This window comes from [Lactobacillus] rogosae (genome assembly GCA_900112995.1).
Taxonomy (GTDB): Bacteria; Bacillota; Clostridia; order Lachnospirales; family Lachnospiraceae; genus Lachnospira; species Lachnospira rogosae.
Genome location: FONU01000020.1, coordinates 1 through 57671 on the forward strand (window position 1 = coordinate 1; position 57671 = coordinate 57671).

Here is a 57671-nt window from a genome sequence, read left to right on the forward strand (position 1 = left end):
TAATTATGAGATATCAAAAACAAGGAAATACAAGAATGATATTGGAAAGATAGAAAACATGGAATACGATAAAATATCCGATTTTTATACATGTAAGAATAACAGGAAACTTACAGTATCACATATAAGACACAATAAAACTAAAACAGGATATGTGAGTGAAAAAACTATCTACACATGTGAGAATTGCAGCGACTGCCCTTACAAGAGTGACTGCATAAAAGATAATAACTGCAAAACGCCATTAGGAGAAAGAACCAAGGTATTACAAGTTGCAAAAACATTTATAAAACACAGAAAAGAGGATTTGGAACGAATCATATCTGATGAAGGGGTATTGTATCGGATGAACCGGAGCATTCAGGCTGAAGACTCATTTGGAGACATAAAACAGGACATTCAGTTCAGAAGATACCTAAGCAAAGGGACTGCGAATGTACTCGCTGAAAGTACTCTTTTAGCAATTGCAAGAAACATAAATAAACTTCATAATAAGATTCAGAACGGGAAGACAGGAACATATTTATTTCCTTTAAAAAGTGCCTGAATTTAGAAATATCAAAATAAAAATTTTTAAAACCTGTATAGGTTTATTAAAGTACGCCAATTTGGGGCACATCCCATTCATTTTAATAAATAGTAACTTAAAAATCGTATTTTTATAGGAAAAAGAGGCTGGTACTTTAACGATTTTCAATCGTTAAAGCGACAGCCCCTTTTTGTTATCCGAGAAGTGCGAGGCACTTCTCGAAACCCAACTGCTTCGAAGTTTGGGTTCGATTTCTCAGAGTGCTAAAGCACTCTTCGGTCGTGTCAGAGCAGAGGTCCACCGGACCTCTTAACACCCGTCTCACGTGACGTACGGGAGGGATTATCAATAAGTCCTAAAACAAAAGTTAGTTCACTACCTCTAATATTCCTTGTGCATCGGCACGGGCCAGGGCATCTAGCTGGGAGTCGGTGCTGAAATGAGTTCTGTAGTCGTTCTCGTTGCTTAGGAATGAGTGTTCTATTATAATTGTTGGTATTCCGGCATATGTGCCGTTGTATATAAGTCCATAATAATCTGCTGGTGAACCGTCTGGGTAGAGTTCATTTACTGTGTTGGTACGCTGTAATATGCCATTAGTGTATTCTGTGTTCCAGTCATCTGCTATTGGAATTCCTATATTGTTAAGATTGCGGATAATTGCATTGGCAAGCATATTTTCTTTATCATATATGCTTGCAAATCTTGAATCAGATGGCTGATATCGGCTACAGCTCATTAATACCATACAGCCTCTTGGATTAGTATTATCCTGGCTTTTGCTGTTAATATGAACCGATATAACATAATCGGCGTTATTGCCTTTAGCATAGTCTATTCTTCCCCCTATGCTCACATCTGTATCAGAAGTACGTGTCATAATGACATTAAGATTATCATTCTGTTCAAGATACCACTGAAGCTTTTTTGCTATTACAAGATTAATATCTTTCTCTTTAATGAGTACACCATCATATGTTTCTTTCGTTCCCTCATTACTTCCACCGTGTCCTGCATCTATACATATAGTTGTCTTGTGCTGTGCTTCCTGAATATTTTCCTGTGTATCATCATCTTCTGCTCCACCTGATACATAAGAAAATGTGTCATTATATACAGGCTGCTGGCTGTTATCATCTACATTGTTACCATTTTCTGTATAATTATCCGTATCATAATCCGAATTATCATTACTTATACTTTCATCACCGCTGTTATTTTCATCTTCAATATCTGCATTATTTTCGTTATCCGTTACAGCAGATGTGTTATCGGCTTCGCTGGTGTTCTGGTTCTCATCTGAATTAACAGACAGATCATCTGCATTTACATTCTGCATACTATCTGTATCACTATTATTTACCGCAACAACTGCCGTATCTGCTTCATTATTAGAATTATCAGACTTACCGTCTGTCCTTCCGCACGCTGTCAGGCTCAATGTCAATGTACTTACTAATAACGCTGTATTTATCACTTTTATTATATTCTTTAAATTATTGTTTCTCATTTTACTCCATTCCTATGTATTTAATGTGTATATGATATACCTTTCATTTAATAATATCTATACCTCAATTTTATTTTTAAATTTACTTTTCAATTTTGTTTCAAATTTCATTTCTATATTTTATAGTGTTCTGATAATGTATTTTCAATAATATAATTTCAATAATATAATTTCAATAATAAAATATACCATTTTACATATCTTTTCACACACATATTATTAATATATCCCCTGTTTATGTGCCCTCATTTGTATACATATTCACACATTTGTTGCGTCATTTTGCATTAATTTTAATATTTTTTAGTTTTTTACTTGTATATTATTCACAAAGTGTTAAAATATAAACATAAATTCAACGTGAATGGAGGTAAATATTATTATGGCACAGAGATTTATTCTTAACGGTACATCTTACCACGGAAAGGGAGCTATCAAGGAGATAGCTACAGAGGCTATTTCAAGGGGATTTAAGAAAGCATTTGTATGCTCTGACCCTGACCTTATCAAATTTGGTGTAACTAAGAAAGTTCTTGATGTATTAGACGAGAACGGACTGGCTTATGAGGTTTATTCAGACATCAAGCCTAATCCAACAGTAGAGAATGTTAAGACAGGTGTACAGGCATTTAAAGATGCTGGTACAGATTATCTTATCGCAATCGGCGGTGGTTCTTCAATGGATACAGCCAAGGCTATTGGTATTATTATTAACAACCCTGAATTCAGTGATGTTATAAGCCTTGAAGGTGTTGCTCCTACTAAGAAACCTGCCGTTCCTATTATTGCAGTTCCAACTACTGCTGGTACAGCCGCAGAAGTTACTATCAACTACGTTATCACAGATACAAGCAAGAACCGTAAAATGGTATGCGTTGACCCACACGATATCCCTGTCGTAGCTGTTGTTGACCCTGATATGATGTCTAGTATGCCTAAGGGGCTTACAGCCGCAACTGGTATGGATGCTTTAACACACGCTATTGAAGGTTACATAACTGCTGGTGCCTGGGAATTATCTGATATGTTCCATCTTAAAGCTATTGAAATCATTTCTAAGAGCCTTAGAGGTGCTGTTGAGAACACACCTGAGGGACGTGAAGGTATGGCACTTGGACAGTATATAGCAGGTATGGGCTTCTCTAATGTAGGTCTTGGTATTGTCCATTCCATGGCTCACCCACTTGGTGCCCTCTATGATACACCACACGGTGTTGCTAACGCTATTATCCTTCCAACAGTTATGGAATACAATGCTCCAGCAACCGGTGAGAAATATCGTGACATTGCCAAAGCTATGGGTGTCAAAGGCACAGATGATATGACACAGGAAGAATACAGAAAAGCTGCTGTAGATGCTGTAAGAAAGTTATCACAGGACGTAGGTATCCCAGCTAACTTAAAGGATATTGTCAAGGAAGAAGATATTCCATTCCTTGCACAGTCAGCTTATGATGATGCATGCAGACCTGGTAATCCAAGAGAAACAAGTGTTGAAGAGATAACAGAGCTTTACAAGAGCCTTATTTAACAGACAACTACTTAAATTATTGTTTATCATATTTTACACCTCTAAAAAAGAACCCCGCTATACCGGCAGGGTTCTTTTACTATTTACTATTTTAGTGTTATATAACAAAACATAGGTTATATGACAAAACGCATTAACAGCTTAATCCCACTCATCAAGCAGTCCATTAAATACATTTAATGCAGACTGTACAACTTCACGTTTTTCCATATCTATTCGGCATAGCTTAAGCAGGTCAATAGGGTGAAGACTGCTGCCGCCTGAAAGGAACTTTTTATAGCCCTCTTTAACAGCTTTATCTCCCTTTAATATTCCAGCCGCTATCGCAATAGCAGCAGAATATCCTGTTGCATACTGGTATACATAAAATGGAGTATAAAAATGTGGTATTCTCGCCCACTCGTATGCTATCTCATCATCAATAACACACTCACTTCCAAAATACTTTTCATTAAGCTTTCTGTATACATCACACAGGTTATCAGCAGTAAGGACATTGCCTTCTTCGACCATTTTATGGGCTGTCATCTCGAATTCAGCAAACATCGTCTGTCTGAACAATGTACCCTTAAACTGCTCAAAATAATGGTTAAGAAGATACTTTCTTCTCTTATTATCTTTATCATTCTTACAGCTTTCCAACAGATAATTCATAAGAAGTGCTTCGTTACAGGTTGAGGCAACTTCTGCAACGAATATCTTGTAACCGGCATATATATATGGCTGGTTGGAATTAGAATAATATGTGTGCATTGCGTGACCCATCTCGTGAATAATTGTAAACACATCATCTAATGTTCCTGAGAAATTAAGGAATACATAAGGGTGAGTTCCATATGCTCCCCATGAGAATGCTCCCGTTCTCTTTCCTTTATTCTCATATACATCAACCCAGCCTGTTTCAAAGCCTTCTTTAACCTTAGCAACATACTCTTCGCCCATAGGTGCTAAAGCTTCAAGAACCATCTGTCTGGCTTCATCATAGGTAACCTTCCACTCATAGTCCGCTACCATCGGAGCATATATATCATAAAAATGAAGCTCATCAACCCCTAAAGCTTTCTTTCTTATATCAACATACCTGTGCATAAGATTAAGATTGTCATCTACAGTATTAATGAGATTCTTGTATACATCTACAGGAATAAATGAATCAGACAGATACATATGTAATGTTGATTCATATTTTCTTGCTTCAGCCTTAAATACTGCCTGTTTTACGTTGCCATAAAAGCAGGCTGCAAGCGTATTGATGTACTGCTTATATTCCTTATAAAGACACTCAAAGGCTTCTTTTCTTACACTTCTTTGCTGGCTCTGCATATATTTTACATATGTTCCATTAGTCAGCTCAACCTTATTCCCAGATTCATCAATTATACTGCCAAAATGGACATCTGCATTGTTAAACTTAGAAAATATCTCATTAGGAACAGACATTACCTGCGATGCTTTTGCAAGAAGAACTTCTTCCTTCTCAGACAGCGAATGTTCTTTCTGGCTTAACATATCGTCAATCATATGCTTATACAACTTAAGCCTGTCATCTTTTAAATATTCATAGAGAACATTTTCATCCATACTTAATATTGCAGGCTCAACAAATGCGTACTTCTCAGCACATTTAGCTGCTGCCGTCTGTGCCCTGCCTGACATATCCTGATACACCGAATTAGCTGTATCCTCATAATATCTCATATATGCGTATACATATAATCTCTCAACAAGATAATCAGTATCATTCAATTCCTTTAATACATTATAAAGATTATCAGCCGACTCAGTTAAAACAAACTGATATTCACAAGGCTCGCCTGCCTGTTTAATAAGCTTCTGGTAATCTTCTTCCCACGCATTATCTGATGAGTAGATGTCATTAACTGCCCATTTGAACTCATTATCAATCTCACTTCTTAAAGGTGCTGCCATTATTCTGCCTCCGGTACATAAGCTGACACTGCTATTGCCAATGAACCATATCCTATATGGCACGCAACACTGAGTGACAATGGATCCATATGGAAATCATACTGAGGAAATGCTTCTTTTACAGCCTCAGCCCATTCCCTGGCTTCTTCTTCATTACCAGTATATGCAACTTCCATATGAAGCTTTCCTTGTTGTGCATAATCTTTAAATCTGTTATCACAGTCATCCTTCATAGCCTTAAGCATAATCTTCTTGGCTGATGACTTTCCTCTTGCCTTGGCAAATGCATCAAGCTTCTCACCCTGTATCTGTAATACAGGATTGAGCTTTAACATAGTTCCAATAGCTGCCGCCGCAGGTGTTATTCTTCCACCCTTCTTAAGATACTTAAGTGTTTCAAGAGTTATATATATGCTTGAGTCCATTTTGTGAGCTTCAAGTATATCCTTAATCTCCTCGGCATTCTTACCCTTATCTGCCAGAGCCTTTGCATCCATAACTGACTGGCGCATAGTAACTGATATACGCTGGTTATTAACAACCTGCACCTTTCCATCATAATCACCTGCAACCATAGTTGCTGTCTGGCAGGTACCACTAAGACCGCTTGACATAGGTATAAATACAACCTCATCATTGTCCTTTAACAATTCATCAAAATAGTCCTGTAATGTTCCTATTGATGGCTGTGATGTAGATATATCTGCATCATTTTTAAGCTTTTCATAGAATTCTTCCTGTGTAAGATTAATATCTTCAAGGTATTCCACTCCATCAATAAAAAAAGGCATAGGTATAACTGTAACACCCATATCCTTAGACTGTGCCTGTGTAATACCGCTATTGCTGTCTGTTAATATTGCTACTTTACTCATAATATGACCTTCCTATTATTTACTGTAATTGCTACCAATCATCACTAATATATATAGCAATTACTCTCTATCTACCCGTAGTATAAAAATGATTATCAACTCTTATTGTACATTATCTTTTAGTTTGCTACAATGATTTTTACATAAAATTTGCAACAGATTACCAATTTTACTTAAATCAGGGGGATTTAATATATGAACGCACACGCCAATACTACTTCATTCGCCAATACTACTTCATTCGCCAATACAGATATTATTATAGAAAATGTCTTCTCTTATGATGATGTTTTAAAGCTTTCCGAATTATGCAATTATGAACCATTCTGTGATGAACCTGAGGCTGAAGACTTAATACAACTTGCGGCTTTTACAAAGGATACCCACTGCCTTGTCGGGTTTATTTCGTGTTTAAACCCTATTATTAACTGCAACACTGATGACTCCGATGACATAGACACTCACAATAATTCAGATACTATTAAACCGAGTATATATGATGATATGGTAATTGAATTTACCGCTATGACTGCCCCTGACTACAGGCAGCAGCACATTTTCACAGCAATGTTTTATGCACTTATGTGCACCGTTAATGCTTTAATATCAGACAGCAACATAAAATACATCACCGCCATTGACGATAAAACCGCGAACAGCATTATCAGCCACAAGCATAATCCTGCTTGTAATATTTCCGGCAATATCAATATAGCATATGCCTGCAGCGAATATCTTATGGAACTTTCAATTAAACATATAACTAATAACTTTTCCACTGTCCTTCCGGACACTATTGAGTTATTAAAATATGATGATGAATATCAGCTTTTATCAAGTGCCTCTGATGAGCTTATATCATCAATATCATTTGAACATTTTAACACACATATATGTATACACGATGTATGGACTGACCCTGATATGCGCAGATGTGGCTATGCCAGATTATTATTAACAGAGCTTATTCAGGATTGGAAAAATGACAGCTTAAACAACAGCCACGATAATACTATAATTCCTCTTATACTTCACGTTTCAGGCAGTAATATGCCCGCTGTCAGGCTTTATAAGTCAAGCGGATTTGTTGTAAGGGAAGAACTAAAGTATTATAACGTAAAATAAGTCCTACAAGCAAAAGGTGTGGATAATGTAACTAACAATTCAGGCTTTAACCCTGAATACTGCGGTTGTTACATTATCCACACCTTTAATAATTTAATCTGTTCTCTTCGTGCTATCCCATTTATTATCTTGCTGCTATAACATCAGACATATCATACATTCCTGCACTCTTACCTGCAAGGAACTTAGCTGCTTCTATAGCACCCTTTGCAAATACTGACTTAGAATATGCTGTGTGTGTGAATTCAATAACTTCATCTTCACCAGCGAATATTACATCATGTACTCCTACTATTGTTCCACCACGCACTGCGCTGATACCGATTTCTTTAGGATCTCTCTTTACTCTTTCCTGACTTCTGTCATATTTATAGTAATAATCATCACCAAGAACTTCCTTGATTGAATCTGCTAATGCAAGTGCTGTTCCACTTGGAGCATCTACCTTCTTGTTATGATGTCTTTCTACTATCTCAACATCGAAGCCTGCTGGTGCAAGAATCTTAGTTGCATCCTGTAAAAGCTTCATAAGCATATTAATGCCAAGTGACATATTAGCAGACTTAAGCACTGCAACTTTGCAGGCTGTCTTTCTTACGTGTTCAATCTGCTCATCTGTAAGTCCTGTTGTACATACTACAACCGGAATCTGCTTCTTTTCACAATAATCAAGAAGTGCATCCTCTGCCTTTGCTGCTGCAAAGTCTATTATAACATCTGCTTCTACATCACAGTCATTAACTGATGCAAATACAGGATAATCATTATGTCCATCGTCAAATGGATCAATTCCTGCTACTATCTTACATTCATCATCTTTGCTTACAAGGTCTGTAATAACTCTTCCCATATGTCCATTACAGCCATGCATAATAATTCTTGTCATTATCATAGCCTCCATACATTATTTTCTTTATTATTTCAATGTTTATGTTCGCACACTTCTTTTATCTGTCAAATTATAGATTCTTACACTACTTTATAAGTCCGTAATTCTTAAGTGCTGTCTTTAACTTATTAAGGTTAGCTTCTTCCATTTCGCAAAGAGGCATTCTGAGTGGTCCTACTTCCATACCCATAAGATTAAGAGCTGTCTTAACTGGAATAGGATTAACCTCACTGAATAAAGCATCTACAAGCTCAAGTGCCTCAAACTGTAACTGACGGCTCTTTTCAATATTACCGGCAAAGAACTCAGCACATATGTCGTGTGTCTGCTTTGGTGCAACATTTGATAATACAGATATAACACCCTTAGCACCAATAGACATAAGCGGTACGATAAGTCCGTCTTCACCTGAATACATATCAAGACAGCCTTCTGCTAACATCATTGTCTTAGATTCCTGTGAAAGATTGCCTGTTGCAGCCTTAATGGCTACGATATTATCTACTTCCCTGGCAAGCTTTACTGCTGTCTCTGGCTGAATGTTGCAGCCTGTTCTGCTTGGTACATTATACATAATAATTGGAAGGTCAATTGATCTGGCAACTGCTGTGTAATGCTCTATAAGTCCCTTCTGTGTAGCCTTATTATAGTAAGGTGTTACAACAAGACATCCGTCAACGCCTGCCGCCTGTGCTTCCTTTGAAAGTTCAACAGCTGTCTTAGTACAGTTAGAACCTGTTCCTGCAACAACAGGAACTCTCTTTTTAACATAATCAGCAGTAAATCTTATAGCTTCAATATGCTCTTTTTCTGTCATAGTTGCAGACTCACCAGTTGTTCCACAGATAACAATCGCATCTGTTGAATTATTAATCTGATAATCAAGAAGCTCTGCAAGCTTATCATAGTTGATTTCTCCATTGGCTTTCATTGGTGTGACAATAGCGACACCTGCACCTGTAAATATTGACATAACTCCTCCATTCCAACGCTTATCCGTTGTATTAATATTAATTATTTCAATTCTATTCCTGTATTGTCTAATAGAGTACAACGTTTAAATAACTCTTTTACAATAAAACAGACCGATCTAATGACAGACCGGCCTAAGTAAGAATTCATTATACAAATATCATTATATAAATCTTCGCGTAGCCCTCCATCATAAGGCATCAATGCCCATAATGACAGTCATAAGATTATTAACCTTATGCCCAGCATATAACTTCCCTGAATTATATGCTTCGGCACTTTCCCCTTTCGCTGCACATCATATGCTTGGGGACATCCGTACAGTTACTCTTGAATCGTGCGACCTCTACTTTGTAGAATTAAAAGTTAATTTGACTATATCACTTGCGTAGTTCATTGTCAATATCAACACATTCTTATTTATATGATGTCAGGTGTAAATAGCCATAAACTATTCGTGACTACGCAATATTTTATTCTTCTTCAACTAAATCAATCTTGCTGACAGAAACCTCATAGGCTACTCTCTTCTCAACTGACTCCTCATCAACCTTTTTGGTGTATTCTCTTGACTGTACTCTTCCACATATCTGAAGGTGGCTTCCTACTTCAAGTCCGCCTGCAAATCTTGCATTTCTTCCCCACGCAATACATGGTATGTAATCAGACTTGCCATATGGTCTGTTGACAGCTACAAGAATATCAGCTATCTCTCTTCCTAATGGAGTCTTTCTATATATAGGTGGCTTACATACATAGCCATCAAGGAATATCTGATTAGACTTTGACTGCTCCTCTGGAATATCTTCATCTTCTATAAAGCGTAATTCTCTTACAAATATTGAAAGAACGAGCTTATTCTTAACACCTTCGTGTCTGTTATAAGAACGGAACTGTCCAGATACCTCTATCTTCATTCCCCTGTAGTCTTTAGTTACATCAATAAGTCTTTCACTTATCATAAGTGGAATTATATCCACCATATCACTGAGACGGTTGACAGATACATTTGCAATATAAAAGCCCTCTCCAAATACCTCGTGGCTAAATGTAAATTCTGATACCACTTCTCCGATGATACACACCCTGTTGTTTTCAATTACCTTATCAAGCATAAGTATTTCTCCCTTCTTTGACCGATATTATTATGCCTCGGTCCTGTGCTTTATTTATTGTTCTCAATATGTATATGTTCTAACTTGCTGTAATATTACAAAAATATTTTGAAAAAGTTGTGTACAAATTATAATATTTTTGAAAACATTATAAAAATACTCTGTTTTACTGTATTTACACAAATTGTATTTTTTTACGAACATAGTGGTATACCGGTATACTTCTATTAAAATATATGTTATAGTCTTACTAGCATAATCGCAATTATTAAATATTAATATGTATATATATGTGCAATCTGCTATAAAATATATTTGATATTTTTTAATATTTTTACCATATATACTATTGTATTTTGATAGCTTTGTGATAGAATATAAAAGTTGCTAACCATAACCATTCAATGTATAATATATATTGCTGGTAAATATGTAACAGTGATTGAACATTTTGACTTATATATGAAAGGAAAACATAATGAAAACTAAACGCGAAGATATTCGTAATATCGCTATTATCGCCCACGTTGACCATGGTAAGACAACTCTTGTAGATGAACTTTTGAAACAGAGTGGTACTTTCCGTGCTAATCAGGAAGTTGCTGAACGTGTAATGGATTCTAACGATATAGAACGTGAAAGAGGTATTACTATACTTTCAAAGAATACTGCCATTCACTATAAAGATACTAAGATTAATATTATTGATACTCCAGGACATGCTGATTTCGGTGGAGAAGTTGAGCGAGTTTTAAAGATGGTTAATGGTGTTGTTCTTGTCGTTGATGCTTTTGAAGGCGTTATGCCTCAGACTAAGTTCGTTCTTCAGAAGGCACTTGATCTTAATCTTGCAGTTATCGTATGTATTAATAAGATTGATCGTCCAGAAGCCAGACCTAATGAAGTTATCGATGAAATTCTTGAATTATTCATCGACCTTGATGCAAGCGATGAACAGCTTGATTGTCCATTCATATTCGCATCAGCTAAGTCTGGTTATGCTATGGCTGACCTTGATGACGAAAGAAAGGATATGCAGCCTTTATTTGACTGCATAGTTAATAATATACCAGCACCAGAGGGTGATCCTGATGCTGATACACAGATGCTTATATCTACTATTGATTATAATGAATTCGTTGGACGTATCGGTGTAGGTAAGATCGAGAATGGTAAGATTAAGGTTAATCAGGAAGTAGCTATTGTTAACCACCACGACCCATCTTTAAGAAAGAGAGTACGTGTAACTAAGCTTTACACATTCAACGGACTTAATAAGGTAGAAGTTAATGAGGCAGGCTTCGGTGATATCGTTGCCGTATCTGGTATTGCCGACCTTAAGATTGGTGATACACTCTGTTCTGTAGAGAACCCTGTTGCTATCCCATTCCAGAAGATTTCAGAGCCTACTCTTTCTATGGACTTTATGGTTAATGACAGCCCACTCGCTGGTAAAGAGGGTAAGTTCGTAACTTCAAGACATATCCGCGACAGACTTTTCAAGGAACTTAATACTGATGTAAGTTTAAGAGTAGAAGAAAATCCTGGTTCTGAGAACTCATTTAAGGTATCAGGACGTGGTGAACTTCATTTATCTGTTCTTATTGAGAATATGAGACGTGAAGGCTATGAATTTGCTGTAAGTAAGGCTGAAGTTCTCTACCACACTGATGAACGTGGCAAGAAGCTTGAACCTATGGAGCTTGCATATATTGATGTTCCAGAAGAATTCTCTGGTTCTGTAATCCAGAAGCTCAGCCAGAGAAAGGGAGAACTCCTTGGAATGACACCTATTAATGGTGGTTACACAAGATTACAGTTCTCTATTCCATCCCGTGGTCTTATCGGCTACAGAGGTGAATTCCTTACTGACACTAAGGGTAATGGTATTATTAACACTTCATTTGAAGGTTATGAAGAATACAAGGGTGATATATCTTACAGAAAGACTGGCTCACTTATAGCTTACGAAGATGGTGAAGCTGTTACTTATGGTCTTTTCAATGCACAGGACAGAGGTACTCTTTTCATCGGACCTGGCGAAAAGGTATATGCTGGTATGATTATCGGTGAGAACCCAAGAACTGAGGATATTGAAGTTAATGTCTGCAAGACAAAGCACCTTACTAACACTCGTTCTTCAAGTGCTGATGAAGCTTTAAGACTTGTACCACCTAAGATATTAAGTCTTGAACAGGCTCTTGATTATATTGACACAGATGAGCTTCTTGAAGTAACACCAACTCATCTTAGAATCCGTAAAAAGATTCTTGATTCTACAGCAAGATACAGAGCTAATAAGAAGTAATTACATTTAATCATAATTCTTCTTATTAATATATAACAACCAATTAACAATTTATAATTATCAATGGAGGTCTACTATGGATAGCGATTTAGGAGCAAAAGTTAAAAAATTAAGAATTTCACAGGGTTTAACACAGGAAGACGTTGCTAAGGCACTTGATGTAACTCCAGGTTATATCAGTAATGTAGAAAATGGACGTAATCTTATGACATTAAGAATGCTTTCATACTATGCAGAGCTTACAGGCGTTTCTCTTGACTACCTTGCAGGAAGTGTTGATAAGAACTACCAGAGCACAGCTCTTGATAATGAAATTATGCAGTTAGTATCTAAATTAGATTCTGAGACTAAGGAAAAGTTAATCTCAACATTAAGAATCTGGATTAATAACTAATAAGATAAGTTGATATAATATATGTTCTTCGTCAAGTTAAGGACTTTGAATATCACATATAAAAGAAACCTGGTGCTAATAAATGGCATCAGGTTTCTTTTTACATATTGGCTGATAATTTATGCTGTGACTTCGTTAAAAATGCAGGCAGACCCCCTCTGTGCTTTCGGGTTGGACAGACATTATGACTGTATCTTCTTCATCTGATAGAACTCACCCTTGAGGTTCATTAATTCATCGTATGTTCCATATTCTACACAGTGGCCATCAGCTATTACGGCTATTTTGTCAGCGTCTTTTATTGTTGAAAGACGGTGGGCTACTATAAAGGTTGTTCTATCTTTGGTAAGGTTATTGAGAGCCTCCTGTATAAGTTTTTCTGATATACTGTCTAAGGCTGATGTGGCCTCATCTAACACTATAACCTTAGGATTTCGTATAAGTGCTCTTGCTATTGATATACGCTGCCGCTGACCTCCTGAAAGCTTTCCACCGTGCTCTCCTACCATCGTATCAAGTCCGTCTGGAAGTGAATTGATTAAATCTGTAAGATTAGCGGCTTTAACTATTTCATCAAGCGTTGCCTCATCAACGTTATCAACACCATATGTAATATTATCCCTTATTGTCCCTGAAAATAATATTGATGTCTGTGGAACAACCGCAAGATGCTTTCTATATGAGCGAAGGTCAATATCCTTCATATTGTGTCCGTCTATAAGCACTTCTCCTCTGTTAACCTGATTAAAACCTATTACTAGGTTAAGAATTGTCGATTTACCAGCTCCGGATTCACCAACCAGTGCAATTGTTTCGCCTTTATCCACATGAAGATTAAGGTTATGCAGAACTGGCCTGTCGATATTATTATATCTGAATGTTACATCTTTAAAATCGAACTCACCATATATGTCCTTAATTATTTCCTTACCTTCATTCTGTTCTATGTCATCTTCTAATAATACTTCACCTATTGAATTAACCGATTCAATACCTTTGGCTATTGTAGGAATAAGAGACATAAGTGATGATACCTGACTTACGATTGTAGCAAAATAGCTCTGGTAAAGTGTTATATCTCCCGGCATTACAGTTCCTTTAATTGCAAGAAAGCCTGTGAATCCAAGACATACTACCTGAAATATCTGGAATATCGCCCAGCCTACTGAACCAAATAATGATTGTATTACATCAAGTCTGTAGCCTTTTTCTGCAACAGCAAATAATTGTCCACTCATTTTCTGAACTTCTTCCTCCTCAAGTGCATGTGCCCTCGTGACAGGAATAAGCTCAACCATCTCCATTACCCTTGCAGAAGTTTCTTCCATCTCTTTTCTGAATTCATTATTACGCTTCTTCATTACATTCCTGAAAAATACCATTGTCGCAGCGGCAATTGGTGTTGTGAGCAGAAAGAATATGAATACTACAAGGCTCTTATTAATGGTTACTATAAGTGCTATAGCTATATTAAGTGCTATATTAAGTATGCTAAGAAACATCTGCGTTGACAGTGTTTCCACCGCTTCGACATCTCGCATAATCTTGGATTGCAGACGTCCTGACTGCGTTTCCTTATGATAAGATATAGATAACTGCTGCAGCTTTCTTACAAGTGCCCTTCTTAAGCCTGTCTCTGCATATCTTGTTGCTAATGATTTGTATCTTGTATACATATAATTCATAGGAATATTAAGTGCTACAAGAACAATCATAATCATCGCCTGTATAATTATGTTCTGATAAGTTTCTGGCGAACCACTCGTTATATCATTAATAATATTCGCTGTGACAATAGGCAGTACCCATACAGGTGCATGCTTTATAAAGAAGAATATAACAGCAAGAAAGAACTTATGATAGTTGCCTTTATAAAGACCTAACAATATCTGCATAGGGTGACCTTTATGCTTTTTATAACATTCTATAAACCAGCTCTCGACATCTATTCCCTTTGGTGCTCTTAAATTCAATATACTCACCCCGCTTTCATCGTTATAAAAAGGAATGTGCCGCGGCACATTCCCCTATTTATAGTTGTAATCATATGATGATAAAGTCATAAGTTCCAAATCCTATTACGCAGGTATTAACGACTTTCTGAACTTTTGACTCTGACATCTTATTATTTCTTAATTATATTATCTACATTTTCTGCGACAATTTCTTCACCGTCACAGCCTGTAACCTTAACATTATCAAGAATAAGTGTGTTGATATTACTTACAATCATACCTTGTCTGCTTGCTTCATCACAGCCTAACATCATAGCTGCAACACCTGACTTGGCATTATCTGCGTATGTAATATTAATATTCTCAAATGTAAGTTCTTCTATTTTGCTTTCTGGAAGTCCGCATATATAAGTACCTGCAACGTGGCAGTTCTTAGCATTGATATTCTTAAATGTGAACTTCTTAATTGAAGGTGTTCTATCATCTACAGGAAGCGGCTTCTTAGAACCAACATACTCTGTCTTACCATCCGGGTCACAGAAATAGAAGCTGTTGACTACAAATGGTGTCATAACATTATCCATATCTATATTCTCGAAAGAAATGTCATCAAGAACTGAAAGCTTTCCTCTTCCTCGTCTTGTCTTAACTCTTAAGCCTCTGTCTGTGTTCATAAACAGGCAGTCTTTGATATGCACGTCCATAACACCTGCGGCAATCTCGCTTCCTACTGTTACAGCTCCGTGTCCATCTCTCATACAGCACTGTCTTACTATCATATTGGTTGTTGGAACATTGTATTTCTGTGCCATATAGATTTTGCCTGATTTAATAGCAATACAATCATCTCCAACTGAAATATATGTACCAAGTACGAGTACGTCCTCACAGCTTTCTGGATCAAGACCATCTGTGTTGTGTGAGTCTGCTGGTGCTTTAATCTTTACATCTATAAATTTAAGGTGGTTACTAAAATATGGGTGAATAGTCCAGCAAGGTGAATTCTGTACTGTTATGCCCTGCATAGTAACATTTTCACAATGATTTATAAAGAAAAGGTTAGGTCTCCACGCTATATTACGCACTTTGCAGTTCTTCCACCAGTTATCGTGTGTTGTACCACCATCAATAGTACCCTCACCTGTTATAACAATATTTTTAACATTAAGACCACATATTATTGCCGAGAAAGAGTCTACCGGATTACCTTCCCATGAAGCCAGATTGTATTCTGACTTCTCATCATATGACTCAATAAGACCTGGTAATATAGGGAACTTATCTCTGTCTGTGAATGCAAGTAATGTAGCACCCTTGGCAAGCTCAAGTGTAAGGTCATCTTTTAAGAAAATGCTTGATATTCTGTAAGTTCCTTCTGGAACATATACTCTGCAATTCTTCTTAGAAGCCATAATTGCACACTGGATTGCATTGGTATCATCGTGCACACCATCACCATATGCACCGAAATCCCTTACATTAAGTGTTACAAATTCATAATCTGTATGAAGCTCGACAGGACCATATTCTTTACCGTCATATACCGCTGTTATCTCATAATCTGTATCTGGCTTGAAGCCATATAAAGATGTAACCTGCTTGTCTGTATGTGTGAACAATTCTCCATTAACATATATGTCATATTCTTTCTTGGAATAATACTTTCCTGCTTCTGTTAATTCTACAACTGCATTTCTGCTTGTATTAGTTACTAATACTAACTCCATAATGCTCCTCCCTTGCCACGGCCATAATCCTGATATTCTCTGTTGCGTACTGTCTCGCTGTATACTAATGCCGCCTTGCTTACTACATTCTTATCGGTATCGTCATCAGTGAATATCTCACCTGACATTACCTTATCACACACGCCTAACACAATGCCTTCGTATTTCTCTGTGTGAAGTGCCTTCATTCTACATCCCTTTAATACAGCGTAGGCAAACATAAGCTCTGACTCTTCATCAAAATCATCAAAGTCATCATAATCTCTCCCTGTTTCAAGAACAGCCTTAACTGATGCCTTGAAATAGTCCTGCATCTTTCTGTAGATTTCATATATCATCTGGTCCATAACTTCCATTGTATCAACAAGTGAAGCTGCATATACAGATAATACCTTAACCTTGGCTGTTGTATCTGATGAATACTTAGTGTCTGCAAAAAGCTCATCATTCATAGCGTTATACTGTCCGATAACGTCATTATACTGCTCTTTTCCACCGTCCTTAGTTTCATATGCCATATAAAATGGTTCATATGAATATGCCTTACATAAGCATTTCTTATCATCTGCATCTTTAAAATAACCTGCTTCATTTCTTGCAAAATTCTTAAAACCAGCCGCAAGCTTTACAGCTTCATTCTTATATTTATCATCACCTGTAAAATCTGATGCTGTATAGAACGCATTACCAATCATAAAATGCTTAAGGCTATTCTTATCGATGCTGTCTATAATACCACTCTCTATAACCTTATCAAGTGCTTCTGTTAATGCTTTAACTGCACTATCTTCTCTTAATGCCTTACATAATGAAGAAAGTGCGTTAAGTCTTAATCCAAGAGCGTACACATCGTTACTGCTGATTAATTCATCAACCTGTGATAACTTTGCATACATATTCTTTTCCAATTCTGAATTTCTGTTAATTATCATTGCAATCTCCTTACTATATATTAAGATGAGCACCTTGGTGCTCATTATTTCGTAATTCACGATGTCTTTCAACGCTTACAAAGTTTCGCAAGAAACTTTTAAGATGAGCACCTTGGTGCTCATTATTTCGTAATTCACGATACTTTTCAACACTTATAAAGTTTCGCAAGAAACTTTTAAGATGAGCACCTTGGTGCTCATTATTTTATGCTTTATATCTGAAATAATCAAATGCCGCATAATAATCATCTGTTCCGTGTCTTCCCTCGCTATCAGTATACTGGCTTCCATAATCTCCAGCGTAAGCATACATTCCAATCATTGCACCTGTAAAACGCTTACCCTTATGAATTCCTTCATCACACAGATAATAGACATTATCCAGAGTAACAACTTTATTATAGTCTTTATCATTATAACTATATGAAAATGTCCTTCTTAGATTATTCGTATCTATCTTAAGGTATATGTCTTTATTACTGTTATCAACGCATACACCCTCGTGTGTAATGACCTCATCACCAATCTTCTCCACTACATTAAGCATAAGTCTTGGTGTTTCCTCTAACGTAGCAAATACACCGAATTTTATATAGGTGTTCTCATCATAATAGCAAGTCATGCCGCAGTTCTGACCCGGATATAATTCTGGCATACAAAGCTTGCATACAGCACTAAATCTGAAATGTTTCTGTCTTCTTAAAAGTATATTCTTAGCTTTCATAGTATCAAGGTTATATCTGCTTCCCTTGATATGAATATGAGAGTCTTTTAACTTAATGCCGTCCATCTCCGGCACTCTTGGGAACCACCATTCATTACTCAGATATGAATTATTAAAATCATCATCTGACTCATCTTCCCATATCATCTCTGGCAGATCAGGCTTTACCTGTAATGCACTAGGACCTTTAAGGTTATTGACTATCGGCCAGCCGTCCATAGTCCAGCTTATAGGGTCAAGAGCAGTTTCTCTTCCTAAAATGCTGTATCCATCGCCAATCTTTCTTCCACACAGATACACCATATACCAGTCACCATTCTGTGTCTGTACCGGCTTTCCGTGACCACACCTCTGTATTATCTCATCAGGGTTGTTCTGTCTCATAATAGGATTGTATGGGCAGGGTTCATATATTCCTTTAAGCTCCCTGCTTCTGGATACCGTTATTCTGTGTCCCGGTCCTGTTCCACCCTCTGCTTCAAACAGATAATAATATCCATCCTTCTTTAAAAGATGAGGTCCTTCCGGTGCTCTCTTATTATCTCCATAGAACAAAAGCTCTGCTTTGGATATCTGTTTAGTAGCATCCTCATTAAGCTCAAATATTCTTGCTCCCCTGTTAAGGAGCATATATCTTCTTCCATCATCATCATTAAATATAGATGGGTCAATACCATCTTCATCTATAATGGCAGGCTTGCTGTATGGTCCTTCCGGCTTATCTGAACTTACAACTATCTGCTTTCTGTATACATTACCTGTATCATTAAGTCTGTATGTAGCTGTTATATAAAATCTTCCCTTATAATAAGATATATCGGGAGCCCAGTAACCTCGTCCTCCTTCAAGGTCATCAAGAGCCGCCCACTCTGGTTCTGTAATAGCATAACCTATTATCTTCCAGTGAATAAGGTCTTTAGAATGCGATACTGGTATACAAGGATAGAATATAAATGAAGAATTAACCATATAATAATCATCTTCAACCCTGACAATTGATGGGTCAGGATACATACCTGTCCTTATTGGATTGTGATACATCTCACTTAACTTATGACCAACAACACTCTCAAAATATTCTTCTAACTCTATAAAATGATTCTGATGAGCAACCTCAAAAGGTGTCTGTAAATTAATATCTCCAGACAAAGGTGACATTCCAACTCTCTCAACCAGATACCTGCAAGTAGGTACGCTTCCTGACATAGCCGCATAATGAAGCATATTCTTATTATTATCATCGTGAATATTCATACTTGCCCTTGAATATTCAACTATATACTTCACAAGCTCAAGGTTACCCGTCTTAGCGGCAAGTAATGCCATAAGTACTCCATGTTCATCCTTCTCATCTATAAGATTAGGCTCATTCTCAAGTATAGTCTTAACTTCTGCAATATTTTCAAGATATATCGAATCTGCTAACTTTCTCAATTCTCCACCACCTTAACGTGTTTTATATAGACAATTCCTAAGTATGTCCTAATTTTAACATATAGATATATGTATTTCTACATAAAAAATGCCAATACAACAAAAAAAGACGGAAATGATATTAGCATTTCCGTCTTTTTTAATAATTATAATAATTAATCTCAACAATCAGATAATAGTTGATTAATAACTATTCTTATATTCCTGATATTACTCCTTAACGGCACCTACATTAACACCCTGTACAAAGTACTGCTGGCAGAATGGGTAGATAATCATGAAAGGTAATATAGCAACGATTGTAGCCGCATTAGAGATTGTGTTAGGGTCTACTGAATCGTCGTTAGGAATATTACTATCCATAACCATGTTACGAAGTTTAATCTGGAAGTTGTATAACTTATCTGTTCTGATATAAATCTTGAAGTTAGTATAATCATTCCAGAATGTTACGGCAAACATAAGACCGATTGAAGCAAGGGCAGCCTTAGAAAGTGGTAACACAATCTTAAAGAATATACCCATTGGTGAACAACCATCAATCTGAGCAGCCTCAAACAATGATTCTGGAATACCTTCAAAGAAGTTTCTCATAAGTACAAGGTTATATACGTTGATAGACATTGGTAAAATTACTGCCCACAATGTATCAAGTAAGTGTAAGTTCTGCATAACTAAGTACTTAGGAACCATACCACCATCGAAAATCATTGTGAATAATAACATATATGCGAAGAAGTTTCTTCCTGGCATTTCCCACTGAATGAGTACATAACCACCGAGTGTAGCAAGTAATAATCCCATAAATGTACCAGCTAATGTTGTGATAACTGATACAAGGAATGGACGATAAAGAGAAGCTCTTGAAATAATCGCACCATATCCACCTAATGAGAATGTACTTGGCCACCATCTAAAACTTGTTGCTGAATGAGCATCAAATGAATCTACAATAACCTTCCACATAGGGAAAAGAATTAACAATGAAACCAATATAAAGAAGATTACATTGACTATTGGGAAGATCTTAAATTTTTTCTTTTTCTTTTTATAAACTAACTGTTCTTCACTCATCGTCTAACCTCCTATACAATTCCACGTCCACGGACTTTTTTACTTGCGTAGTTACAACCAAGTACGAGGATCATACCTACAAATGACTTGAATAAACCTACGGCTGTTGTATAACCATAATCAGAGAATGAAGCCGAGAATGTCTTATTGTAAATGTATGTCTGTAATACCTGAGAAACATCATATGTACCAGCACTCTGTGTAACGAATACTGATTCAAAAAGGTTCATAACCTTAGCAAGGTTAAGAATAAATACTGTGATGATTGTGTTAGCTAAAGCAGGAAGAGTTATATATATAAGTCTCTTAAATCTGTTAGCACCATCAATCTGAGCAGCCTCATAAAGATCTGGGCTGATACCTGATAATGTAGCAAGGAAAAGAATAGTTCCCCATCCTGTATCCTTCCAGATATTCATTACGAAGAATGTACCTGTCCAATACTTAGAGCTACCAAGGAAATCAATTGGAGAATTGATAAGTCCCATATTAATTAAAGCACCATTAACAACACCTGTGCTGTTAACAGAAAGAATTACTTTGAATACAGCAGCAACAACTACCCATGACATAAAGTGAGGTAAGTATACAATTGTCTGTACTGTCTTCTTAAATGCCATATTAGTAATCTCGTTAAGAAGAAGTGAGATAATAACTGCGGCACCTGTATTAAGTATTAACTTAACAATTGATAATACAAGTGTATTTCTGAATGCTGCCCAGAAGAATGTATCAAATTTTAACATTGTCTGGAAGTGGAATACACCAATATAATAAGGGTTAGCTAATACATATGAAGTAAAGGCGTAACGACATCCTAACATTGGCCAGTAGAAGAATAATAATACCATTACTAATACTGGCAGGAACATAAGATAAAATCCTCTGTAGTAGAACATCTTCTGCCCAATATTCTGATTTAATGTGTTAGATAAATACTTTGTATCAACACCGAGGTCTTTCTTGAATATCTTAACGACATCCCAGAACACACCAACAATAGCAACTATAAGGCCGATGATTATAACATATACACCTGAACCTACTGAATAAGAATTACCATTATAACCATTAGATAATAAATCTGAAATGTTATGGTATACATACTTTAACGCACCAGTCTTAGTCTTTCCATCAGCACTAGTAAACTGGAATGCAAACATTGAAATAAATGCAACAGCTGTAGCTGCCACAGATGTAATAATAGATAACTTTTCTTTCTTAGCAACAACTAATAAAATACCAGCAACAAGTATTAACATAAATATGTACCACATTGCAATGACGCTGATATTCATAAAGCCGAATGAATATGCCTTAGGTGTATAACCATCCATAAGAGTTTCGTTAGACTTTGCAAATGGAAGTAATCCGCCTATTAACATAATAACCATACCGATAATAGCTAAATATCTAGTATTACCAGCTGGCTTACCATTAAGTGCTCCACACTTAGGGCAAATCTTTGCCTTCTTAGGAAGCTCTGTTCCACAAGACTTACACTGCATCTTTATACCCTTCTTTCCTAATATTATAGTAACAATTGCTTATATCAAGCAAAATTCGTGCCAGAAGACCAGGTCTACTGGCACGAAATATAAAGTGATGTTTAAAACATCTTTTAACACATATTAAGTAGCATTAATTCTTTCCAGCGAACTGTGTATTTAATGACTTAAGAGCCGCATCTACCTTAGAACCAACAGTCTTTGTGTATTCCTGCATACCCTGATCAACTGTCCATTCACCTCTTGCAACGTTATCAATTACTGTGTATCTTTCTGTATTGATATCACCAACAAGCTTACCAACTTCTTCTGTCATAGCAGGTGAATCTACAAGTGTAGAATGTTCAAAGAACATATCTGAGCAAGATGTAACATTTTCTGGCTGTTCAGCCTTTCCTGGATCCTTACCGTTTGTGAAGTTAGCAAGAACTAAGTTGCAGTCAAGATGAGCCTTAGCATAAAGTGTCTTAGGGTTAGTCTTCTTACCAAGGAACTTGAATGAACCATCAGCCTGCTCTTCATAGTAGTAACCCTTAGGACCATATTCCCAAAGTGTCTGGATATCTCCACCATCTAACATTGTATCGATGAAGTACTTGAAGATTCCTTCAGCCTTACCTGTCTCAGCAGCGTGAGATGTAATACACCATGATGGTGCAAGTCTTTCTGCGTATGAACCAAGTTCCTTAATTGGAAGTATTGGAATAATTGAATCATCAAGACCAGCTGTCTTTAAGTATCCTCTTAATGTATCAGCCCACTGTCCAGCCCAGTATGTAAATACACCTGATTCTGTCTTAGGATCTGATGACTTAAAGTCGTTACGTGCTGTCTGAGTTGTCTTTGTGCTTGTTTCCTTATTGATAAGACCATCGTTAACAGCGTTCTGAATTCTCTGAAGAGCATCCTTCATCTCCTTCTGAGAGAAACCATCTACATATTCACCCTTTGCCTGGTCATAGTAGAAAGTAAACTGAGCATTCTGATAGAATTCTGGAAGGTAGTTAGTATAAGGTGCTTCCTTTGAATAGAAACCTGGAGCAGAAATTACATAATCAACTCCTCTAGCTTCCTTCATCTTCTTAAGCATTGTGTAGAACTCATCATATGAAAGCTGCTTGCTTGTTAAATCTGCCTTAGAATAACCAGCCTGAGTAGCCCAAGCTTCCTTTACATATGTAACACATCCGTTACCACGAGCAGGTACGAATCCGTAGAGAGCCTTCTCACCATCAACGCCTCTTACATAGTTAGCCTGCATAATCTTCTCTGCATCTGAGATAAGTCTTCCAGAAGACTTTGTTGCTGAATTATTCCAAGCATCTGTCATATCCCAAAGAAGACCCTGGCTTGCATAAAGTGCTAAATAATCAGATGAAAGAATGATAACATCTGGCATTGCACTTGCATCAAGCATTGAGTTAGCAACTGCATCATAGTATGAGTTGTGGTCAGGACGTGTGATTTCAAAATCAAGGCCTGTTAATGACATAAGCTGTTCATCAAACTTCTCGCCCCATTCTTCTAATGTAGGAACTGTACCATCAACCATAATTGTGAAATGTCCTGGCTTTTCTACGCTTGCCCAATCTACAGTTTCTTTTGTGTTGTTTGAAGCATTGTTATTGCCACATGCTACAAGACCCATTACTGATGTAAGAGTTAAACCTACAGCAGTAAGCTTTTTAATTGTCTTTCTCATAAACTTGTAAACCTCCCTTAATTGGTTCTTGTGGGGCAACCCCACTTAATATGTTTTTTGACATTGATATATTACCATTTTTGTACTATTTTAACAAGACTATTTTTAACAATTCTTGTATTTTTTTTAATTTTTTTATGAACCCCAGTATTTATGCGGCTTCCCAGCACTATATTTTTGAACAATTTATTAACAAAGCGCCCTTTATGTATTCATTCTGTATAATTTTACATCTATTAAAAATAGATGTTTTATGTAAATTTTGCACTATTATTAAGATAATTTTAGCATTTTTTTACATCACTTTAACAATCAAATGTAATTTTTATCTAAAAACCATACTTAAATTGTGCTTATTTACCAGTGTTAATTATTTGTTCACAATTCGTCCATTTGTTACAATCATATAATTGTACGATATGTTATAAAAATATTATATTTCCAGCCATATTTCTGCAAAATTTAACATTTTCTTTATCATTAAGAACTACATTACCCGCAAACGTGTCCATCAGCTTCTTTTCAAATGTGTCACAAACTGACATTTCTGCCGCAAGTTTAATTGTGACATTTGCACCAAAGTCAGTATCAATGATATCCACATTATTATCATTACATATATACTGCAATTTGCCATATGCGTTATAATCAGTCGTTATGACAGCAGTTATTCCGTCACACACCTGTGCTATGTCCGAATTCTTAATCCCTTCTTTAGCAGCAGCCTGATATGCTCTTATAAGTCCACCTGTTCCAAGAAGCACGCCGCCAAAATATCTTGTTACAACTAAGAGGCAGTCTGTAAGCCCATATGAATTAAGTATATCAAGCATCGGCTTTCCTGCTGTCCCCTGCGGTTCTCCATCATCACTAAATCTCTGTATCTGCCCCTTATCGCCTGTTACATAAGCATAGCAGTTATGTCTTGCATCCCAGTATTTCTTCTTTACTGCAGTGATATACTCCTCTGCTTCTTCTTCGCTTTTTATTTTAAAAATGTGGCAGATGAAACGCGACTTCTTCTCCTCTATTTCTCCACTGCCGTTCTTTAAAATTATATTCATAACTCCTCCGATTGCCTGTCATTCATTTCTATGGTACAATAAGGTATCCGTGTTACGGATTATCACTTTAAATCCTTATTGGATTTTGTACCTTGCATTTGGTAAATAATATCATAGTTTTACCATTTATAACAATATGGAGGATTTACAATTATGAATTATGGTGGAAACGGCATAAGACGAAAGAAAAAGCTCCTTAATTCATCAGCAACGAAGTTTAGGACTAAGTTTAACATTTTCTTTATCAAACTACTTCTTGTTGGTGCAATTGCAGTTGTAATAAGCGGCTCATGCCTTATATTCGGTGCTGCACAGGGCATAATTGAGAGTGCACCTGATATATCGTCAATCAATGTTTCACCCGAAGGTTACGCAACTAAGATATACGATAACAATGGTGAAGAAATACAGACGCTTGCAACAACCGGAGCTAACAGAATATACGCTTCCCTTGACCAGATTCCAGTATATCTTCAGCACGCATTTGTTGCTATTGAAGATGAAAGATTCTACAAGCATAACGGAATTGACCTTCAGGGTATTATGAGAGCTGCCATGATTACTGTATCCGATGGCGAGATGTCACAGGGTGCCAGTACAATCACACAGCAGTTACTTAAGAATAATGTATTTAATGCTTACAATGAATCTACTATGGAGAAGATTAAAAGAAAGGTTCAGGAACAATATCTTGCTATCAAGCTAGAAACTGTTATGGACAAAGACAGCATTTTAGAGAACTATCTTAATACAATTAACCTAGGCAATGGTTATTATGGTGTACAGGCGGCTGCTAACGGATACTTTAATAAAGATGTATCCGAGCTTACTTTAAGCGAATGTGCCGTACTTGCTTCTATTACCAAGAACCCTTCAAGACTTAACCCTTTGAAGAATCCTGATGATAATAAGGAAAGACAGCTTGCCGTGCTTAATAATATGTTAAAGCAGGAATACATCTCTACTAATGAATACAGCGAGGCTGTTGCAGATGATGTATATGCAAGACTTGAAGGTATTGATGTATCAGCTGCTGCTTCTTCATCTAATTATTCTTATTTTGTAGATGAAGTTATCAACCAGCTTATAGATGACCTTATGCAGCAGAAGGGTTATTCTAAACAGCAGGCTACAAGTATGATATATTCTGGCGGTTTATCTGTATACACTACTCAGGATATGTCTATGCAGAACATTGCAGATTCAATACTTAATGACCCAGACTACTATCCATCCAATACAGATTTTACTATTAATTATAATCTCACAGTAAAAGAGACAGATGGAACATTTTCATATTATTCACAGAATAATATGGAGAAATGGTTTAAAGAAAATGTTGATTCTTCTTTCAGCCTTACATTAAGAAATGAAACTACTGCTCAGGGCTATATTGACCAGTACAGGGAAGCTATGACAGCTAATGGCGGAACTGTTACTTATGAGAAGTCCTATTTTGTTATACAGCCTCAGATTTCTTTCTCTATAATAGAACAGTCAACAGGCTATGTTAAAGTTCTTGTCGGCGGACGTGGAGATAAGGCTACTGACAGAGGCTTAAACAGAGCTACTGATGATGTAACAAGACAGCCGGGTTCTTCTATCAAGCCGCTTGTTGCTTATGGACCAGGACTTGATACTGGTGCTATCACTCTTGCTTCTGCTATCGATGATGCACCTTACTATTATTCAGGAACAGATGCACGACTTGTAAAGAACTACACAGAAGGACAGTATCTTGGATATATGACAGTGCGTGAAGCACTCACACGTTCACAGAACGTACCTGCTGTAAAGGTTCTTACACAGATAACACCAAGCGTTGGTTTCAGCTACCTTGAAAAGTTCGGACTTTCAACTTTGGTATCTACCAAGAATGCAATTAACGGAAACCACGATGTTGTGCAGTCACTTGCACTTGGTGGTATGACAAAGGGTGTATGTAATATAGATATGACAGCCGCCTATGCGGCAATCGCCAACAAAGGAACATATACTAAGCCAATATATTACACTAAGGTATTAGACAGAGAAGGTAATGTAATTATTGACAACTCAATACCAGAAACACACAGAGTCTTAAAAGAGTCATCTGCATGGCTTCTTACAAGCGGTATGGAATCTGTTGTTAATTCAGGTACCGCTACAAGAGCCAAGTTATCTAACCAGCCGGTTGCTGGTAAGACTGGTACTACACAGTTTGATACTGATATATGGTTCTGTGGATTTACACCTTACTACACTGCTTCTATATGGGTAGGTTATGATGATAACTCTAAGCGTGTTGACTCAGTCAACCATACCGGTATATGGAAAGCTATTATGCAGGAAATCCACGAAAATCTTCCTACTGGAAGCTTCACACAGCCAGATGATATTGTACAGGTTGCTGTATGCTCTAAGTCAGGCAAGCTCCCTGTTGAAGGTTTATGTGATGCTGACCCTAGAGGAAGCTGTATAATCACTGAATATTTTGCGGCTGACAACCAGCCTACAGAAACCTGTGATACTCACGTTAAGGTTAATATATGTAATGACTCAGGTCTTGTTGCTAACGCAGGCTGTACTAATGTTTCAACTAACATTTATGTTAAGAAGTCATCAACTAACACTTTAGGTGGTGAGGATACTTCTGGTTATACAACTGCTGATGCACAATATGCGATAACTGATGAGAAGCTAAGCAGGCTTTGTACGCTTCACTCAACAGCCGCACCTGTAACACCATCAACAACTACTAACAATAACAGTAACAATAACAGTAACAACAGCCAGTCAACAACTACAAAGCAGAACACGACCCCGCAGAACACAACAGCTACAACCACCACACAGAACGCTTCTAATTCGCAGTCAACAACTGCAAAGCAGAACACAACCGCTTCTACTACAGGAAGCAGTAATTAATCTGTCGGTAACAATAGCTTGTAACTGTCAGCCAGCTGATTATTTAGTTATTTAATTAGTTATTGCGTTAATTAGTTCGTTAATATTCATAACGATATGCAATATAAAAAAGCCCCTGCTTACTATATTTATAAGGTCCTTCCTAAATGCCCTATAGCTTTTATGCAAGTGCTATAAGCAAACCCTATAAATTAATAAGCAGGGGCTTTTTATATATCGCTGTAAATTTTATTTCTTTTTCATCTTAGGCTCGAATATCCACGAGGCAATATAGCCGAATACAAGTGCCGCTGACACTCCCACCGCACAGGCTGTAAAGCCACCTTTGAACAATCCCAAGAAGCCCGAGTTATCAACAGCCATTTTCATTCCCTTCCATAGCACATTTCCAAAGCCTGTCAATGGAACGCTCGCTCCCGCTCCTGCGAACTGCACAAGTGGTTCATATAATCCTACCGCACCAAGAACCGCACCTGTGGTTACAAGTATAACCATTATTCTTCCTGGCATAAGCCTGGTCTTTTCCATTAAAATCTGTGTCAGGACGCATATAATTCCGCCTACAACAAATGCTTTCAAATAATCCATTTTAACGCCCAGCTCCTTTCTTTTACTGACATATAACAATCCTGTTATGAACTTTCAACTTATATCTGCCGCAATGCTGTGTTATGCACCTTATACAGCCTCAAGCACAACGCCGTGTGCTATTCCGGGTATTGACTTACCTTCATTAAAGCTTACCTGCGATAACAATGCCCCTGTTGGAACAAATAATACCCTTTTTAATTCACGTTTTCTTAACTTGTCCAATACAAGAGTATCAAGAACTATCGCACTGCACCCACAACCACTTCCACCTGACTGGGTATCCTGCTCATTTTTATCAAATACTTCTATTCCGCAGTCCGTGTATATATCACTTATGTCTATTCCTTTCTCTTTAAGAAGTGTAAGAAGTATCTCTTTACCTGTATACCCCAAGTCACCGGTTATAATCATATCGTAATACCCTTTAGTCACTTCAAAATCCTTATAGTTGGCTTCTATTAGGTCTGCCGCCGCAGGTGCCATACAGGCTCCCATATTCATAGAGTCCTTAACGCCGTAATCTACTATCTTTCCTGTAGTTATGCCCGATATAATTACATTTGCATATCCATTATCCACAATCTGGCACACATCTCCATCACATTTTGTTATCACTGGGGAATTAGATACAAGATACGCTCCTGCACCTGTAACCGTCCACGTTGAACTCATTGGCCTCTGGTTACCATATAATAATGGAAATCTGAACTGCTTCTCAGCACTTGCAAAATGGCTTGAAGCTATCGCCGCCACATTATCCGCGAAACCAGCATTAACACACATAGCCGCAAGCGATAATGACTCGCCCATAGTTGAACACGCACCATAAAGTCCAAAAAGCGGCACATCATACGTCTTTAAGCCAAAAGATGTCGCTATAAGCTGACCTAATAAGTCACCTGCATATATATATCTTATGTCCTCTGGCATCATTCCTGTCTTTTCTAACAGCTTCTCAAATGCAAGGCTCTGTATCCTGCTCTCTGCCTCCTCCCAGCTTTCACCACCGAATAAATCATCTTGCGAAACGACATCAAAGCAGCAGCCCAGCGGTCCTTTCTTTTCCTTAGTTCCCGCCACTGTAGCTCCTGCTTTGATGTATACATTATTATCAAATTTAATACTCTGTTTACCTGCAATCATACGCTACCTCTTAATATTTATTCATAATCAATCATCAATAGGTAGTATCTGCTTTATCAGGTAATTTATTCATTACTGTATTATTTCCCCAGCATTATCCGTTAATTATTCTATATTAATATTATCATATGAGTGTCAAAAGTAAATTCTGCCACTCACTGATGTATCCAGTTAAAATTACTTAACTCTTAATATATCAAGTGTATGCGCTGCCGCTCCGATTAAATCCTGTCTTTCGCATGTTGCAAGATGATACTTCACGAATTCTGCGAATTCTTCTTCTGTAAGCTTATTAAGATATGGTCTTATATAGTTAGCCGGTCCATCTGGTGATAATATTTTAATTCTCTCAAGCCCTGCCGCCTCATTAAGACTGTTAATATCTTCTATTCTCATATAATCATAGAGGTTCTCCTCACTTGATACAGTGTGATAATCCCCTGTCAGTCTGTTCCCATTAAGACATTCCTTAATATGTCCTTCCTTAAACGCATATGTAATAACACTATATTCATTCATAAGATATGCCACAAGTATAATTCCACCCGGCTTGACAACTCTCTTTGCTTCATTAAGTGCCTTAAGCTTATCCTCAAATGTAAACAAATGGTACATAGGTCCAAAAAGCAGTGCCATATCAAATGTATTATCTTCAAAACGCTTAAGCTTAAGTGCATTGCCCTGATATGCCTTGACATTTGAATTCTTAGCCTTTAGAAGTCCAAGATTATGTTTTACTAGTTCCACCGCAGTGACATCGTACCCTTCCTCAGATAATGGAACGCTGTATCTTCCTGTTCCTGCACCTATATCAAGTATCTTTATATCACTGGCAATATCCATAGCCGCCTTAATATCATCAAGGCAGTTATGGATATATTTCATAGATGTTATAAATTCAACCCTTCCGTGACGTGAATCCAGACGTTTCTCCTCATTGAATTTATTATAATGCTGTTCTAATTCGGTCATTGCCATTTCCTTAGTACCTCCAAATAGTTAATCACATAAGACTTATTATCCAGTATATCAGACCTATAATCCAGCTGAAAAATATTCCATACAATATAACCGGTCCTGCTATCGTAAATATTTTACAGCCAATACCAAATACCTGTCCCTCTTTCTTATATTCAATCGCAGGAGAAGCTATACTATTCGCAAATCCTGTAATCGGAACAAGTGCACCAGCTCCTCCAAAAGACGTGATAAGCGGATATATTCCAAAGCCTGTAAATATAACACTTAAAGCAACAAGTATAAGCGTTGTATAACTTGCTGCATCATCTGCTGTCATTCCTGTCATCTTCATAAAATTCATAATAAGCTGGCCTATTGTACATATAATTCCACCTGTTATAAATGCCTTAAAGCAGTTGTATACACACCCCGCCTTTTTCGTGACATTTTCAACATACTGGTTATAGCTTTTATTTCTTTTTTCAACATCCTGAACCATAATAATCCTCATTCCTACATATGCTTTATTAGTGACATATGTTGATATTAATAATCATATATTCCGCCTGTCTTATTGCATTATATTACTATTAACATATGTTTCTATTAGCATTACCATAAACTTAAGAATTATTCATAAATAATAATACATATCATATATGTTAAGGCATGTTATTCCCTCGCCCACATTAGGGTGCTTCTTTGTGTACAACTGGTCTGCAACAAATATCATCATAAGTGCCACACATAATGGTATAATAATCTGAAGCTTTATCTTTCTGAAATAATTATCAAGCAATGGTGCTACAAAATACACTATAGCCATTCCACCAATACCAAAGGCTAACAGGCCTTCCGCACATATACGCCCGTGAATATTAAGGAAAAATCCTGTGTAATCCCACCACTTCTGTCCGTTATGTGTAAGTTCCAGCACAAGTCCTGTAAAATACTCAACAACTCCACACAGAATAATCGCCAGCACGAACTCAAGAGCCGGCTTTTCCCTGAACTTTTTAAGAAGCAGAAGTATCAAAAGACCGCCAACTCCGTATATTGGAAGCCAGGGACCGTGGAGCACGCCTCTGTTAGCAAATGAATGATACAGCATTAAGTGTGATGAAACTTCCCAGAACCACCCTATAAATGACATTACAAAGAATATAAGTATAAGCGATGGAATTGAGTAATTACGCATATATACCGTACTTTCAAAATTAGCTCTATGCTCCTTTAATGTAAACAGCCTTGAAGGATACATATTACCAAGTATCTCCTGTTTACATCTGTCAGCTTTTATCTGTTCCGCCTTGGCATCCTCGAACTTCTTTTCCTCACTCGTATTAAAAAGAATTACGCCGAACCAGTCAGCAAGAAACTTTCTTAATCTCCTGAAATACCTGATGTCAGATTTCATAATATCATCATCAAATCTTTCCTCTGGAGAGTCCTCATTCATATATGGATATATGTCTGCGTAAGCTGCCTGCAATTCTTCTTTTCCTGCCCGCTCATACAGATATACATCGCTTAGCATTTCCATGCCTTCTATATTATTCTTAATAGCATTTTCTCTTATAAGAACATACAATTCTGTAAAAAATGCTGTCTTATATGGATTGGAATATAATACCCCCACAAGACCCATAGATATAAAGCTTAATATATTCCAGCCAATAAATGATAACTGGTAGCAGAAACATTTCCACTTATAGCCGTTCATCATTCTTCTTGATAAGGTTATTGCATCATTAGCCTTTATGTCTGGATTTTCGGCTATTATATATGGCACAAGCATATATGACAGCGGCTTAATAAAAGCCCCTGCTATTGTAAGCGACCATAATATGGTATACAAGTCTTTAACTAACATTGTAAAGGCTACACGCATCCACCTTTTTACTCTCATAAGAAACATAAATTTGCCGACCCCTACACTTTTATATGTCCGGCTTTCAAGAAATATTCTTCTTGATATAACAACATAAGACATTTTCACGACATATCTTATTCCAAAATAAAATATAAGTGCCAGACATAAAAGCAGGATAACAACAAGATGTCTTGAACCCGTAATTCCGTATACAACATCAACTATAGTAAATACAACCGCACCTGATGATACGTTATTAACAACTGATGATAATATTCCCGAAGTTCTCCCCAGTATGTCCCCTGCATTATCCTTTGCTTTGTCGATAAGTGTCTGCGACTGCTCTTTGCCCTGTTCCTCATTGTTCATAATAACTGATACAATTGCATCAAGCATTGCACTTTTCGTCCTGTTATCAATATCTGATGTAACAAGCGTAACGCCCTGTGATTCGTTCGTATCTGTATTATTAATGTCTGTCATCTGCATTTTAAAGAAACTGAAAGTTTCCGTAAATTCACTTCCAACAAACGCTGCTATAAGACACACAACAACCAATATCCAGAAATGCTTTTTTAATGTTCTCTTAGCTGCTTTTGCAAGCTCTTTTCTCGTAATCATATTTTTTCTTCCTGTCTGTTTAGTATTTAAGGTACTAAATAGTATACCAAATGTCCCACCATCTTTCCAATAGCAATAAACAAAACTACAAAGCCAAGACATTTTTTAAGCTTTACCCTGTGTGCTAATATAGGAAGTGCTTTGACTGTTTCTGCAAGGCATATTAAAAATGTACCTATAAATATTCCAGATACCGCACCATACAATATAACACCTGCCACGCCAAGCTTAATCGGCAGTTCAAATATATACCATATATTCCCAATACCTGCACCAAATATAATCATTTCCTCATAAAGCATTATTGATTCTGTTGTGTTGGTCACATCTGCGTATCTGTTAATAAGACCTATGCTTGATATTAGGGCGAACAGTCCTGTAGCCGTAACACCTCCGGCACTTAACCCGATAAGTATGATAAATAATATTTTAATCAGCATTTTGTTGCCCCCGGATAATTGTTTCTTACGCATCTTGGCATACACTCTACAGAGTCAATCATAGCCTGATTTTCATCTTTGACATACTGGTTCATAGACACCTCTATAGGGGTTGGTGCTTTACTCATCTTCTTTCCAGCAAAATGGTCATAAAATACTGCTATCCCGGCAAACAACCCTATTGCATAAGCTATCTCACACACATTGTATTCCATAAGCCAGTCCACACCTGACATCCGGTATACTTTTTCAAATATCTCTATTGTGCTGACATCATTATTATACGCCATTATCGCATAAGCACTTCCTATAAATATTATTATGCACACGATAATCTTAAGAATAACAGATAACCACACCGGCTGCTGGTTCTTTCTGTAATCGATTATAAAATCACTCTCGCCTATATTATTAACGTCAAGTGTATCATCAAGCTGCTGTATCGCTGATATAACCTGCATTGAGCTTATACATATCCTGTCCTTTTTAGTCCTGTAAAATGTTGCCAGCTTTATGCTTTTTATCTTAGGAAGCAGCTTTTTTTCAGCATACACTTCTGCCACATCAGACAGATACACATCCTGCTTGTCTGTTTTAGTAAGCTGTCTTATCTTTAAATATACTGTTTTTGACATAGTAACCTCCATTTCACAGCATTTTATGCTGATTAAATAATGCTGTTAGAAGTATTGCCAATATTGCCCATATTATTCTATATCTATCTGGCTTCGCATACGGTTTAATATTTTCTTTTCGAGACGTGATACCTGAACCTGTGATATTCCTAATACCCTGGCGGCCTGTGTCTGTGTCATATCCTCATAATATCTCATTCTTATAAGCTTCCTGTCCCTCTCGCACAGGCTGTCCACAAGCTCATTAATCATTATATTATCAATAATGCTGTCGCTTCCGCCATCCTTGCCCTCTAACTTATCTATAAGACATACCTCATTGCCATCCTTCTGGTATATTGTCTTATAGATTGACTCCACGCAGTCGCCAGCCTCCATTGTAACGATTATATCCTCTGTCGCTATTCCTGTTTCCCTGGACAGCTCCTCAATAGTCGGCTCGCGGTTAAGAATACCCTTTAACTTCTGGGAAGCCGTAAAACATTTGTATCCATTTTCCTTAATACTACGGCTTATCTTTATTATGCCATCATCTCTAAGAAATCTTTTAATCTCACCCGTAATCATCGGAACTGCATAAGTTGAGAACTTCACATCATAGTCCATATTAAAATTGTCTATTGCCTTTATAAGCCCAATACAGCCTATCTGGTACAAATCCTCCATCTCTGCACCCCGCCCTGTAAATCTTTTAACTATGCTCCACACAAGTCCGCTGTTATCAATAACAAGCTTCTCCCTTGCTGATTTATCATTGTTGTGTGCTTTAATGATCAATTCTTTAGTATGATCGCAAGCATACACATCCATTCTACCTGTTACTTTCTCCTATTCTTTTCTTCATAATTACAGTTGTACCCACATTTTTTCTTGAATACACATTAAGCTCGTCCATAAATGCTTCCATAAATGAAAAGCCCATTCCTGACCTTTCAAGCTCTGGCTTTGTTGTATACAAAGGCTCCATTGCTTTATGGACATTTTCTATTCCTACGCCCTCATCTTTTATCTTTATAATAATCTCCCTATCCTCTAAAGAAAGTGTCATATATACCTTGCCGCCTTTTCCCTCATAGCCGTGCACAATACTGTTGGTAACTGCCTCTGATACTGCTGTTTTTATATCTGATATTTCCTCTAAGGTCGGGTCTAATCTTGTCACAAAAGCTGCAGCAACCACTCTTGCAAAACTCTCATTCTCTGATATTGCATCAAATATTACATCCACATTATTCTCCTGCATTTTACATCCCCCTCTTATTCTGCTTTCTGACGGCATCGCACAGATTATCATATATATCTACTATTTTATGAAGTCCTGATATAAGCAGTATTCTTTTAATGCTCTCATTAATTCCGACAACACATATATCACCTATATCGCGTATCTTCTTATATCTTCCCATTATAAGCCCTATTCCAGCACTATCCATAAAATCAACCTTGGAAAAGTCTATAATAACCCTGTCCACTCCCCTTTTATCGATTATATCGTCTATTACCTCTCTCATCTCATCTGCCAGATGATGGTCAAGTTCTGCATTAAGGCTTATAACAAGATTATTCCCGCTGACCATATATATGTAATCGGTTCTTTTAATATCCTCTGCTGTATCATAGCTGTCTAATTCACTGTCTAATCCATTATTAAGAAGCTGTGTATCATCTCTCATAACTATCCTCCTATCCTCTATTCAGGGTATCGGCACCCTTGTGCTAAGCGTAACATATAATTATATCAGAATTTCCTGTTACACAAAAATATCCCTGACGGACTAATTTCCGTCAGGGATTTATCGTGTGGTAATTAATGTGATGTCACATAATCATTAGCTTCTTTATAATATCCACTTGTCTTAAAGTCATTTACAATGTACTGATAGTACTTCTTGGCATTGTCTGTCTGTGAAAGTGCGACATAACATTTAGCCGCATAATAAGCTGCATCTACCTTAGTGGCGTCGCACTTAAATGCCTTAACATAATCATCAACTGCTGTAGCATAATCTGACTTATAGTATGAAGTCTGAGCCTTGCTGTAGAACTCATTAGCTGCCTGTGCCATAACAGCAGTCGAAATTGTATTATATAAAGTCTTGGCTGAGTCTGATGGAAGTGCACTTACATCAACGTCAATAAGCTTCTCAGCAGCTTCTGTCCTTTTATTGGCTATATAAGCATTAGCAGACTCAATAACTGATATTAAAAGCTTATTGCCACCGCCAGTTCCATTAAGTTCACTTAACTGCTGTTCAAGTGATTCTTTCTCTGCCTTTACAGTCTTTAATTCACTTTCCATACTGTTAAGCTCTACATTGCCTGATGAAAGCTGTTCACTGTATTCTGCCAGACTTCTGTTATAATCTTCTGTTATACCCTTGTATCTTGATGGCATTACTAAGAACCATATAAGTGCCGCACCAATCACAACACCTACAAGAACATTGACTATTGTAATAGCACCATTGCTTGGTTCTTTGTATGATGACCTTGGAAGTATTACATCATTACCATTAAGAGGCTTGCTTTCTTCTTCCTTTACCTTCTTCTTAGGTAAGAAGCTTCCAGATATATCATTATCTTTAATATTCTGGCTCTGGTTTATCTGTTCAAGGTACTTACTTGCAAGAGTATTATTCCTGTCTATCTTAAGCACTGAATTCAGGAGCTTTCTTGCTCTTTGATATTCATTATCTTTAATATATATAAGCGCAAGCAACAGATGTGCCTTTATAAAATGCGGATTAGATATAACAATCTTCTTTAACTGTATTACTGCCATATCTGTATTCTTATCCTTGGCATACTGAAGCGATACGTTATATTTCTTAATATCATTAGTAACTGATTCAAACTTATTCTGATTAGACTGGATTTTCTTTATATAACTCTCTGCAACATTATCGTCCGGGGCAAGGTTCTTGCTCATTACCCACTGTGATAATGCCTCAACCACTTCTCCCATCTCACAATATATAAGTCCGAGAAGATTTCTTGCATTAATATTATATTTGTTAATCATAAGACTTACTTTTAAAGTTTCTATTGCTCCTGATAAATCCCTCACACGGGCTTTCTCAAGACCTTTGTTGTAATATATATCTGAAACCCTGGCAGTCTTTTTGTATATAGAGACATCTGTACCACACTTGGCACATGTGTCATTTGCTGAAAGGACACAGCCACATTTGTAACATCTCATAATTACTTCTCACTCTTTCCTTCGATAATCTTGTTAATTAAATCTGTTATATCTGGTACATCATTCTTGTATATTGCATCTTCTGCATCCTCAACTTCCAGACTTGGCTGGAACTTCTGGATTTCCTCATCAAAATCTAACATATCTATTCTCCAATCTTTATATTATTCCAAAACTTTCCTTATATCTGCTACAAGATAAAGTGAACCTGTACCAAACACCATCGGCTCATTCTTTAATGCAAGAACCGCCTCTTTCGCACTATCATACACTTCCACTTCAATATCTGTATGTCTTTTAAATGCCGCACTTATGTATTCCTTATCCAAGTGCCTTATGCCGCCTGTCACAGTAATCGCTATTCGTGCAAATACCTTACAGCCGCACAGTATGCTTATCATCTGTTCAAAATTCTTATCACTTACAACTGAGAATAATAATGCCGCTTTATCAGTGCTGTCAGCATACATTCCGTTAACCGAATTAACAAAACTCTGTATTCCCTGAGGATTATGTGCACCGTCAACATATATGTTATCCGTAAGCTTCTCCATTCTGCCCTGCCATATGTGGCTCCCTGCCGAATCTACTATGGCACTGTCTTTAATATCAATATGATACAAATGCTTTAAAAGCCTGCATACTGTAATTGCTATTGACACATTTTCCACCTGATATATTGCAGGAGTAGCCAATCTTAAGCAATTATTAATATAATACTCATTATGCAGTGAAAAATCAATACAGCCATTAAAGTTTTTAATTATTTGATATTGCTGTGGTGATACTCCGTAACAATAGCTGTTCTTGCTGTGTGCAATATCCTCTATCACACCAGAAGCCTCATTGTCATCTGCATATACAACAGGCACGCCCTGCTTTATTATTCCTGCTTTCTGCTCTGCTATTTTCTTAATCGTATCTCCCAGTATTGCTGTATGTTCAAGGCTTATTGTCGTAATTACACAGCACAGTGGATTATGTACTGCATTAGTCGCATCAAGGCTTCCGCCAAGCCCTGTTTCTAACACTACATAATCGACCTTGCATTTATCAAAATATAACATAGCCGCACCGAAAAAAAAGTCAAAATATGCAAGCTTAAGATTATTCGCCCTGGCTGTTTCATACACCTTATTAAAGTACTGTGTAAAATCTTCTCTTGATATAAGTTCACCGTCAACCTGTATGCGTTCCCTTATTGTCACAAGATGGGGTGATGTAAACAGACCTGTCTTATATCCTGACTTTTTTAAAATATCATCTATATAAGAACACACTGAACCCTTGCCGTTAGTTCCTGATATATGTATTATCTTTAAATTCTTATCAGGATTTCCAAGAAGCTCTAAAAGCTTCCCAGCCCTTTCTACTCCTGTAGTTTCACCATACTGCGGCGTATCATTAAGAAACACTTTTATCTCTGAATATTCCATTAAACACTCCATTCTCATATATGAACACTATCGGTTTCCTGCCGCCTGTATACACATTAAGCTTATCACCATCAAGATATATGCTGTAATCACTGCTGTCGTGCATTTCCTTAAGCATTTCCTCGATAACTACGATATGCTTTCTGTCGTAGTTCTTTACAAGCTCTGTAAATATATCATCACTAAATCTGAACTTATAATAATAAGCACTCCAGAGACGCTGTAAATTCTGCTTTCTTTCATTCGTCTGCTCATCAAGCTTATTATGATAAGTCTCGGTCTGGCTCTTTGTCATCTCAATTTTCTCTTTAGTAAGATATATCTGGTTAAGAAGTTCCTGATTTTTTCTCTCCCTTACACCAGCTTCTTCTGATGCCCTGTCTAACTGTCTTTTAACCTCATTAACCCTTGCATAGTAGCTTTTAGTTTCCTGCTCGGTATGCGAGCCACTCATATATTCATTCTTCTTAGCTTCAAGCTCTGAGAATTCTTTGTCCACCTCATCTAAATGTTCTTTGGCTTTTTCAAGTTTTTCCTCTGCATCTGTCTGCCTTTTTTCTATTCCTTCAAGTTCTTTTATAAGCTTGTCTGTTTCACCATCTATCTCTTTTACCTGATTGATAAGTGCTGCATATTCCATATCCTGCTCAAGCTTTGCCTTATCATCTTCTGCCACATAGGAAGGCATAAGTTCATCTTTAGCATATAACGGCTTATTGTACCTTCTTACAGCTATATTAATCATTCTTGCAAGCTGTAGCGAAGATACCTTATTGAAGGTTCTAATTGCCTGATACATAGTCTTTATCTCTACTGTCTTATAATCAAATGCTTCAACTCCAAAACACTCTATAACAAGTCTTAGCTTCTCCTGTGTCTTCTGCTTTCTTAAGCTCTTTAACACACCCATTCCATTAAATGCGTCCGGCATAAGTTCTTTATGTACTACCCTCTTTATCTCAATATCTGCACTGGCAATTGCTTTATCCATAATGGCTGACCACTCCCTGAACTGGTCAGGTGTTACATTCTTAATGCTCTGGTACAGATTATCCATAAATGCCTCGTTATATTTGTCACTTATAATCTGCATTTTATGGGCTGGTGCTATGTACTGGTTAATGGAATATCCTGCTCCTGCCGCATTAACAGCAAGCATTAAAAGCTTATCCCTTCCTGCCACTGTGCTGACATCTATGCTGCCCTGTGCTCCTGCTATCTCAAGCAGTTTAAGTTCTAACATTGACATTAAATGTGTCCTGTCCGCTGTCTTAAGCTGCATATATTTGGCTTCCACCATATCTGACACTTTCTTATAATCATATTCGACTTTTAACTTACTGCTGAATATCTCTGCAAATGAATTCGCCATATCTGCAAGTCCGGATATGATACGTGAACCTGTCTCCTTCGCTGCATTTCCTATTGTCACACTATCAAAAAATGCAAGCTGCAGCCTTATATCATCATCTGTTAAATTATTAAGAATACTGTATAAATCTGACATTAATACTCCTCTCCAAGTGTTTTGTCATATTTTTTTAGAAAAATACCATTTTCTCCCTGATAGATCATTAATGGGCAGAATACTATCTGGCACCTACATCTTAATGTTTAATTATATAAGTTATGCAGACAAAATACAATGTGCTATTTATTAAAAAACTGCCCTTATACATGAATTATCTATTACACAAAAAGAGCCGCCGCATAAGCCCAATGTTAACTTAATAACATTGCACTTAAGCAGCAGCCCTCATATATTAATTCGTTATAATTATGGGATAATTAGCATACACCCTGAGCAAGCATTGCATTAACAACCTTCTCGAAACCAGCGATATTAGCACCAGCCACATAGTTGCCTTCCATACCATATCTCTTAGCAGCATCATCAATGTTGTGGTAGATATTAACCATGATGTTCTTAAGCTTAGCATCAACCTCTTCGAATGTCCAGCTAAGTCTTTCACTATTCTGGCTCATTTCAAGAGCTGAAGTAGCAACACCACCAGCATTGGCAGCCTTACCACAGATGAACATTACACCATTGTTCTGGAAGTACTCTGTTGCATCAAGAGTTGTAGGCATATTAGCACCTTCACAAACAGCCTTAACACCGTTAGCTACTAACTGCTTAGCATCCTCAAGGTCAAGTTCGTTCTGAGTAGCACAAGGAAGAGCGATATCACACTTAACTGACCATACACCATGCTCACCATTCTTCTTCTCATAGTATTCAGCTGACTTTCTTGCAGCAGCATATTCTGTAAGTCTTGCTCTCTTAACTTCCTTAACTTCTCTAAGAAGTTCTACATCAATTCCTTCTGGATCATATATCCAACCTGTTGAGTCAGAGCATGTAACAACCTTAGCACCAAGCTGCTGTGCCTTCTGGATAGCATATATAGCAACATTACCAGCACCTGAAACAGCGATTGTCTTGCCTTCAAGTGAATCACCATGACACTTCATAAGTTCTTCTGTGATGTAAAGAAGACCATATCCTGTAGCTTCTGTTCTTGCAAGTGAACCACCATATGTAAGACCCTTACCTGTAAGAACGCCTTCAAACATACCTCTGATTCTCTTGTACTGACCGAACATATAACCGATTTCTCTTGCGCCTGTTCCGATATCACCAGCTGGAACATCGACATCAGCACCGATATACTTGCAAAGTTCTGTCATGAAGCTCTGGCAGAATGCCATGATTTCTCTATCTGACTTGCCCTTAGGATCGAAGTCTGAACCACCTTTACCACCACCGATTGGAAGGCTTGTAAGTGAGTTCTTTAAAATCTGTTCAAAACCTAAGAACTTGATAATACCTAAGTTAACTGATGGATGTAATCTTAAACCACCCTTGTAAGGTCCGATAGCGTTATTGAACTGTACTCTGAAACCTCTGTTAACCTGTACCTGGCCCTTATCGTCTACCCAAGGTACACGGAACATTAATACTCTGTCTGGCTCTGTAATTCTTTCAAGAATTGCATTGCTTCTGTAAAGCTCCTCGTTAGCATCAACAACTGGTCTTAATGAATTAAGAACCTCTGTTACAGCCTGTAAGAATTCTGGCTGATCTGCATTTTTCTTAGAAACTAATTCTAATACTTCATCAACATATCCCATAATCGTTTAACTCCTTTGATTTAATATTCGTACGCTTTAGTACGTTACCCAAGTGATATTATATTAATTTCACTTAATTTATGCAAGTTTTTTATGTGTTTCACATAATTAAATTGAACAAAAATGAATATTATTAAGTTTAATTAGGTTTATCTTTAATTTTCCGCTTTATTTTCTTTATATTATTAAGTAAAACATACAATACCAATATGTTTGTATACTGCATACAGGCATATTTTTACATTTTTCTATATTTAATACTCTATTTATTTATTTTTTTTTAGTAATATGTTATAGTATTTTTGTTATGTTAAGCTTTTAATTGAATATATTTCACATTTTTTAGCTTGACTTATACATTTATTCTATGAATATTAACAGGAGATAACATTATGTCAGGATTCTTTGACAAGACCAGAGAAGATATGCAATATATCTTCAAAAAGGGGAGCACTCTTTCCCAGAGTGAGAAGAAGCACAAGCTAAGAGCATGGGCGACAGTTATTGGTATCGCACTCGTTGTTGTTCAGCTTATATTCACTGTATTGACACTATTGAAGCTTTACAAACTTGATATTCTTCCACTCAAGTATATAGCAGCTATTGATGCCGTTCTTGTGCTTGTGGCAATATACGACTTCCTATCACAGTTTACTAAGACACATATTATAGGAAAAGTAATATCTGTACTTTTATCCGCTGTACTTTTATATACATTCCTTTTCACATCAAAGGTTGATACAACTCTTGATAAGATAAGCAGTAATGGTAATAACATACAGGAGATTACAGATGTAGTTGATGTAGTTGTATTAAAGAAAGATAAAGCACAGTCACTTTCTGATACTCTATCTTATACATTTGGTTATAATTCTACTGTAGATGCTGATGATAATCAGGATGCCATACAGAAGATTAACTTTAATAACAACGCTGACATCAAAACCAGGGAATATACAACCTGGGAAGATATCATTCCTGCATTAGAGGCTGGAACTGATATTCAGGCTATGCTTATTAATGACAACACATTATCATCATTTGATGAGGAATATGAAGAATTCCTCGACTCAATAAGAATTGTAGGAACTATTGAGCTTAAGAGAACTGTTGAATTGAGCGAGTCTGACAAAAAGGTCAACGAAGAACCTTTTGTAATATATATATCAGGTAATGACGAAGAAGGCAAGATACTTTCAACAGGACGAAGCGATGTCAACATTTTATGTGTCATCCACCCAATAACAAGACAAGTGCTTCTTATCACTACTCCAAGAGATGCCTATATCAACCTTACTAATCCTGGTACGGGTGCTCAGGGCTATGATAAGCTTACACACGCCGGACAATGGGGTATAGAGGGTTCTATACTAAACCTTCAGAATCTGTATGACCTTAATATTGATTACTATGTTAAGATTAACTTTACCGGCTGCGAGACAATTGTAGATGCACTTGGTGGTGTAACCATCAATTCATCTGTTGACTTTGTCAATGGACTTGAGGCAGCTCCAACAAGATATCACTATGTAATAGGTGATAATGAATGTAATGGTGAACAGACCTTAGCTTTCTGCCGTGAAAGAAATGCTTTCTTAGATGGTGATTACCAGAGAGGCCGTAACCAGCTTGCAGCCCTTACAGCTATTATCAATAAGCTTACATCACCTGCAATACTTGCAAAGTACAGTGCATTACTTGATTCTGTCGGTGATATGCTCTACACTAATATGCCTGTATCAGATATTACATCACTTGTAAAAGGGCAGCTTGCCAACAGCCGTTCATGGAATATACAGACATACAGCACAGGTGCAGAACCTGACAGCAGACTATGCCAGCATTTCGGTTCTTATCGTTCTGTATCACTTCTTTATCAGGCTGATGTTGATATTGCCAGACAGCTTGCCAAGAAGATAATTAATGGTGATATATTCGATGCACAGGAATATTATGACGAAGAGATCAGCAAGGTTTCTAACCCAACTGGTTTGATGTCTTTACCTAATACTTCAAAATCATCAAGCACTAACAAAGAAGAAACTTCTGCTGCCACATCAACTAAGAGTTCATCAACAACTAAGCAGCAGCAGACTACAACTAAAGCAACTGCCGCACCTACAGAAGCAGCAACAACTACAGCAGCTCCTACACAGACCCCTGCTCCTGATAACAATAGCAATAACAATAACAACAACAACAGTAACAACAACAACAGTAATAACAATAACAGTAATAATAATAATAACAGCAATAATACCGGCAGTAACGGCAATAAGACAGAAGCTACAACAGCTCCTACACAGGCGGCTGCCGCCCCTGCCCAGGCAGATAGCAATTCCAATGCTAATCAGGCTGCAGCTAATTAACTATAAAATATTGCTCAAAATACTATTAATAAAACACTATTAACAAAATACTATCAAGTATTAGAAAAAGGCTTCACATTATGTATATCGTAATGCGAAGCCTTTTTGACCTTTTAAATAGTTATTAAGTTAATATGTCAATTAGCTGTTTATAATATTATATGTTATTTACGACATAACCAGCCACCTATTTATTGGCATGTTCTCCATACTTGCCATAGTATTTGCCATAATACTTACCATAGTATTTGTTATCGTCCATATCGACCTTATTAAGTACCACTCCAAGAAGCTTGCAGTCTGTCTTTTTAATCTGCTCCAGACCCTTCTGGGCGTATTTGTAGCTTACATCATTAGCCGCCATTACATAGGCAACTCCGTCACACTCCTGTGCCACTATGGCACTGTCTATTACACTTCCTATAGGTGGTGTATCAATTATTATATAATCATACAAATCCCTTAATACTTTTATAAGTGTCTTAAACACCTTATTGCCAAGAAGCTCTGTAGGATTAGGTGGCACCGGACCAGAAAATACTACATTAAAATTCTCAACATTAGTTGCATACATAACTTCTTCAAATTTATTAATTCCTGATAAGAAATGTGTAAGTCCCTTAACAGACGTATTAATCTTATAACGTCCTACAAGCACCGACTTTCTTAAATCCGCATCAATAAATATAACCTTCTTGCCTGCTTCTGCAAGTGATACCGCAAGATTAAATGATACAGTAGATTTACCTTCTCCCGGTGTCGTACTTGTGAGCATAATAACCTTGATATCCGAACCGCAAAGCTGGATATTCGTTCTTAAATTCTTATATGCCTCATTAGCCCTGTAATCAAGCTTTCTTAATCGTTCTATATTGATAGTCTGCATATTATCTTTTCACCTGACTTTTACTTTTTATTCTTGTTCTTTTTGTTCTTCCTGCTCTTTTTCTTGTTCTTTGGCAAGCCATCATCCATTTCTTCTGAAATTGGAATAACTGCAAGTGTACTGAGGTCAAAATATTTCTCCACATCTTCTGTAGTCTTTACAGTATCATCTAACATTGACTTTATTACTATAACCGCCGCTGACAGCACAATACCTGCAAGAGCACCTATAATTGTCCATTTCTGGACAACAGCAAATGCTGGTATCTCTGATAATGAGCCTTCCTCAATAACATTTACCTGTTCAATCTTCATAATATCACATATCTTCTGTGATGATACTTTAGCCACGCAGTCAGCTATCTTCTTAGCCTGATAAGGATCATCACTAACAACTGTTATCTGCAATACACGTGTATCCGAAGGTGTATCAACAGATATGCTTGAAGCAAGCTGTGAGGCTTTCATATCAAGCTTTAATTCCTTGATAACTTCATTCATAACCGGAGCACTTGTTACAAGTATCTTATAATCTTTCGTAAGCTGTGTAGATAACTGGACATCTGATAAAGTAGTCGCACTGTCGTTAGCTCTGTTTAATACATACAGCTTGGTTTCTGACTCATACTGTGGTGTTATAAAAAACTTTGCCACAAGAAATGCACCAAGTCCCACTATTATGCCTGTTGCAATAATAACCATTATCTTATCCCATAATATAGATAAAATATGTCCAATATCAATTTCTATTTCTTCATTCTGAACATTATCTCTTCCCATTGTCAATCTCCATAATTATTTATCACTTAATCACTCTAAGCATTTAATATAAATCTTTTAATTATATCGGCAACTCCCGATTCATCATTAGATGGTGCGATATAGTCTGCATACTTTTTCACTTCTTCATACGCATTATCCATAACAGCCGCAACACCTGCTATCTTTAACATTGGTATATCATTCATTCCATCTCCACAGGCTATAAGCTCATCTTCTTTGATAGACAGCTTACCTAATAACTGCTGTAATGATTTATCTTTGGCAACCCCCTTTGGTACTACCTCAAGGAAATAATCTTCTGAATAAAATGCATCAAGCACGTCAGAATAATGCTCTAATAAAGCTTCCTGCACTGGCACAAGCTTATCGTGTCTTCCTACAACAAGGAACTTATTAACTGGATAATCTACATATTTCTTTAAATCATCTGTCTTAATTATTGTTGTATTATTGCAAAATGCTTCTTTTAACACATACTCATCATCATCACTCTCTGCTGCTATCTTTCCGTCCGAATATGTAAGTGCATACACATCATTAGCTCTTGCATAATCACATATATCGTCTATACACTGCCTTGGAAGCTCGTGGCTTACAATTACATCTCCATTCAGGCAGTTAATTATCTCACCACCATTGTAAGCTAATATATATCCGCCTCTCTTATCTAACTCAAGCTCATCTGCTATCGGTGTTATCCCAAATAATGGACGTCCCGAAGCCAATATAACTGTAACATCTTTATCAATTGCAGCCCATACAGCCTCCTTATTAGCCTCCGGAAGCTTCTTATTATGGTCTGTGAGTGTTCCGTCAAGATCGAGTGCAATCGCTTTATATTTCATTGTTAAATACCTGTCCTTTATAATTCTTATATAGGTGTCGGGGATACTTCCCTTACATATGCCAATTAATTGCTTCACTATTACATCACCCTGCAATTCCTGACAATATATCCGCATACATAATCACTTTATCATATGTACTTAATAATTACAATAAGCTAAGCCTTAAGCTTTTATTAACTTATCCTCATCTGGTCAAATGCACCTGCTATATTCAATCTGCCATAGCCATATTCAACATTTGGATAAGCAATATCCCCCGGTCGGTCTGCTCCCCTTATTATATATGACTTAATCTCGCTATTACTTATAACTGATCTGTTATTGTTAGTAACTCCCCAGCTAAAAAATAATGCCGCTGCCCCTGCAACGTGTGCCGCAGCAATGCTTGTTCCTGATCTAACTGTATAGCCTCTTACGCCTCCAACACCATACACATTAACTCCTGGTGCTGCTATATCAGGCTTAACCCTGTTATCCGCCGTATAACCCCTGCTGCTGTTCACGTCGCTTCCGTTGGTATTATGATTATATGCACCAACAGTAATAAGCCTTAAACCGCTGGCAGGCTCTACAAGCGTTACATCAGCATCTGAATTAAGAAAATAGGCATCACAGTCCATAAGCTCTTTTAAAGTTATCCACGCATTAAAATATCCAGGAAGATTAGTAAGACTATATACATCTATCTTCCACAGTCCCTCTGCCGGACGTTCAAATCTCATAAATATAACTTCCTGCCCTGCAACAGTTTCTGTAATCTGGTAATCAACATATATCCTTGAATTCTCCAAAAGAAATGAATATTGTGTACTTGAGCCTATCCTTGCTGGTATTCTTGGAATAATCTCGCCTGTCGGTGATATTATTGATACCGACAGTACATCAAGACTTTTTGCCCATATTTCAAGCACAAAGCCTTTTCCACGCCTCTCAACATTTATCTCCATTTCCTTATATTCAGGAACAACAGAAGCGTAACCGCTAAAATGTGTCCTTTTGACTGCCTCATTGCCAGCAGGAACAACAACACATGTATTAACGTGCATTGTAAGTGAATCAAGAACATTTGATAAAGGACTTCCGCCTGTTCTTGAGCCCAGACCACTACCCAGTCCCATATATATGACAAGAGGCATTTTCTTTAACCCTGCATAATCCTTTAGAAATCTTGCGGCAAGCATAATATCCGTTTCCTCAAAACACACTGCATCATCCCTTATGTAGAAGTAATCCCTTAAATATTTCTTTGCATTTTTTAATTTTACACATACTATGCTTGCCTCTGGTGCAACACCTATGTAATCATCAATTTTTCTTGAAGCAATTACTCCAGCCATAAATGTTCCGTGCCCTGTAATATCGGTTGTTCCCACATAATCGTAAGGATTTAGTCCATTGCGGTATGCTTCAAGTGCTGTATTAATCTCTGCCTGTTCATATATACGACCATAATTAACATATAAATTCTGCCTGTACTCAAGGGTCTGATCCCATATAGCCATAATACGCGTATTACCAGCCGTATCACAGAAGTTCTCACTAAGATAATCAATTCCTGTGTCTATTATCCCCACGATAACACCCTGCCCTTTTGAATTTAAAAAAGGCTGGCTTGTTATGTTGGTGGCATTTACCGCATCAATGCTTGATGTATCCATAAGCCCATACAACTTGGGAATTGTATAATATCCCAAGTCACTTATATTAAAATCCCTGTCATCCGGAAGCCTGCTATGTGCAACAAGCCATTGGTCATCAACCTTCTGTATACATACATCAGGGTTGCTTTGAAGCATCTTATTAATTCCCGGAAGATTGACAACTATATAATCATATATATCCTCATCTGTTATCATTTCACTGCATAAAGGCATAAAAAATGTCCTTAAAGATAATCTTTAAGGACATTATATGATTAATATTTTATAATAATACTAATATACTGACATACTGACATATACATAATAACTTCTGCAAAATAACATCAGCAGAATATCTTGTGCATAATGGCTTGTGAAACTGACAGCATTAAGCTTCTGCATTATTCATTGGAAGTCTTTCCTGTCCACGCATCATAATAAGCGGTGTGCCCTTCTTCTCAATGTAATCTGCTGTTATTGTGACACTTCCGATATTATCATCTTTAGGAATTTCATACATTATATCAAGCATATATTCTTCTATTATAGACCTTAATGCTCTTGCTCCTGTATCTTTTTCCATAGCTTTCTTTGCAATCTGTCTTAAAGCATCATCATCAAATTCAAGCTTAACCTCATCAAGTTCTAATAACTTCTGATACTGCTTAAGTATTGCATTCTTAGGCTCTTTCATAATCTTAACAAGCATATCCTCTGTAAGACCCTCTAAAGAGAATACTATAGGAAGTCGTCCTAAGAATTCAGGAATCATACCAAATTCCCTTAAATCCTCTAATTCAACCTTTGATAATATATTCTTGTCATTATCATATTTATCTTTAAGGTCTGAGTTAAAACCTATTGATGACTGCTTATTAAGTCTTGCCTTTATTATATTCTCAAGGTCTGGAAATGCACCACCGCATATAAATAATATGTTGCGTGTGTTAACTGTAACCTGCGGAACCATAGCATTTTTGCTTGTAGCACCTACTGGAACTTCTATATCACTTCCCTCAAGAAGCTTTAACATTCCCTGCTGTACAGATTCACCGCTTACATCACGGCTTCTTGTTTCTTTCTTCTTGGCAATCTTATCTATCTCATCAATAAATATAATGCCTCTTTCTGCCTTCTCCACGTCATTATCTGCTGCCTGTAAAAGCTTTGATACAACGCTCTCTATATCATCACCTATATAGCCAGCTTCGGTAAGTGAAGTAGCATCTGTAATTGCAAGAGGTACTTTTAAAAGTCTTGCCAGTGTCTTTACAAGATAAGTCTTTCCGCTTCCTGTAGGTCCTATCATAAGCATATTAGACTTTTCAATCTCAATATCGTCCATAGTTCCTGTGGCAACTCTCTTATAATGATTGTATACAGCAACTGACATAACCTTCTTGGCATAGTCCTGACCTATTACATATTCATCTAACATTGCCTTTATCTGATGAGGTGCTGGAAGATTAGCCAAATCAAGTGTATCGTCCTTTTCCTTATCTGCAGGCTTGTTATTATCTTCTTTCTTTTTCTTGACTTTCTGCCTGTTGGAAATGTCATTACCCATCATATTAAAGCCGCCGAACATTCCCATATTAGGCATATTATTCATAAGGTCATCATAATTGATATCACTGTTATTAATTGTATCAAAGGTCTTCTGCATACAATCTGCACATACACATAAACCACCTGGCATATTAATCATTTTACCAGCCTTAGACTCTGACCTTCTGCATATATAACACACCTTTTCGTATTCATCTGTGTTAGCAGTTGTATTGTTCTCATTATTATTATCGTTGTTACTCATTTAATCCTCAATTCTGTGTTACGAGGCTTATTAGTTCTTCTTTCCTAATGTAACCTCCACACTCTTTAGTACATATTCACTACCTTCAAGATGATAGTAGTCAACCTTTACTGTCTCTCCTGCTGAATAATACTGCAGAAGTGACTGTAAGCCTGACATTGTTGATATTGACTGGTCATCAAAACCGACAATTATATCGTAAGCTGAAAGTCCTGCCTTCTCTGCTGCTGAGCCAGATGCTACTGTACGAACCATTATACCCTGTGGGTAACCATACATAGAAGCATATGTGCTTGTTATATCTATAGCAGCAATACCAAGATATCCAGCATTATCTGAATCTACCTTCTGTCTTGTCTGCTTGCTCATAAGTGAGCTTATAAGTTCCTTAACATTAGATACAGGTATTGAATATGCCATACCCTCAACACCATCTGATGATGTCTTAGCAAAGTTAATAGCAATTACCTTGCCGCTTGCATTAAGAAGTGCTCCACCACTATTACCTGAGTTAATAGCTGCGTTAGTCATTATAAGTCCTGAAAATGTAACATTGTTAACTGTTATTGATCTGTCAAGGGCACTTATAATACCATTAGTAACTGACTGTCCTTCTCCAAGTGCATTACCAATTGCCACTACCTGCTGGCCTACTGCAATTGTATCAGAATCTGCAAGTTCTGCAATAGCTATTTTACTTATTGTGTCAGACGGAATATCTGATAATGATACAGCAACTACTGCTATATCCTGATCTGACTTAGAACCCTTTACCGTTGCACTTACTGACTGGTCATCCACAAATACACATTTTAAGTTGGATACATTATCTACAACATGTGCATTAGTTACAATAAGAAGCTCTGTATCATTCTTACCAACAATAATACCAGTTCCACTTGTTGAAGCCTCGTACTGCTGCTGTCCCCAGCCATACATTGAAGATGAACTGCTTACTGTAGTTGTACCATTAAGGGCAACCATAGCCGGAAGTGCTGCCTGTGCCACACTTTCTACATTCATTGATGAATATTGTGAAAGATTAGTATCTCCATTAGCATTAATATCATCGCTTGTAACTTTATCAATATTGCTTGTCACAGTTGAAATTGTATAGTTCTTAGTATCATTACCACCTAAATATTTCTTCTCAATATGATAAGTTCCATACATTGCTGAACCAGCTACAACACCAAATACCACTGCTGCAAGCACACCACTTATATACTTCTTAGCCGTGGAATTCTTAGAAAACCAATTGTTAAATGACTTCTTTCTTGCTTCCTTCTTAGCCTGCTTAGCTGCTCTTTGTGCATTCCTATAAGAATTATTCTGATCACTGCCTATATTATTATTAACATATGAATATCTATAGGTTGAATTACTGTTATCTGATGCATTATGAAAGCCTGTATTAGCACCATTATTATATGCTGTGTTATTATATCCGGCATTAGTTCCTGTGCTATTGTATGATGTATTAGCACCATACTGTGAATTATTCATACCACCCTGATTATATCCATAACCATTATAGCCATAATTATTACTTCCGTTAGAATACTGGTTCTGTCCATTATTCATACCAGCACCACCTGCACTGTTCTGATTATAACCTGTGTTATGGCTGTATGTTGTATATCCAGTTGTTCCTGTACTCTGATTATTATCAGGCTCTACATTCTCATAATTCCTAGAATTATTATCAGAATTATTGTTCATATAATCGTTATCTTCATTATTATACATATCCAAACACTCCTTACTTATGTCATTTCAACGAAAAAATGAACACATTTCGTTGTTGATACTGTTAGTATATTCACGAAATGTGTTCATATTGTGTATTACTTGTTAAGAAAATCTGAACTTATATAATTATGCTATGTAAAACATATCCATCAAATAATACTTACTGATTACTGCCCAACAAGCTCCATAACAGCTTTCTTTAAAGCTTCTTCTTTAGCTGCTGCATCTTCTATGCTGCTGCCCTTAACGCCCATATAGAACTTAATCTTAGGCTCTGTACCAGATGGTCTTGCACAGCACCATGCGTTGTCTGATAAATCATAATAAAGTACATTAGAGTCAGGAAGTCCTGTGCTATGCTTATCACCTGTAACCATATTGACACATTCGTCCTTCTTATAATCTCTTGCTTCAAGAACTGTCCAGTTACCAATCTTAGATGGTGTATTATTTCTAAGGTCATCCATCATCTTAGCAATCTTTCCAGCACCCTCAGCACCCTTCATTGTGATAGCAACCTGTCCTTCTTTATAGTAGCCATACTTCTCATAGATGTTAATCATCTGATCCCATAAAGTAAGACCTTTATTCTTATAGTAAGCTGCTGCTTCACAAAGTGCCATAACTGCAACGATAGCATCCTTATCTCTTGCGTGTGTTCCTACAAGACAGCCATAGCTTTCCTCAAAACCAAATTCATATTCATATGTACCCTGCTGTTCAAAGAACTTAATCTGCTCACCGATGAACTTAAAGCCTGTAAGAACTTCAATAAGCTTAAGGTTATATTCCTTAGCAATGCTGTCAGCCATATTAGTTGAAACTATTGTCTTAACAAATGCTCCGTTCTTATGAAGAAGTCCCTTTTCCTGTCTTTGTGAAAGGATATATTCTGCAATAAGCATAGCAGACATATTACCTGTAAATGACTGGTATTCACCTGTCTTAGTATCCTTAGAATATACACCAAGTCTGTCAGCATCCGGATCTGTTGCAAGAACGATATCTGCATCAACTTCCTTAGCAAGCTTTAATGCTAATGTGAATGCCTTAGGATCTTCTGGGTTAGGATATTCAAGCGTTGTAAAATCTGGGTCTGGCTTTTCCTGTTCTGGAACAACATATACGTGCTTAAAGCCTAATTCCTTAAGAACTCTTCTTACTGGAATATTACCTGTACCATGGAATGGTGTGTATACAATCTTAATATCATCCGCTACTTTCTTAATGATATCTCCATTAATACTCATCTTCTTTAATGCGGCCATATATCTGTCATCCATATCGTATCCGATCACATTGTAAAGACCGCAAGCCTTAGCTTCATCTTTATCCATAGTCTTAACTGTATTGTAATCTGTTACAGCCTTAACTTCTGATATAATCTGTGAATCCTTAGGTGCTGTAATCTGTGCACCATCTTCCCAGTACACCTTATATCCGTTGTATTCTGGTGGGTTGTGGCTTGCTGTTACTACAATACCAGCTATGCAGTTAAGGTCTCTTAATGCAAATGATAATTCTGGTGTTGGACGAAGTGAAGGGAATATATATGCCTTAATTCCGTTAGCATTAAGACAAAGTGCTGCTTCATCAGCAAATTCAGGTGACATTCTTCTTGAGTCAAATGCAATAGCTACACCTCTGTCTGCTGCACCTTCCTTAATAATAAAGTTAGCAAGTCCCTGTGTTGCCTTTCTTACAGTGTAAATGTTCATTCTATTAGTACCATTGCCAATTACACCTCTTAAGCCACCTGTTCCGAATTCAAGATCTTTGTAAAATCTGTCTTCAATCTCCTTCTCATCATTAGCGATCGACTTAAGTTCATCTCTTGTTGCTTCATCAAAATACATATTGTCACACCAAGACTTATAAACTTCCATATAACCCATACTCTGTACCTCTTTCCTTGTTATTTAATAATGTCGGGGAAAATGGTATTTTCCCCTGACTGATGTACACGTATTGCTACATCATTTTATTTAATTATAATTCAATCCGTAGATTAAATCAATCTTTAAGAGCTTCTTTAAACTTTTCTGATACTGTCTTTAACGCTTCTTCTTCATCGCTTCCATCAGCTATTAAAGTTATCTCATCTCCACATTTAACACCTGATGCAAGTATTGATATTACACTCTTTGCATTGGCTGTCTTACCCTCTGCATATTCAAATGATATATTAGAATCAAATTTAATTGCCGCATCACACATAGCACCCGCTGGACGAAGATGTATTCCAAGCTGGCTTGTGACAATTATATTCTCCTTTACCATTATAATCCCTCCTTAAATGGCAGTTCTTAACAAATTACCTTGTCGCCGATGTAGTGCTTTCTGTCGCTTTGGTACTCTCTGTAGTTGTTTCCTGCTGTATTGCCGTTATTGTAACATTAACAGTAACATTACCTACTACAGTTATTCCATCAGGCAGTGATAACGCCACTGTGACATTATGAGTTCCTGCCCCAAGATTCTTAAGGTCAATGCCTGCCTTTACATCTGATGCACTGACAGCCGATAACACATTATCATTACCTGTTACAGTAAATGTAATACCCTGCATTACCTGTGCATTAAACCCTGTCTGTATATTATTAAGTGTTATCTCTGAAGCTGAAAGACTTATCTGCTTTGTAGCCTTCTGTGCTATCTTAACTGTAACAGTAAGACTGCTGTCAGATACAAATTTAATTCCTGATGGAACATAATCTGATAATCTGAAAGTATATGTCTTATCAGCACTCAATCCATCAGCATTAATATTCTGCGATGGAATTGTTATTGTATCTACTTTACCCAGCAAATCATCTGAACCTGTTATAACCGCAGATGCCTGGCTTAATATTGTATCTGTTATAATATATCCGTCTGACGGCGTTCCACCTGTCTTTGCTGTTATTGACACCGTCTTCATTCTTGCTATATCAACATTGATATCTGCTTTAGTACATGACAGTTCAAGTGCATCATTTACTATTTCATTACCATCTTCATCTAACATCTTAACATCTGCACTTGTGCTTATATCTTCCTTAGCACCTGATACATCTACATTTACTGATAATGCTGCTACACTCTCAAGTAAAGATGTAGGACCTGTAACTTTGATATATGTTGGTGATGAACTTGTCGAAGCAACCGTATATCCTGAAGCTGTAGAACCTGTCGTGTTAACATCTAATGACAAAGTCTTGGTATCCCTGTTCTCTATGCTTAGCTTAAGTGCTGATGTTCTTGGAACAGCCTCTACATTATTAAGAACCTGTCCATCTTTAATTACCTGAACCTGTATATCTACATAATCTGTAAATGCAGTAACCTTACTCAAATCTGCGGTTGCACTTATATCACTTGTCTTAAGGTCTGTTACGACACTCTTTGGACCGCTTACTGTAACTGAAATCTTGCCGCCATCAACAACTTCATAACTGTAATCTTTGTCTGTAAGGCTCTGTGTATTAATAAGCTGTACAGTTATATTACTGAATGTATAACTCGTGTTAGGGTCATATATATTAACAATAACTGTCCATAGAACAACTGCAAATACAGCGGATAATAACTTCAGGCTGAAATTCTTAAATATCTTCTCTTTCATGCTTCAACCTGCCTCTCCATATCCTGAAAGACTTAACATCTATATTCTTTCTACGGATATATTCCAGTTTATTCTTTAAAGAATCTGCATCAATATCGTGTATTAATTCACCACCAAAAGCTACGGAAACCTTACCCGTTTCCTCTGATACAATAATTGTCATACTGTCTGTAGCTTCGCTTATTCCGACTCCGGCACGGTGTCTTGTTCCTAAAGCCTTGCTAAGATTAACATTATCTGTAAGTGGAAGATAACAGGTAGCTGCAACAACCCTGTTACCCCTAACTATAACTGCACCATCGTGAAGCGGTGTATTATGCTCAAATATATTAATAAGAAGCTGGCTTGTGACAATACCATCTACAGGTATTCCTGTCTTTATATACTCTTCCAGAAGCATATCCTGTTCTATAACTATCAATGCACCTGTCCTTACCGCTCCCATCCTGTAGCACGCATCAACAATTTCGTCAGCCGTCTTAACACTAAAACGCTCATCTTTATTGCTGTTATCACCAAAATTCAGGAAATTAAGAACAAATTTCTTCCTTCCTAACTGCTCTAACGCCCTTCTTAATTCAGGCTGGAATATAATAACAAGTGCTATAATTCCAACACTTATCGTCTTTCCTGCTATCCACAATATAGTCTTTAAGTTAAGCAGATATGCAACTACCGCGAATAAACCTACTACTATAATTCCTTTAAGCAAAGCCCACGCTTTAGTATTCATTATCCATAACAGAATATTATAAAGAACAACCGCAATAATAATTATCTCTATAATATCTGTCCATGTAATCCTTGGTATATATAATCTTGAAAAATAATTCTGCAACAGATTACCTGATGTAGTCACATTCTCACCACCCTTTTAATTTCTATATGATAAACATACTATTATTTATCAAAAAATATCATATCTTCGTCTTCTTCTGTGGCAGCAGTTGTTGATTTAGCCTGTCTTACATCACTTATATCTGAGGCTTTTCTGGTCTTTCTTGCATTAATCTGCTTAACCTTTACATCCTCACCTGCTACATTAATCTTAGGCACAGCCTTTACATAATAATAGTATTCGTCATCTTCATACTGTACATACTCTGTTCTTCTGAAATCAACTGCAAAGAACATAACATTACAGATATAACCTGCAAGTGCACCTAATATAACTCCGATTACAATAAGAACTATATTAAATTCAGTCTTAAATACAATCTCGCATACAACAAGAATTATGAACTGTAATACACTTCCTATTCCTATAGCGTAACCCCATGCATAGTCAATCTTAAGTCTTCTTATTATGTATACAACAATTACTGTAACTGCAAGTGCTGCAATTAACACTATCATCTGCTTGTCCTTAACAAGACTTTCTATTAAATAAGAAACCTGTAACATACTCTCTGTTAAAGATTTGTTAGTAACTGCTGCTTCGTAAGCACTGGCTGTATTAATTATATAATAAATTATTACACCAAAGCTTACAGGTATTGCCGCAAGAAATGATGAGCATAAACCTACAGCAACCGGTATAACATAAGGTATCTTAAAACCACACATAATTACTGTTAATATTAGCAGATATCCAAGCTTTGGTGTAAATCTGAAATATAACAGATACATAAGAAGCACTACGCACAATGCAATAAGTGCAAATTCTACTGATATTGCATACAAGTGTGCAATCATAAATATCGAAAGCATTACTATTGTAAAGCCATTAGGCAGAAA

47 protein-coding genes and 1 riboswitch (1 of these 48 running past the window's edge) are annotated in these 57671 nt (G+C 36.9%); of the genes, 7 read left to right on the forward strand and 40 right to left on the reverse strand.

Features of this window, described 5'->3' with window-relative positions; all coding sequences use genetic code 11:
• Positions 1 to 547: transposase (locus tag BM157_RS09550; protein ID WP_318255902.1), on the forward strand; the 547-nt coding region annotated here is incomplete at its 5' end.
• Positions 548 to 896: 349 nt separating this feature from the next.
• Here BM157_RS09550 and BM157_RS09555 read toward each other — a convergent pair.
• The gene (locus BM157_RS09555) at positions 897 to 2039 is read right to left on the reverse strand and encodes an N-acetylmuramoyl-L-alanine amidase family protein (RefSeq protein ID WP_318255903.1); all 1143 of its coding nucleotides are present in this window, start codon (positions 2037 to 2039) and stop codon (positions 897 to 899) included.
• 382 nt (positions 2040 to 2421) lie between these two features.
• Between BM157_RS09555 and fucO the strand changes: the two genes are divergently transcribed.
• Positions 2422 to 3570 carry a lactaldehyde reductase gene (gene fucO, locus BM157_RS09560; RefSeq protein ID WP_022501879.1) on the forward strand — a complete coding sequence of 383 codons (1149 nt, stop codon included), beginning with the start codon at positions 2422 to 2424 and terminating at the stop codon, positions 3568 to 3570.
• A 141-nt stretch (positions 3571 to 3711) separates the two neighbouring features.
• Here fucO and pepF read toward each other — a convergent pair whose 3' ends face one another.
• A complete protein-coding gene (gene pepF / locus BM157_RS09565) occupies positions 3712 to 5499 on the reverse strand; it encodes an oligoendopeptidase F (protein WP_055174040.1) in 1788 nt (595 codons plus the stop codon).
• Positions 5499 to 6374: a DegV family protein gene (locus tag BM157_RS09570; RefSeq protein ID WP_022501881.1), complete on the reverse strand. Its 876-nt coding sequence runs from the start codon at positions 6372 to 6374 to the stop codon at positions 5499 to 5501. Before BM157_RS09570 ends, pepF begins: the two co-directional genes overlap by 1 nt.
• Before the next feature lie 195 nt (positions 6375 to 6569).
• Here BM157_RS09570 and BM157_RS09575 point away from each other — a divergent pair, with 195 nt between their 5' ends.
• Complete coding sequence (locus BM157_RS09575) at positions 6570 to 7499, forward strand: GNAT family N-acetyltransferase (protein ID WP_055174039.1); 930 nt, start codon at positions 6570 to 6572, stop codon at positions 7497 to 7499.
• A gap of 124 nt (positions 7500 to 7623) precedes the next feature.
• On the opposite strand, the gene dapB is transcribed toward BM157_RS09575, so the two are convergent.
• From dapB to BM157_RS09590, 3 genes are all read right to left on the reverse strand, one after another.
• On the reverse strand, positions 7624 to 8385 hold the full coding sequence (gene dapB, locus BM157_RS09580) for a 4-hydroxy-tetrahydrodipicolinate reductase (protein WP_022501883.1): 762 nt from the start codon (positions 8383 to 8385) through the stop codon (positions 7624 to 7626).
• An 88-nt stretch (positions 8386 to 8473) separates the two neighbouring features.
• Entirely contained in the window at positions 8474 to 9361 is an 888-nt protein-coding gene (gene dapA / locus BM157_RS09585) for a 4-hydroxy-tetrahydrodipicolinate synthase (protein WP_022501884.1), read from the reverse strand.
• 171 nt (positions 9362 to 9532) lie between these two features.
• A riboswitch (Lysine riboswitch) is annotated at positions 9533 to 9717 on the reverse strand.
• Positions 9718 to 9833: 116 nt separating this feature from the next.
• Complete coding sequence (locus BM157_RS09590) at positions 9834 to 10475, reverse strand: single-stranded DNA-binding protein (RefSeq protein WP_022501885.1); 642 nt, start codon at positions 10473 to 10475, stop codon at positions 9834 to 9836.
• Positions 10476 to 10953: 478 nt separating this feature from the next.
• On the opposite strand from BM157_RS09590, the gene typA reads away from it, so the two are divergent.
• A complete protein-coding gene (typA, locus tag BM157_RS09595) occupies positions 10954 to 12783 on the forward strand; it encodes a translational GTPase TypA (protein ID WP_022501886.1) in 1830 nt (609 codons plus the stop codon).
• A gap of 76 nt (positions 12784 to 12859) precedes the next feature.
• Positions 12860 to 13177 carry a helix-turn-helix domain-containing protein gene (locus BM157_RS09600; RefSeq protein WP_022501887.1) on the forward strand — a complete coding sequence of 106 codons (318 nt, stop codon included), beginning with the start codon at positions 12860 to 12862 and terminating at the stop codon, positions 13175 to 13177.
• A gap of 182 nt (positions 13178 to 13359) precedes the next feature.
• On the opposite strand, the gene BM157_RS09605 is transcribed toward BM157_RS09600, so the two are convergent.
• The 8 genes from BM157_RS09605 to BM157_RS09640 all read right to left on the reverse strand — a co-directional run bounded on the left by BM157_RS09605 (position 13360) and on the right by BM157_RS09640 (position 25297).
• Positions 13360 to 15150, reverse strand: a complete 1791-nt coding sequence (locus tag BM157_RS09605; RefSeq protein WP_090140887.1) for an ABC transporter ATP-binding protein — start codon at positions 15148 to 15150, stop codon at positions 13360 to 13362.
• Positions 15151 to 15302: 152 nt separating this feature from the next.
• Entirely contained in the window at positions 15303 to 16859 is a 1557-nt protein-coding gene (locus tag BM157_RS09610; protein ID WP_022501889.1) for a glycoside hydrolase family 28 protein, read from the reverse strand.
• Positions 16850 to 17791 (reverse strand): glycoside hydrolase family 88 protein, encoded by a 942-nt coding sequence (locus BM157_RS09615; protein WP_090140890.1) that lies wholly within the window; start codon positions 17789 to 17791, stop codon positions 16850 to 16852. The genes BM157_RS09610 and BM157_RS09615 overlap by 10 nt, the downstream gene beginning before the upstream one ends.
• A 205-nt stretch (positions 17792 to 17996) precedes the next feature.
• The gene (locus BM157_RS09620) at positions 17997 to 19949 is read right to left on the reverse strand and encodes a family 43 glycosylhydrolase (protein WP_090140892.1); all 1953 of its coding nucleotides are present in this window, start codon (positions 19947 to 19949) and stop codon (positions 17997 to 17999) included.
• A 210-nt stretch (positions 19950 to 20159) separates the two neighbouring features.
• Positions 20160 to 21023: a carbohydrate ABC transporter permease gene (locus BM157_RS09625; RefSeq protein ID WP_022501892.1), complete on the reverse strand. Its 864-nt coding sequence runs from the start codon at positions 21021 to 21023 to the stop codon at positions 20160 to 20162.
• 11 nt (positions 21024 to 21034) lie between these two features.
• Positions 21035 to 22531, reverse strand: a complete 1497-nt coding sequence (locus tag BM157_RS09630) for an ABC transporter permease subunit (RefSeq protein WP_022501893.1) — start codon at positions 22529 to 22531, stop codon at positions 21035 to 21037.
• A gap of 133 nt (positions 22532 to 22664) precedes the next feature.
• A complete protein-coding gene (locus tag BM157_RS09635) occupies positions 22665 to 24233 on the reverse strand; it encodes an extracellular solute-binding protein (RefSeq protein WP_022501894.1) in 1569 nt (522 codons plus the stop codon).
• Between the two features lie 422 nt (positions 24234 to 24655).
• Positions 24656 to 25297, reverse strand: a complete 642-nt coding sequence (locus tag BM157_RS09640; RefSeq protein WP_022501895.1) for a YigZ family protein — start codon at positions 25295 to 25297, stop codon at positions 24656 to 24658.
• A 153-nt stretch (positions 25298 to 25450) separates the two neighbouring features.
• Here BM157_RS09640 and BM157_RS09645 point away from each other — a divergent pair, with 153 nt between their 5' ends.
• Positions 25451 to 28204, forward strand: coding sequence for a transglycosylase domain-containing protein (locus tag BM157_RS09645; RefSeq protein WP_090140895.1), 2754 nt, complete (start codon positions 25451 to 25453; stop codon positions 28202 to 28204).
• 228 nt (positions 28205 to 28432) lie between these two features.
• Here BM157_RS09645 and spoVAE read toward each other — a convergent pair whose 3' ends face one another.
• The 15 genes from spoVAE to gdhA all read right to left on the reverse strand — a co-directional run bounded on the left by spoVAE (position 28433) and on the right by gdhA (position 42240).
• Positions 28433 to 28792, reverse strand: a complete 360-nt coding sequence (gene spoVAE, locus BM157_RS09650; RefSeq protein WP_055306200.1) for a stage V sporulation protein AE — start codon at positions 28790 to 28792, stop codon at positions 28433 to 28435.
• 90 nt (positions 28793 to 28882) lie between these two features.
• Complete coding sequence (locus BM157_RS09655) at positions 28883 to 29938, reverse strand: stage V sporulation protein AD (RefSeq protein ID WP_090140897.1); 1056 nt, start codon at positions 29936 to 29938, stop codon at positions 28883 to 28885.
• Between the two features lie 177 nt (positions 29939 to 30115).
• Entirely contained in the window at positions 30116 to 30910 is a 795-nt protein-coding gene (locus BM157_RS09660) for a methyltransferase domain-containing protein (protein WP_090140923.1), read from the reverse strand.
• Between the two features lie 31 nt (positions 30911 to 30941).
• The gene (gene spoVAC / locus BM157_RS09665) at positions 30942 to 31397 is read right to left on the reverse strand and encodes a stage V sporulation protein AC (RefSeq protein WP_022501900.1); all 456 of its coding nucleotides are present in this window, start codon (positions 31395 to 31397) and stop codon (positions 30942 to 30944) included.
• A 135-nt stretch (positions 31398 to 31532) separates the two neighbouring features.
• A complete protein-coding gene (locus BM157_RS09670; RefSeq protein ID WP_318255906.1) occupies positions 31533 to 33392 on the reverse strand; it encodes a DUF975 family protein in 1860 nt (619 codons plus the stop codon).
• A gap of 26 nt (positions 33393 to 33418) precedes the next feature.
• A complete protein-coding gene (locus tag BM157_RS09675; RefSeq protein ID WP_090140899.1) occupies positions 33419 to 33832 on the reverse strand; it encodes a stage V sporulation protein AB in 414 nt (137 codons plus the stop codon).
• Complete coding sequence (locus tag BM157_RS09680) at positions 33826 to 34467, reverse strand: stage V sporulation protein AA (RefSeq protein ID WP_055174027.1); 642 nt, start codon at positions 34465 to 34467, stop codon at positions 33826 to 33828. The genes BM157_RS09675 and BM157_RS09680 overlap by 7 nt, the downstream gene beginning before the upstream one ends.
• A 72-nt stretch (positions 34468 to 34539) precedes the next feature.
• Complete coding sequence (locus tag BM157_RS09685; protein ID WP_055174026.1) at positions 34540 to 35277, reverse strand: SigF/SigG family RNA polymerase sporulation sigma factor; 738 nt, start codon at positions 35275 to 35277, stop codon at positions 34540 to 34542.
• A gap of 1 nt (position 35278) precedes the next feature.
• Positions 35279 to 35710 (reverse strand): anti-sigma F factor, encoded by a 432-nt coding sequence (gene spoIIAB / locus BM157_RS09690; RefSeq protein WP_022501905.1) that lies wholly within the window; start codon positions 35708 to 35710, stop codon positions 35279 to 35281.
• A gap of 1 nt (position 35711) precedes the next feature.
• A complete protein-coding gene (locus BM157_RS09695; protein WP_022501906.1) occupies positions 35712 to 36140 on the reverse strand; it encodes an STAS domain-containing protein in 429 nt (142 codons plus the stop codon).
• 134 nt (positions 36141 to 36274) lie between these two features.
• Positions 36275 to 37669: a tetratricopeptide repeat protein gene (locus BM157_RS09700; RefSeq protein WP_090140901.1), complete on the reverse strand. Its 1395-nt coding sequence runs from the start codon at positions 37667 to 37669 to the stop codon at positions 36275 to 36277.
• 2 nt (positions 37670 to 37671) lie between these two features.
• On the reverse strand, positions 37672 to 37812 hold the full coding sequence (locus tag BM157_RS13030) for a hypothetical protein (protein ID WP_172677765.1): 141 nt from the start codon (positions 37810 to 37812) through the stop codon (positions 37672 to 37674).
• 21 nt (positions 37813 to 37833) lie between these two features.
• Positions 37834 to 39105 (reverse strand): bifunctional folylpolyglutamate synthase/dihydrofolate synthase, encoded by a 1272-nt coding sequence (locus BM157_RS09705; RefSeq protein WP_318255907.1) that lies wholly within the window; start codon positions 39103 to 39105, stop codon positions 37834 to 37836.
• Positions 39074 to 40612 (reverse strand): coiled-coil domain-containing protein, encoded by a 1539-nt coding sequence (locus tag BM157_RS09710; protein WP_090140905.1) that lies wholly within the window; start codon positions 40610 to 40612, stop codon positions 39074 to 39076. The genes BM157_RS09705 and BM157_RS09710 overlap by 32 nt, the downstream gene beginning before the upstream one ends.
• 281 nt (positions 40613 to 40893) lie before the next feature.
• A complete protein-coding gene (gene gdhA / locus BM157_RS09715) occupies positions 40894 to 42240 on the reverse strand; it encodes an NADP-specific glutamate dehydrogenase (RefSeq protein ID WP_090140907.1) in 1347 nt (448 codons plus the stop codon).
• 392 nt (positions 42241 to 42632) lie between these two features.
• On the opposite strand from gdhA, the gene BM157_RS09720 reads away from it, so the two are divergent.
• Entirely contained in the window at positions 42633 to 44609 is a 1977-nt protein-coding gene (locus BM157_RS09720; RefSeq protein ID WP_090140909.1) for an LCP family protein, read from the forward strand.
• 187 nt (positions 44610 to 44796) lie between these two features.
• Here BM157_RS09720 and BM157_RS09725 read toward each other — a convergent pair whose 3' ends face one another.
• The 11 genes from BM157_RS09725 to BM157_RS09775 all read right to left on the reverse strand — a co-directional run.
• Complete coding sequence (locus BM157_RS09725) at positions 44797 to 45495, reverse strand: polysaccharide biosynthesis tyrosine autokinase (RefSeq protein ID WP_022501912.1); 699 nt, start codon at positions 45493 to 45495, stop codon at positions 44797 to 44799.
• A gap of 20 nt (positions 45496 to 45515) precedes the next feature.
• Complete coding sequence (locus BM157_RS09730; RefSeq protein ID WP_022501913.1) at positions 45516 to 46274, reverse strand: YveK family protein; 759 nt, start codon at positions 46272 to 46274, stop codon at positions 45516 to 45518.
• Between the two features lie 35 nt (positions 46275 to 46309).
• A complete protein-coding gene (locus BM157_RS09735; RefSeq protein ID WP_242858612.1) occupies positions 46310 to 47200 on the reverse strand; it encodes a Cof-type HAD-IIB family hydrolase in 891 nt (296 codons plus the stop codon).
• 98 nt (positions 47201 to 47298) lie between these two features.
• Entirely contained in the window at positions 47299 to 48999 is a 1701-nt protein-coding gene (locus BM157_RS09740) for a S8 family peptidase (protein ID WP_055174021.1), read from the reverse strand.
• A gap of 154 nt (positions 49000 to 49153) precedes the next feature.
• Positions 49154 to 50578: an ATP-dependent Clp protease ATP-binding subunit ClpX gene (gene clpX, locus BM157_RS09745; protein ID WP_022501916.1), complete on the reverse strand. Its 1425-nt coding sequence runs from the start codon at positions 50576 to 50578 to the stop codon at positions 49154 to 49156.
• Positions 50579 to 50608: 30 nt separating this feature from the next.
• A complete protein-coding gene (locus BM157_RS09750) occupies positions 50609 to 52327 on the reverse strand; it encodes a S1C family serine protease (protein ID WP_318255908.1) in 1719 nt (572 codons plus the stop codon).
• A gap of 170 nt (positions 52328 to 52497) precedes the next feature.
• Positions 52498 to 54225, reverse strand: a complete 1728-nt coding sequence (locus tag BM157_RS09755) for a phospho-sugar mutase (RefSeq protein WP_055174019.1) — start codon at positions 54223 to 54225, stop codon at positions 52498 to 52500.
• A 118-nt stretch (positions 54226 to 54343) separates the two neighbouring features.
• The gene (locus BM157_RS09760; RefSeq protein WP_022501919.1) at positions 54344 to 54610 is read right to left on the reverse strand and encodes an HPr family phosphocarrier protein; all 267 of its coding nucleotides are present in this window, start codon (positions 54608 to 54610) and stop codon (positions 54344 to 54346) included.
• A gap of 34 nt (positions 54611 to 54644) precedes the next feature.
• Positions 54645 to 55934, reverse strand: a complete 1290-nt coding sequence (locus tag BM157_RS09765; RefSeq protein WP_090140911.1) for a CdaR family protein — start codon at positions 55932 to 55934, stop codon at positions 54645 to 54647.
• On the reverse strand, positions 55915 to 56793 hold the full coding sequence (gene cdaA, locus BM157_RS09770; protein WP_022501921.1) for a diadenylate cyclase CdaA: 879 nt from the start codon (positions 56791 to 56793) through the stop codon (positions 55915 to 55917). The genes BM157_RS09765 and cdaA overlap by 20 nt, the downstream gene beginning before the upstream one ends.
• A 41-nt stretch (positions 56794 to 56834) precedes the next feature.
• Positions 56835 to 57671: the 3' portion of a hypothetical protein gene (locus BM157_RS09775; protein ID WP_022501922.1), read on the reverse strand. It continues 186 nt past the right edge of the window; 837 of the gene's 1023 nt are visible here — the last part of the coding sequence; the start codon falls outside the window, past its right edge; it ends in the stop codon at positions 56835 to 56837.

What these genes read in the sequence shown, in the direction of transcription:
- BM157_RS09685 (WP_055174026.1), bottom strand. Translation starts at nt 35,277, where the DNA reads ATGGATGTGTATGCTTGCGATCATACTAAAGAATTGATCATTAAAGCA.
- BM157_RS09700 (WP_090140901.1), bottom strand. Translation starts at nt 37,669, where the DNA reads ATGAGATGTTACAAATGTGGCTGTGTCCTTTCAGCAAATGACACATGT.
- BM157_RS09600 (WP_022501887.1), top strand. Translation starts at nt 12,860, where the DNA reads ATGGATAGCGATTTAGGAGCAAAAGTTAAAAAATTAAGAATTTCACAG.
- BM157_RS09755 (WP_055174019.1), bottom strand. Translation starts at nt 54,225, where the DNA reads ATGGGTTATATGGAAGTTTATAAGTCTTGGTGTGACAATATGTATTTT.
- spoIIAB (WP_022501905.1), bottom strand. Translation starts at nt 35,710, where the DNA reads ATGCAGGAGAATAATGTGGATGTAATATTTGATGCAATATCAGAGAAT.
- dapB (WP_022501883.1), bottom strand. Translation starts at nt 8,385, where the DNA reads ATGACAAGAATTATTATGCATGGCTGTAATGGACATATGGGAAGAGTT.
- BM157_RS09635 (WP_022501894.1), bottom strand. Translation starts at nt 24,233, where the DNA reads ATGAGAAAGACAATTAAAAAGCTTACTGCTGTAGGTTTAACTCTTACA.
- BM157_RS09730 (WP_022501913.1), bottom strand. Translation starts at nt 46,274, where the DNA reads ATGGGAAGAGATAATGTTCAGAATGAAGAAATAGAAATTGATATTGGA.
- spoVAE (WP_055306200.1), bottom strand. Translation starts at nt 28,792, where the DNA reads ATGGATTATTTGAAAGCATTTGTTGTAGGCGGAATTATATGCGTCCTG.
- BM157_RS09695 (WP_022501906.1), bottom strand. Translation starts at nt 36,140, where the DNA reads ATGAGAGATGATACACAGCTTCTTAATAATGGATTAGACAGTGAATTA.
- BM157_RS13030 (WP_172677765.1), bottom strand. Translation starts at nt 37,812, where the DNA reads ATGTTAGATTTTGATGAGGAAATCCAGAAGTTCCAGCCAAGTCTGGAA.
- gdhA (WP_090140907.1), bottom strand. Translation starts at nt 42,240, where the DNA reads ATGGGATATGTTGATGAAGTATTAGAATTAGTTTCTAAGAAAAATGCA.
- BM157_RS09640 (WP_022501895.1), bottom strand. Translation starts at nt 25,297, where the DNA reads ATGAATATAATTTTAAAGAACGGCAGTGGAGAAATAGAGGAGAAGAAG.
- BM157_RS09710 (WP_090140905.1), bottom strand. Translation starts at nt 40,612, where the DNA reads ATGTCAGATTTATACAGTATTCTTAATAATTTAACAGATGATGATATA.
- BM157_RS09575 (WP_055174039.1), top strand. Translation starts at nt 6,570, where the DNA reads ATGAACGCACACGCCAATACTACTTCATTCGCCAATACTACTTCATTC.
- BM157_RS09765 (WP_090140911.1), bottom strand. Translation starts at nt 55,934, where the DNA reads ATGAAAGAGAAGATATTTAAGAATTTCAGCCTGAAGTTATTATCCGCT.
- BM157_RS09680 (WP_055174027.1), bottom strand. Translation starts at nt 34,467, where the DNA reads ATGTCAAAAACAGTATATTTAAAGATAAGACAGCTTACTAAAACAGAC.
- BM157_RS09625 (WP_022501892.1), bottom strand. Translation starts at nt 21,023, where the DNA reads ATGAGTGAAGAACAGTTAGTTTATAAAAAGAAAAAGAAAAAATTTAAG.
- BM157_RS09615 (WP_090140890.1), bottom strand. Translation starts at nt 17,791, where the DNA reads ATGATAATTAACAGAAATTCAGAATTGGAAAAGAATATGTATGCAAAG.
- BM157_RS09705 (WP_318255907.1), bottom strand. Translation starts at nt 39,105, where the DNA reads ATGGAATATTCAGAGATAAAAGTGTTTCTTAATGATACGCCGCAGTAT.
- BM157_RS09655 (WP_090140897.1), bottom strand. Translation starts at nt 29,938, where the DNA reads ATGATTGCAGGTAAACAGAGTATTAAATTTGATAATAATGTATACATC.
- BM157_RS09670 (WP_318255906.1), bottom strand. Translation starts at nt 33,392, where the DNA reads ATGATTACGAGAAAAGAGCTTGCAAAAGCAGCTAAGAGAACATTAAAA.
- BM157_RS09725 (WP_022501912.1), bottom strand. Translation starts at nt 45,495, where the DNA reads ATGCAGACTATCAATATAGAACGATTAAGAAAGCTTGATTACAGGGCT.
- typA (WP_022501886.1), top strand. Translation starts at nt 10,954, where the DNA reads ATGAAAACTAAACGCGAAGATATTCGTAATATCGCTATTATCGCCCAC.
- BM157_RS09645 (WP_090140895.1), top strand. Translation starts at nt 25,451, where the DNA reads ATGAATTATGGTGGAAACGGCATAAGACGAAAGAAAAAGCTCCTTAAT.
- fucO (WP_022501879.1), top strand. Translation starts at nt 2,422, where the DNA reads ATGGCACAGAGATTTATTCTTAACGGTACATCTTACCACGGAAAGGGA.
- BM157_RS09720 (WP_090140909.1), top strand. Translation starts at nt 42,633, where the DNA reads ATGTCAGGATTCTTTGACAAGACCAGAGAAGATATGCAATATATCTTC.
- BM157_RS09590 (WP_022501885.1), bottom strand. Translation starts at nt 10,475, where the DNA reads ATGCTTGATAAGGTAATTGAAAACAACAGGGTGTGTATCATCGGAGAA.
- BM157_RS09570 (WP_022501881.1), bottom strand. Translation starts at nt 6,374, where the DNA reads ATGAGTAAAGTAGCAATATTAACAGACAGCAATAGCGGTATTACACAG.
- BM157_RS09610 (WP_022501889.1), bottom strand. Translation starts at nt 16,859, where the DNA reads ATGGAGTTAGTATTAGTAACTAATACAAGCAGAAATGCAGTTGTAGAA.
- BM157_RS09555 (WP_318255903.1), bottom strand. Translation starts at nt 2,039, where the DNA reads ATGAGAAACAATAATTTAAAGAATATAATAAAAGTGATAAATACAGCG.
- dapA (WP_022501884.1), bottom strand. Translation starts at nt 9,361, where the DNA reads ATGTCAATATTTACAGGTGCAGGTGTCGCTATTGTCACACCAATGAAA.
- BM157_RS09660 (WP_090140923.1), bottom strand. Translation starts at nt 30,910, where the DNA reads ATGACCGAATTAGAACAGCATTATAATAAATTCAATGAGGAGAAACGT.
- spoVAC (WP_022501900.1), bottom strand. Translation starts at nt 31,397, where the DNA reads ATGGTTCAGGATGTTGAAAAAAGAAATAAAAGCTATAACCAGTATGTT.
- BM157_RS09750 (WP_318255908.1), bottom strand. Translation starts at nt 52,327, where the DNA reads ATGTATAATAATGAAGATAACGATTATATGAACAATAATTCTGATAAT.
- BM157_RS09740 (WP_055174021.1), bottom strand. Translation starts at nt 48,999, where the DNA reads ATGCCTTTATGCAGTGAAATGATAACAGATGAGGATATATATGATTAT.
- pepF (WP_055174040.1), bottom strand. Translation starts at nt 5,499, where the DNA reads ATGGCAGCACCTTTAAGAAGTGAGATTGATAATGAGTTCAAATGGGCA.
- BM157_RS09675 (WP_090140899.1), bottom strand. Translation starts at nt 33,832, where the DNA reads ATGCTGATTAAAATATTATTTATCATACTTATCGGGTTAAGTGCCGGA.
- BM157_RS09630 (WP_022501893.1), bottom strand. Translation starts at nt 22,531, where the DNA reads ATGCAGTGTAAGTCTTGTGGAACAGAGCTTCCTAAGAAGGCAAAGATT.
- clpX (WP_022501916.1), bottom strand. Translation starts at nt 50,578, where the DNA reads ATGAGTAACAACGATAATAATAATGAGAACAATACAACTGCTAACACA.
- BM157_RS09760 (WP_022501919.1), bottom strand. Translation starts at nt 54,610, where the DNA reads ATGGTAAAGGAGAATATAATTGTCACAAGCCAGCTTGGAATACATCTT.